This window comes from Pseudomonas sp. NFACC37-1 (assembly GCF_900101575.1).
Taxonomy (GTDB): Bacteria; Pseudomonadota; Gammaproteobacteria; order Pseudomonadales; family Pseudomonadaceae; genus Aquipseudomonas; species Aquipseudomonas fluorescens_AA.
The window spans coordinates 24,992-82,662 of sequence record NZ_FMUZ01000007.1 but is presented as its reverse complement, the minus strand read 5'-3'; the positions used below and the strand labels follow the sequence as shown (position 1 = coordinate 82,662).

The 57,671-nt window shown below is 61.1% G+C and carries 44 protein-coding genes (1 of these 44 cut by a window edge); 12 read left to right on the top strand and 32 right to left on the bottom strand.

Annotation, left to right across the window (positions count from 1 at the left end; translation table 11 throughout):
- The 24 genes from BLP82_RS10920 to BLP82_RS10805 all read right to left on the bottom strand — a co-directional run.
- Positions 1-421, bottom strand: partial view of a sigma-54 dependent transcriptional regulator gene (locus BLP82_RS10920; protein ID WP_003199076.1) — the beginning only. It extends 1,055 nt beyond the left edge of the window; only the first 421 of its 1,476 coding nucleotides appear in the window; the start codon lies at positions 419-421; its stop codon lies beyond the left edge, outside the window.
- 168 nt (positions 422-589) lie between these two features.
- Positions 590-886 carry a flagellar protein FliT gene (locus BLP82_RS10915; RefSeq protein ID WP_063322407.1) on the bottom strand — a complete coding sequence of 99 codons (297 nt, stop codon included), beginning with the start codon at positions 884-886 and terminating at the stop codon, positions 590-592.
- Positions 887-897: 11 nt separating this feature from the next.
- A complete protein-coding gene (gene fliS / locus BLP82_RS10910; protein ID WP_060738652.1) occupies positions 898-1,293 on the bottom strand; it encodes a flagellar export chaperone FliS in 396 nt (131 codons plus the stop codon).
- A gap of 131 nt (positions 1,294-1,424) precedes the next feature.
- A complete protein-coding gene (gene fliD, locus BLP82_RS10905) occupies positions 1,425-2,855 on the bottom strand; it encodes a flagellar filament capping protein FliD (protein WP_092167425.1) in 1,431 nt (476 codons plus the stop codon).
- A gap of 82 nt (positions 2,856-2,937) precedes the next feature.
- Entirely contained in the window at positions 2,938-3,303 is a 366-nt protein-coding gene (locus BLP82_RS10900) for a flagellar protein FlaG (protein ID WP_092167422.1), read from the bottom strand.
- Between the two features lie 72 nt (positions 3,304-3,375).
- Positions 3,376-4,224: a flagellin domain-containing protein gene (locus BLP82_RS10895; protein WP_053178496.1), complete on the bottom strand. Its 849-nt coding sequence runs from the start codon at positions 4,222-4,224 to the stop codon at positions 3,376-3,378.
- 274 nt (positions 4,225-4,498) lie between these two features.
- On the bottom strand, positions 4,499-5,425 hold the full coding sequence (locus tag BLP82_RS10890) for a ketoacyl-ACP synthase III (RefSeq protein ID WP_027912745.1): 927 nt from the start codon (positions 5,423-5,425) through the stop codon (positions 4,499-4,501).
- A 330-nt stretch (positions 5,426-5,755) separates the two neighbouring features.
- A complete protein-coding gene (locus BLP82_RS10885; protein ID WP_092167420.1) occupies positions 5,756-8,650 on the bottom strand; it encodes a TIGR00180 family glycosyltransferase in 2,895 nt (964 codons plus the stop codon).
- Between the two features lie 64 nt (positions 8,651-8,714).
- Positions 8,715-12,296, bottom strand: coding sequence for a glycosyltransferase (locus BLP82_RS10880; protein ID WP_092167602.1), 3,582 nt, complete (start codon positions 12,294-12,296; stop codon positions 8,715-8,717).
- 110 nt (positions 12,297-12,406) lie between these two features.
- Positions 12,407-13,972 (bottom strand): flagellar hook-associated protein 3, encoded by a 1,566-nt coding sequence (locus BLP82_RS10875; RefSeq protein WP_092167418.1) that lies wholly within the window; start codon positions 13,970-13,972, stop codon positions 12,407-12,409.
- 13 nt (positions 13,973-13,985) lie between these two features.
- Entirely contained in the window at positions 13,986-16,052 is a 2,067-nt protein-coding gene (flgK, locus tag BLP82_RS10870; RefSeq protein WP_092167416.1) for a flagellar hook-associated protein FlgK, read from the bottom strand.
- A 10-nt stretch (positions 16,053-16,062) separates the two neighbouring features.
- On the bottom strand, positions 16,063-17,367 hold the full coding sequence (flgJ, locus tag BLP82_RS10865) for a flagellar assembly peptidoglycan hydrolase FlgJ (protein WP_092167414.1): 1,305 nt from the start codon (positions 17,365-17,367) through the stop codon (positions 16,063-16,065).
- Between the two features lie 10 nt (positions 17,368-17,377).
- Entirely contained in the window at positions 17,378-18,448 is a 1,071-nt protein-coding gene (locus BLP82_RS10860) for a flagellar basal body P-ring protein FlgI (protein ID WP_162488974.1), read from the bottom strand.
- A gap of 45 nt (positions 18,449-18,493) precedes the next feature.
- The gene (flgH, locus tag BLP82_RS10855) at positions 18,494-19,189 is read right to left on the bottom strand and encodes a flagellar basal body L-ring protein FlgH (RefSeq protein ID WP_060738659.1); all 696 of its coding nucleotides are present in this window, start codon (positions 19,187-19,189) and stop codon (positions 18,494-18,496) included.
- Positions 19,190-19,259: 70 nt separating this feature from the next.
- Entirely contained in the window at positions 19,260-20,045 is a 786-nt protein-coding gene (gene flgG, locus BLP82_RS10850; RefSeq protein ID WP_053146447.1) for a flagellar basal-body rod protein FlgG, read from the bottom strand.
- A gap of 49 nt (positions 20,046-20,094) precedes the next feature.
- Positions 20,095-20,832, bottom strand: a complete 738-nt coding sequence (locus BLP82_RS10845; RefSeq protein WP_060738660.1) for a flagellar basal body rod protein FlgF — start codon at positions 20,830-20,832, stop codon at positions 20,095-20,097.
- A 246-nt stretch (positions 20,833-21,078) separates the two neighbouring features.
- The gene (locus BLP82_RS10840) at positions 21,079-24,585 is read right to left on the bottom strand and encodes a glycosyltransferase family 2 protein (RefSeq protein WP_092167411.1); all 3,507 of its coding nucleotides are present in this window, start codon (positions 24,583-24,585) and stop codon (positions 21,079-21,081) included.
- Positions 24,582-25,334 carry a class I SAM-dependent methyltransferase gene (locus tag BLP82_RS10835; RefSeq protein WP_060738662.1) on the bottom strand — a complete coding sequence of 251 codons (753 nt, stop codon included), beginning with the start codon at positions 25,332-25,334 and terminating at the stop codon, positions 24,582-24,584. The genes BLP82_RS10840 and BLP82_RS10835 overlap by 4 nt, the downstream gene beginning before the upstream one ends.
- Positions 25,335-25,338: 4 nt before the next feature.
- A complete protein-coding gene (locus BLP82_RS10830) occupies positions 25,339-26,118 on the bottom strand; it encodes a phytanoyl-CoA dioxygenase family protein (RefSeq protein ID WP_060743068.1) in 780 nt (259 codons plus the stop codon).
- The gene (locus BLP82_RS10825) at positions 26,115-26,672 is read right to left on the bottom strand and encodes a GNAT family N-acetyltransferase (RefSeq protein ID WP_092167409.1); all 558 of its coding nucleotides are present in this window, start codon (positions 26,670-26,672) and stop codon (positions 26,115-26,117) included. The genes BLP82_RS10830 and BLP82_RS10825 overlap by 4 nt, the downstream gene beginning before the upstream one ends.
- Positions 26,669-27,655, bottom strand: coding sequence for a hypothetical protein (locus tag BLP82_RS10820; RefSeq protein ID WP_170842296.1), 987 nt, complete (start codon positions 27,653-27,655; stop codon positions 26,669-26,671). Before BLP82_RS10820 ends, BLP82_RS10825 begins: the two co-directional genes overlap by 4 nt.
- Positions 27,642-28,400, bottom strand: coding sequence for a WbqC family protein (locus BLP82_RS10815; protein WP_092167404.1), 759 nt, complete (start codon positions 28,398-28,400; stop codon positions 27,642-27,644). Before BLP82_RS10815 ends, BLP82_RS10820 begins: the two co-directional genes overlap by 14 nt.
- Entirely contained in the window at positions 28,397-29,515 is a 1,119-nt protein-coding gene (vioA, locus tag BLP82_RS10810; protein WP_060738666.1) for a dTDP-4-amino-4,6-dideoxy-D-glucose aminotransferase VioA, read from the bottom strand. The genes BLP82_RS10815 and vioA overlap by 4 nt, the downstream gene beginning before the upstream one ends.
- Before the next feature lie 179 nt (positions 29,516-29,694).
- Complete coding sequence (locus BLP82_RS10805; protein WP_092167402.1) at positions 29,695-31,254, bottom strand: sigma-54-dependent transcriptional regulator; 1,560 nt, start codon at positions 31,252-31,254, stop codon at positions 29,695-29,697.
- Between the two features lie 417 nt (positions 31,255-31,671).
- Between BLP82_RS10805 and phhA the strand changes: the two genes are divergently transcribed.
- The 3 genes from phhA to BLP82_RS10785 all read left to right on the top strand — a co-directional run bounded on the left by phhA (position 31,672) and on the right by BLP82_RS10785 (position 34,106).
- Positions 31,672-32,457 (top strand): phenylalanine 4-monooxygenase, encoded by a 786-nt coding sequence (phhA, locus tag BLP82_RS10795; protein ID WP_053120239.1) that lies wholly within the window; start codon positions 31,672-31,674, stop codon positions 32,455-32,457.
- A gap of 99 nt (positions 32,458-32,556) precedes the next feature.
- On the top strand, positions 32,557-32,913 hold the full coding sequence (locus BLP82_RS10790) for a 4a-hydroxytetrahydrobiopterin dehydratase (protein ID WP_003184087.1): 357 nt from the start codon (positions 32,557-32,559) through the stop codon (positions 32,911-32,913).
- Positions 32,913-34,106, top strand: a complete 1,194-nt coding sequence (locus BLP82_RS10785) for an amino acid aminotransferase (RefSeq protein ID WP_092167397.1) — start codon at positions 32,913-32,915, stop codon at positions 34,104-34,106. Before BLP82_RS10790 ends, BLP82_RS10785 begins: the two co-directional genes overlap by 1 nt.
- A 196-nt stretch (positions 34,107-34,302) precedes the next feature.
- On the opposite strand, the gene BLP82_RS10780 is transcribed toward BLP82_RS10785, so the two are convergent.
- The gene (locus tag BLP82_RS10780; protein ID WP_092167395.1) at positions 34,303-34,866 is read right to left on the bottom strand and encodes an NAD(P)H nitroreductase; all 564 of its coding nucleotides are present in this window, start codon (positions 34,864-34,866) and stop codon (positions 34,303-34,305) included.
- Between the two features lie 119 nt (positions 34,867-34,985).
- Between BLP82_RS10780 and BLP82_RS10775 the strand changes: the two genes are divergently transcribed.
- The gene (locus tag BLP82_RS10775; protein ID WP_060738671.1) at positions 34,986-36,440 is read left to right on the top strand and encodes a TrkH family potassium uptake protein; all 1,455 of its coding nucleotides are present in this window, start codon (positions 34,986-34,988) and stop codon (positions 36,438-36,440) included.
- Here BLP82_RS10775 and BLP82_RS10770 read toward each other — a convergent pair.
- A complete protein-coding gene (locus tag BLP82_RS10770; RefSeq protein WP_092167393.1) occupies positions 36,397-37,458 on the bottom strand; it encodes an AraC family transcriptional regulator in 1,062 nt (353 codons plus the stop codon). The genes BLP82_RS10775 and BLP82_RS10770 overlap by 44 nt on opposite strands.
- A gap of 139 nt (positions 37,459-37,597) precedes the next feature.
- Between BLP82_RS10770 and BLP82_RS10765 the strand changes: the two genes are divergently transcribed.
- Complete coding sequence (locus BLP82_RS10765) at positions 37,598-37,909, top strand: Mpo1-like protein (protein ID WP_092167391.1); 312 nt, start codon at positions 37,598-37,600, stop codon at positions 37,907-37,909.
- 12 nt (positions 37,910-37,921) lie between these two features.
- Positions 37,922-38,512 carry an HD domain-containing protein gene (locus tag BLP82_RS10760; protein ID WP_092167389.1) on the top strand — a complete coding sequence of 197 codons (591 nt, stop codon included), beginning with the start codon at positions 37,922-37,924 and terminating at the stop codon, positions 38,510-38,512.
- Positions 38,513-38,571: 59 nt separating this feature from the next.
- Here the strand turns inward: BLP82_RS10760 and BLP82_RS10755 are convergent, their stop codons facing one another.
- Positions 38,572-39,387 carry a UDP-2,3-diacylglucosamine diphosphatase gene (locus BLP82_RS10755; protein ID WP_092167387.1) on the bottom strand — a complete coding sequence of 272 codons (816 nt, stop codon included), beginning with the start codon at positions 39,385-39,387 and terminating at the stop codon, positions 38,572-38,574.
- A 135-nt stretch (positions 39,388-39,522) separates the two neighbouring features.
- Between BLP82_RS10755 and BLP82_RS10750 the strand changes: the two genes are divergently transcribed.
- A complete protein-coding gene (locus tag BLP82_RS10750; protein WP_092167385.1) occupies positions 39,523-40,272 on the top strand; it encodes a helix-turn-helix transcriptional regulator in 750 nt (249 codons plus the stop codon).
- A 117-nt stretch (positions 40,273-40,389) separates the two neighbouring features.
- On the top strand, positions 40,390-41,280 hold the full coding sequence (locus tag BLP82_RS10745; RefSeq protein WP_092167382.1) for a DMT family transporter: 891 nt from the start codon (positions 40,390-40,392) through the stop codon (positions 41,278-41,280).
- On the opposite strand, the gene BLP82_RS10740 is transcribed toward BLP82_RS10745, so the two are convergent.
- Positions 41,274-41,561: an Rdx family protein gene (locus BLP82_RS10740; protein WP_060738678.1), complete on the bottom strand. Its 288-nt coding sequence runs from the start codon at positions 41,559-41,561 to the stop codon at positions 41,274-41,276. The two genes, BLP82_RS10745 and BLP82_RS10740, sit on opposite strands and share 7 nt — an antisense overlap.
- 71 nt (positions 41,562-41,632) lie before the next feature.
- Here BLP82_RS10740 and BLP82_RS10735 point away from each other — a divergent pair, with 71 nt between their 5' ends.
- The gene (locus BLP82_RS10735) at positions 41,633-43,834 is read left to right on the top strand and encodes a patatin-like phospholipase family protein (protein ID WP_092167380.1); all 2,202 of its coding nucleotides are present in this window, start codon (positions 41,633-41,635) and stop codon (positions 43,832-43,834) included.
- A 139-nt stretch (positions 43,835-43,973) separates the two neighbouring features.
- Here the strand turns inward: BLP82_RS10735 and BLP82_RS10730 are convergent, their stop codons facing one another.
- The 3 genes from BLP82_RS10730 to recQ all read right to left on the bottom strand — a co-directional run bounded on the left by BLP82_RS10730 (position 43,974) and on the right by recQ (position 48,733).
- On the bottom strand, positions 43,974-45,935 hold the full coding sequence (locus BLP82_RS10730) for a FimV/HubP family polar landmark protein (protein WP_092167378.1): 1,962 nt from the start codon (positions 45,933-45,935) through the stop codon (positions 43,974-43,976).
- Positions 45,936-46,054: 119 nt separating this feature from the next.
- Entirely contained in the window at positions 46,055-46,489 is a 435-nt protein-coding gene (locus BLP82_RS10725; protein WP_003199001.1) for a MarR family transcriptional regulator, read from the bottom strand.
- Between the two features lie 117 nt (positions 46,490-46,606).
- Positions 46,607-48,733 carry a DNA helicase RecQ gene (gene recQ, locus BLP82_RS10720; protein WP_092167376.1) on the bottom strand — a complete coding sequence of 709 codons (2,127 nt, stop codon included), beginning with the start codon at positions 48,731-48,733 and terminating at the stop codon, positions 46,607-46,609.
- 400 nt (positions 48,734-49,133) lie between these two features.
- Here recQ and BLP82_RS10715 point away from each other — a divergent pair, with 400 nt between their 5' ends.
- The 3 genes from BLP82_RS10715 (at position 49,134) to BLP82_RS10705 (ending at position 52,141) form a co-directional block, all read left to right on the top strand.
- On the top strand, positions 49,134-49,721 hold the full coding sequence (locus BLP82_RS10715) for a UPF0149 family protein (RefSeq protein WP_060738682.1): 588 nt from the start codon (positions 49,134-49,136) through the stop codon (positions 49,719-49,721).
- Between the two features lie 8 nt (positions 49,722-49,729).
- Complete coding sequence (locus BLP82_RS10710; RefSeq protein ID WP_092167374.1) at positions 49,730-50,125, top strand: YbaN family protein; 396 nt, start codon at positions 49,730-49,732, stop codon at positions 50,123-50,125.
- A gap of 117 nt (positions 50,126-50,242) precedes the next feature.
- The gene (locus tag BLP82_RS10705) at positions 50,243-52,141 is read left to right on the top strand and encodes a trypsin-like serine peptidase (protein ID WP_092167371.1); all 1,899 of its coding nucleotides are present in this window, start codon (positions 50,243-50,245) and stop codon (positions 52,139-52,141) included.
- A gap of 262 nt (positions 52,142-52,403) precedes the next feature.
- Here the strand turns inward: BLP82_RS10705 and BLP82_RS10700 are convergent.
- Positions 52,404-57,671 (bottom strand): Ig-like domain-containing protein (locus tag BLP82_RS10700; RefSeq protein WP_092167369.1); only part of this gene is annotated, 5,268 nt, incomplete at its 5' end.

The window sequence follows — 57,671 nt, the reverse complement described above, 5'->3', positions numbered from 1 at the left end:
TGGGTTCGCGATGCCTGCCGCGCTCGCGGGCCTGATCGTACATCTCGCGATAAACCTGCGCGCGGTGCAGCGAATCGAGCAGCTTGCTGTAGCTGGGCGGCATTTCGAGGGTGGAAAGTACCCGGCGACGCTGGTCTTCAGGCAAGTCAAGGGAAGAATTTTCTCCCATTAACAAAACCGGAAGGAACTCATCCCAGGTTGAGAGTGTCTTTAGCAAGCCCAAAAGCGTTGCGGGAGCATTTACGGTCCCGATAAGGACACAGATGACTTCACGACTGGACGACAACGAGCCGACAGCCTGCTGCCAATCATGGCTTCCGCAGGGTAAATTTTCTTCGCCAAGAAAATTCAGGATCACCGCCAGGTCGCGGCGCCGAACGCTATCGTCATCGATCAGCAGAATTTTGGTTTCACGCCACATGCAATAGCAACTTCCCTAGTCAACCCAATGCCCGAAATTAGGGGCAAGCTAGACGCTTGCAGACTTGTCATGCCTGTAGACGCCTTAAATCTGTAAACAGATACTAGTTAAGTCAAAAAACCGTGCACAGTCAAATTTATGGCGCAACGGGCTCGGATTAACTGAGCATTAACCGAACAGATGGTAAACCTTTGCGGCGTTCTGTGCTTGATGGATCTGCTGCATCTCGTCGACGATCGCCTGACGCTCTCCTGTCGCCGCCTCCAGCAATTGCCGGTACACCCCCAGCAATTCCTCAAGATTGATCCGCAACGCCGCCTCATCCACCTGGGGCTCGCCCAGGACGTCTTCCATGCAGGAACGGCAAGCCAGGTCCAACTGACCGATGGCTTCCCAGTTTCGCTCGGCCAGGGCATCGACCAAGGCATCACGGGTTTGTTCGATTCGCTGCAGGACAAGACTCATGAGCGTGCTCCTTAGAATTGCGGACCAGGTGCGGCAATGGCGTCCCAGCCTTCCTTGACCGTGCGAAGCAGATCGGCGACTTCGTCGAGGATCTTCGGATCGGCCTTGACGTTGGCTTCGGCCAAACGTTTCATCATGTAAGCGTAAAGAGCATCCAATTCAGCGACCGACTCGGCCTGGTTTTCCAGGTCCAGGCCTTCACGCAAACCACCGACGATGCCGATGGCCTTGCTGATCAGGATGCCTCTGTTTGCAATATCCTTGCGCTCCATCGCACCCTTGGCCTGGGCGATACGATCCAGCCCGCCTTCCATGAGCATCTGTACAAGACGATGGGGACTTGCTTCGGAGGTTTGCGCCTGGGCGCCAATCTTCTGGTATTGGCGAAGGGCTAACATCGGATTCATGTTCTACCTCATCAAAAAACTTCGGTTCGTATAAACAGCGTATCGACGCTGCGTCAAAAAACTTTAGACCTAAAAGCCGAAAGCCCGGAACGTTGTCAAAACGTTGCCGGGCTTTTTGCATCCGTCGAAAATCAGCTGTTTTTCTGTTGCGCCGTCAATGCTTCGAACATCGAGGTGATGTTGCTCGCAGTCGCCTTCAGCTTGCCGACCAAGGTATCCATGTCGTTGTACTTTTTGGTCAGCGTGGCGGTCAGGGTCTCGACCCGGCGATCCAAAGCCTCCTGATCGTTCTTCAGGCGGGTTTGGGTCCTGCTCAGCGCCGTAGTGCGCTGATCGAGGATGCCGCCCGTCTGGCTGTAGGGTTCGATGGCCTTGCCCATGCGCTCCAGCAGGCCATTGGTGCCAGTGAACAACGTCTGGACTTCACCGCTGAGCTTCTTGTCGTTCATCGCCGTGTTGAACTTGGTGGTATCGAAGTTCAACGCGCCCGTCTTCTGGTCGGTGGTAATACCCAACTGGGCCAGCGACGTCAGCTTGTCGCCAGCGCCGGTTTCAGACAAAGGCGTTCGAATCGATGCCAGCAGAGCGCGCGGCAACGCGTCACCCGTCAATTTTGCCGACACCGTCAGCTTCCCATCACTGTCGAGCGACGGCTTGGTCAGTGCGGTGATGCTATTGGCGATCGCGTTATAGGCATCGACGAATTTCTGGATCGAGGCTTTCAGGCCATCGTTGTTCGGCGCCACCGTTAGGGTTGAAGTGCCGTCGCCTGCCACTCCGACCAAATTCAACGTCAATCCGGAAATCGCCGTGCTTACCGTATTGCTCTTGCTGGTCAGCACCATGCCATCGACAGAGAAATTGGCATCCAGGGCCAAAGCACCGATGGCACCCGCCGAGGTAGCCGTCAGTGGAGTATTGCCGGCACCTACGACATTCGTTCCATCGATCTCCAGCCCCGCGATGCCGCTCACCGAGATATCAGAACCCGCCCCGGTAGTGGTGGAGCCCAGTACCAGGCGCGAACCGAAGGAGTCGGTCACAATGTTGGCACTGACGCCAGCGGCCTTGAGCGAAGTGTCAGCATTGATCGCGTCGCGAACCGACTGCAAGGTCGAACCATCCGGCACATTGAGGTTGTAGTTGACCCCCTTTTGCGCGATCGTCAGCGTGCCGCTGGGGATGGCACTGGTCGTCCCCCCGGCAAAGGCCGCCGAAGTGACCTTGGATGCCGTGGCAAGGTTTGTGACTTTGATTGCGTAAGTGCCATTCACCGCCGAGTTGCCGGCGGTAGCCGTGACAACACCTGGGGCGGAGGATGTGGCAGCAAAACCCGAGAATTGCGGGGTCGTGGTGCTGGACAAGTCCTTCATGGCGGTGTTGAACGCCGCCAACAACGACTTCAGGGTTCCCACCCCGGAGATACTGTTGGTCGTCGTCGTGGTCGCTCGGGTGATCTGACCTTGCTTGGCGGCCTTGTCGGAATCGACCAGCGCCTTGACGATCGCAGTGGTATCGAGGCCAGAGCCTAGACCCAAGCCAGGTAGAATTGGACTTGCCATGTGGGACTCCCTTCAGTGTGTCGCCGGCCTTTTGACCTTTACAACGCCCAAAAGAACATAACAACAAAATTCGTGCCGATTGTCAGGCTTCGGCGCTGAACAACAAGCTGTTTGCATCATTCAAACTGTTGGCCAGCTTCAGAACTTCTTCGTTCGGGATCTGGCGAATCACTTCACCGGAACCACTGGCAATCACTTTGACCACTACTTTGCCTGAAGGCTCATCAATAGAGAACTCCAGGTTGCGCTTGACCGACTGGACGAACTTCTCGATTTCCTGAACGGCCTTCTTGAGTTTGTCCTGCTCGGCGGCAGCGTCCTTAGGAGTTTCCTTGACCGGGGTCAGGGTAGCAACGTCGGCTTGAGGCTTCTCCACGGGCTTGTCGGCCACTGAAGGTGCCGGCTTCGCCGCTGGATAAGACAAGTTCAGCTTCACGCTCATATCCATGTCCATCACCTCTTGAACGGAAAAAGCGAGAGAGCACGCAAGCGCACTCCCCCGCTAAAACTCATCCAGCTATTACTGAAGCAGCTTCAGTACAGCGGATGGCAGTTGGTTGGCCTGGGCCAGAACCGAGGTAGACGCTTGCTGCAGAGTCTGCTGCTTGGTCAGTTGTGCAGTTTCAGCAGCGAAGTCGGTATCTTGTACGCGACCCAGTGCAGCACTGGCGTTTTCGTTGATGTTCTGCAGGTTGGAGATGGTGCTGTTGAGACGGTTTTGAGCAGCACCGAGGTCGGCACGAGCACTGTTGATGGTGTCGATCGCGCTGGTGATTGCATCCATGGCGGCCGAGAAGTTGGTTTCCGAAGTAGCGCTGTCGGAACCAACGATGGTGATCGCCGAGTCAACACCCAGGGTAGCAGCGTCGAAGCTGGCGCTCAGAGTCAGGGTGATCTGGTTGTCAGAACCGTTTTCAGCACCGACCTGGAAGGTCATGGTGCTCGCGGTGCCGTCCATCAGGTTCTTGCCGTTCAGGTTGGTGCTGTTGGCGATACGGGTCAGTTCGTCGCTCATCTGCGAGAACTCTTTGTTCAGAGCAATACGGTCATCTGCGCTGTTGCTGTCGTTACGAGACTGGATGGCCAGTTCACGCATACGTTGCAGAATGTTGGTCTGCTCCTGCATCGCGCCTTCAGCGGTCTGCGCCATGGAGATACCGTCGTTGGCGTTTTTGATCGCCATGTTCTGACCGCGGATTTGCGAGGTCATACGGGTAGCGATCTGCAGGCCGGCGGCGTCGTCTTTGGCGCTGTTGATTTTCAGGCCGGAAGACAGGCGGGTCATCGAAGTGGACAGAGCATCGGAAGCCTTGTTCAGGTTCTTCTGAACGTTCAACGATGTGACGTTAGTGTTTACTGTTAAAGCCATGACGAATTCCTCGTTGGTTGGGTACTGCGGCTTCCGGCCCTGGCAACCGCCGGGTGTGGCCTAGAGAACCTTCGTAATAGTTATCGTCGGATTGGGAACTTGCTTGAGGGCTTTTTTCAAAAAATTTGCTAGCAGACTGCCACCCCTTGTGAAACAAGGGTTTAGCCATGGGGGAAGGCCCGAAAAATGGCGTCAATAAACCGCAGAACAATGTCGCGGGCAAAAAAAAGCGCCCCAGGGCAACCTGAAGCGCTATTGGAAGGACGTGGTTCGATCAATCGCGATACAGAATCGCCGAGCCCCACGACAGGCCCACACCGAAACCACTGATCGCCACGCGCTTCCAGTCAGCATCCAGAACATGCTTTTCCAGCAGCAGCGGAATGCTCGACGACACGGTATTGCCGGTCTCGACCATGTCCTTGATGAATTTCTCAGGCTCCCCCTCGAAACGCCTTGCCACGGCATCGACAATCGCCGCACTGCCCTGGTGGATACAGAATGCGTCGATGTCGCTGGCTTGCAATGAGGATTCGTCCAGCAGTTCGTGCAAATGAGCCGGTACTTTCAGCAAGGCAAAGTTGAACACCTGGCGACCGTTCATGAAAAACACCCCGTCGCTGACCTTCAGGTGTGGCGCGCCGGAACCATCGGTGCCGAACTTGGCCTTGCCCAACTGCCAGCTGGCGCCCTCGGCCATCCAGGTAGCCGTAGCGGCATCGCCGAACAACATGGTGGTGTTGCGGTCTTCAGGGTCGACGATTTTCGAATACGGGTCGGCGGTCACCAGCAACCCGTTCTTCAACCCTGCGGCCTCCATGAAGCCTTTCAGGGCATAAATGCCGTATACATAGCCCGAGCAGCCCAGCGATATATCGAACGCCGCCACATGGGTCGGCAACCCGAGCTTGTCCTGCACGATGGCGGCCGTGTGCGGCAACCCTTCTTCATCACCGTTCTGGGTGACAACGATCAACGCGTCGATGGATTCGCGCGAAAGCTGCGGATTGTTGGCAAACAATGCATTCACTGCTTCGACACACAGGTCCGAAGTTTCCTGGTCAGCGTCTTTGCGCGGCAGGAACGCCGAACCGATCTTGCCAAGGATGAACTCTTCATCCTTCTCGAATTTGGCACCCTGAGCGTAGTTATCCACACCAGCGGTCGGCACATAACTCGCTATGCTTTTTATGCCAATCATCATGGCTTCCCGATCATGAACTGCGACTAGGTTCACCCCCGAAAGCTCAGGGGCGCGTCAAAAATGGTTGATTTCCAAGGGCGGACGCCTTATCAGGCGAACGAACAGGCCTCCACTCCGGGGAATACAATACAGTGAAGATGCACTTTATGACCTATGCGTCACGCTGTTTTGTCCTGAAGGGGCATTTTTTCATGACAAACGAAGCCGTGTCATTTCCCACGACGGTATTGGGTGCTGGACAGAAATCTTGAGGATGGCGGTGCAATTGGGCGAGAGCGCCGGCAGGTTTTACCTGCCTGCGTCGATGGCTCGCCTCGAAAGGCGGGGTTATGCCAGCAAGTCGGTCCAGGGTACGTTGCGCACCGGCCCCAGGGCGAAACCAGCGCCTTGCAGCGCCAGGTTACCGTTATAGAACCGATCCTGAGCGAACACCCCGGACCACTTCTCACGCAGCGCCGCACACGCCTGTGGCGTACTCGCCAGCACGCCGGACTGGATAACCTGCACATGCGGCGTCCATACCGTCAGGTAACCGGCCTGGCCGACCCTGAGGCACAGGTCCACATCACCCAAGGCATCGTCGAACAAATCGCTGCCTATGCCGTCAGCCGCTTCGAACAGCTGCTTGGAAATCATCAGGCAGGCAAACGACACCGCCGAACAGTTCTGCTCGACGACCAACCTGTTCATGTAGCCTCTGGCAGTCTTCGGCTCGCCCACGAATGCCGAGCCGACTTCGTCGTTCAAGCCCAGAATCAGGCCCGCCTGGGTGATACGTCCGTCGCGCTCGACCAGCTTGGCACCGACCACGCCGACTTCCGGACGCAAGGCCTGGTTGAGCAGCGATTCGATCCAGTTGACGTTGACCACTTCACCGTCTGCCGCCAGCGTCACCAGATAGTCGCCCTTGGCCTCCTGGCTGGCAGCGTTGATCAATGCGCCCGTCGCCGTGCCTGGTTCGATATCCAACAAGCGAACACGACTTGCCTGGTGCCCCTGCCCCTGGAGCCAGGTACGCAGCACAGCATTGTCTGCCGCGGCGGCGCAGAGCAATACCTCGTAGCGCTGATATCGCGTGCGCTGCAGGACGCTGAGCAGGCAGCGTTGTCGGGTCGTCAGGTCGCAGGCACCGTGGACAATGATCGACACCATGGGGCGCTCGGCAAAGCGGTAGTCGATTTTATGCGTGCCCGGCACGACCGCGCTCACATCGGCCTGATAACCGCGAACCGCCAGATGACGCAGCAATGTCTTGCGTTCATCGGCGTTGTCTTCCACTGGAGGCGCCTGGCAAATCAGCAGAGGCTCATCCAGATGGGCAAGCCCCTCCAGGCCGTCCTGCTCGATAAGACGCAGCAGCAGGTCGAACTCCATCGCGTTCTTGAACTCGCGCGAATAACCGCCGAGTTTCACCAACGTCTCCCGGCGTACCAGCCAATGACGGGCCATCAACGCCGGAGCGCTTTGCAGCAAGTCAAGGTTGAACCCTGGCCGGAAAACATCGGCCAGGGTTCCGTCAGGCTGGCGCTGGAGCTCGTCCATTGCCACGGCCTGGCAATGCGGCGCGGCCAGCAATTCCACACCCGCGCGGAACAGCCCGCCGGGCGTCAATTCATCGCCGGCCTCGGCCATGACCATCCAATCGCAATCGCTCTGGCTGACAACCTGATTGATTTTGTCGATGTAATTGCTTTCGTTGACTTTGACGAAATGCAGGACGTTCTGCGGTGTAGTCTCGCTCGGCAGCTCACCGGTGGTGAACACGACAATTTTGAACGCCCGGCAATAGCCATTGATCACGCTGTCGAAGGTTGCCTGCATCTTGAAGATGTCGGCGTCCAGGTCCAGGATCAAAATGCCAAACGTCGGGCCACCGTTGCGAGCGGCCAGGTATTGGGACACTTTCCGGGCTTCACTGGCACTCGGTTCACGCGCCTCGAGCCAGCGCAGCAATTGACCGGAGCGTGTGACGTCGAACAGCCTCGCGGTATTTTCAAACGCCGCCGCCTTGAGCCGTTGGTCCCAGGTTTGGAGCATTTGCACGTAGCGCTTGTCACCTTTGGCCTGCATGACCTCCAGCAGTTGCTTCACCAGATCCTGGTTGAACGCATAACTCAGGAAAGCCCTCGCCAGCTGTTCATCAAGCGGCTCGGCGCTGGTGTTGCGCTGGGGGCGGGAGAGCTCCTTCTGCCTGAGCATGACGGCTTCCAGCTCTTTCAACTGCACCTGCCCGCTTGGCGCCGCATGCAGCAGGAATTCCAGCGAAGTGAGCACGTCGAAAAAAGCCTGGTTATAGAACGGCATCTCAACGTATTGCGTCGGTTCGAAACGACGGACCGGCTCGCCACGCCGCGAATCCCAGATCGACTCGAACAGCTTCCTGGTCTGTGGCACTGAACGCTCGTCCAGTTTCTTGACGATGGCCTTGGCATAGTCCCGCACCGAGGTATCCGTACCGAAGGCACCGGCCAGGGCCGTGGCAAAACGCTCCTGTTCAGCGACCGCACGCAAGTCCACGGAGCCTGGCGCCGTGGCAACCTGGCTCTGTGGCTTCGCCACGCGGCTACGTTCATGCAGGCCATAAGGAATGTCCAGCAAGCGAACCCTGGCATCCGCCACCACCCCATAGCAATGACCGGCCTCCTGCAACCGCGAATCAAAACCGGCAGGCAACGCAGCGTAACTGCGCCGCAGGGTTTCAGTGCGCGTGAGGGCATTCACCAGGGACGGGCAATCCTCGGCAAAAACGGCCAGCCGGGCTTCGGCCGATGGGCCGGAATAATCCTCACAGCCCTTGCGATCGAGCAAGTAATAGTCGACACGATCGGCATGGGCCTCGAACGCCAGGCTGTAGCCTTGGCAGGCACTGTAGTCAGCGTGCGCTTCCAGGAAATTCAACGCCTGTTCCAGCGCCGGCGGCAGCAGGAAACTCTCGGCTTCGGCTATCGCCAGGTAAGGCGTGGCGACGCGCTCGACGGCCTGGCGAACCTTGTCGCCGAAACCAATGGCCGTGGGCGCGTGCAGGTATTGCACGCCGGGGAACGCTGCCTTGATATCAGCGTCGACCAGGCTCGACGAGTCGATCGCCAGTACGGCGAACGAACTGTCGCGGTAATGGCGCAACGCCCGCCGCAGGGCAGTCGACTGGTCGTGAGCGAGTAGCACCAGGGTAAACCGTTCATTCAACGGCGCAGTCGATCCTGTTGGGACATTGCTTTGCATATTCATTCCTTAACAAGTGGGGTGACCGCATCAGCGACACCGGGAGTTTCGTGAGTTGAAACTCTCAATCCGGTAGCCAACCATTGGCCCAGTACTGCAGGTTATCGCCGCGCAAGATAAAGTCGCGCAGCACCACTTCACGTAATTCGTCGCCCATCCGGTAGCTGGCAATCGGATCCGCCAGGTGCATACGGATTGCCTCCAGCCATTCTTCGGTGCTGTTGGTGAGGACCCGGGTACAAGGCAGGTGCCCCCGGTAAGCCTCGGTATCCGAACAAATGACCGGATAGCCGCACGCACCGTATTCCAGCAGGCGAAGGTTGCTCTTGCAGTCGTTGAAGATATGGAACTCCAACGGCGCCAAGGCCAGGTCGAGGTTCAGGCTGGCCAGCTTCGCCGGATAAGCCGCCAGGCTCACGCCCGGATGAAACTCATGGATATAAGGCTTGAGCAAATCGGGGCACATGCCAAAGAACACCCATTCGACTTCGTCGGCCAATTCCCGAACGACATCGGCAATAAGCTCCAGGTCGCCACGGTGGCTGGTGCCGCCGCCCCAGCCGATACGCGGCTTGCTGGAGGTTGCACGCTGGCTTCTGAGCTGGTTCCACAGGCCGGCAGCCAGCATGTTCGGTACCACGCGGATATCGTGATGCATGCTCGACAAAGCATCCGCCAACGGATGAGTGGACACTACCACCCGATCACACAGGCCGATCCCCTGGCGTAGCAAGTCCTCGAGATTGTCCGGCATATTGCGGCGGTGTTCGTTTTTTTCCGGGACCCTGGCGATGTAGTCATCCAATTCGTAGATGCGCATGGCGTTGGAGTAAGTCTTGACTTGAGTGATGTCCTTGAACTTACCCACGTTGTAGCGACCCTGAAGGATGATCACATCCGGTGACTGGCGCTCGATGTCGATGATCGAGGGCGTATCGTAGGCAACACGCCCCACGACTCGCCCAGCCGCTTCCAGTTCGAATAACGGTTGGCTGACGCGGTAATGCCCCACCGCCGAGGTATTGACCGCCAGCCCCAGGATCGAAGGAACGTTGCGGGTGATCAATGGATTCCAGCCGGTGCGTGGTCCGGGCTCGAGGCAGAAGCTTTTGCCGACCAGGGTCAGGTTACGGTTGTAGGCAGGATCGTTGGCAATCCTGGGCAACCAGCGCTGATAGAACGCCTCTTGTTCGAGCTCCAGCCGCTGCTTCCACGAAGGATCGCGACTGGCTTCCACGCCGGACACCAGCACGACATCACTGTAAGGCGTGGTGACGATCAGGTAGCCGTCTTTTCCGACCTGCTGACATAGCTCCAGAGCGTTGATGCGCTGTGTTGTGATCGACTCATCGAACCCACCGGCCTCCTCCAGAACCTGCTTGCGCACCAACAGGCAGTGATCGCCGACAGCGCTCCAGTTCTGTACCGTCTGCAAGCGTTGCATATAGCCGCCAGACATGACCGATTCGTTGACGAAGGCCCTGCCCGCCAACCCACCCAGCCCCATGATCATGCCGGCGTCGATGACCCGGCCTTGCTGGTTGAGTGTACGAGGCCCCACGATACCGACCTCGGGACGTTGTCCATGATTGAGCAACTCATCCAGCCAGGCGGCTTCCAGCACGATGCAATTGGGGTTGAGCAACAACAGGTATTCACCGCGGGCATGCTGCGCGGCGAAGTTGCGGATCACTGCTTCGCTGCTGCTTTCCGGGTGCAGGAATATTCGCAACTTTTCACTGCCCAGCTCGGCCATGGCCCGCAGCCAATGCTGCAGCTCGGCGTTTTCACTGGCGTTATCGACAATGATGATTTCGTAATGCGGGTACGCAGTCGTGCTGATCAGGCTGTTGACGCAACGCTCCAGCGCGCCCAGGTCATCCTTGACGCTGATGACGATCGACACCAGGGGGCGCTCGGCGAACAGGTATTCGATGCGCGGGACCAACGCCAGTAGCGGTCCTGGGTGAAGCCGGTAAGGCACGCCGATACGCTGTAGATGAGCTTCGATCAGCCGGGCGTTTTGCTCGATGACTTCCGGCAACGACAGCCATTGGGCAAACGAAAACGTCGACTCGACCTGGACTTCAGGAATATGCCCAACGACCTGTGGCCCGTCCGTTTCCACCAGCCGCCAGATCAAGTCATGGGGTGCCAGCTCGCCCAGGCTCGAATCGAATCCACCCGAGGCCAGGAATCGGGCACGCTCGAAAGCCAGTGTCCGACCAACATAGGGATAAGCGCGCATCAGGTCGAGATTGAAGTCAGGTTTGAAGATCGGCTCCACCGACTTGTCATCCACCAGCGCACCTTCATCGCTGTAGAGACAGGCAGCAGCCGGCGAGCTGACAATCCGATCGGCCATGATCAGCAGCGCAGACTCCGTCAAGCGATCGCCGGCACGCAGCAGGTAGAACCAGTCGGCGCCGTCCAGTTGAGGCAACAGCCCATTGAGCTGCTGCGCCCAGTCCGCTTGCAGGCCAAGGCGCAGGACATGGTTGTCCACGGCCTGGCGCCCATTGGACAGCAACAGCACCGATTCGCAGGCATAGGCTTGGGTAGCGATACTCTGCAGGGTAATACCCAGCGCATAAGGATCATCTTGCTCATCGATGATGACGGGAACGATCATCGGTCGATAGGCCCAGCGGGCAATCTGCCGGGACAAGACTTGCTTGCGCAATGGACTGAAACGTCGACATGTCAGCCACTGTGCATAGAGGTCTGCGTAGCTTTCGATGTCCGTGCCGACTTGCGAGCCGATGACGCCCTGGCGAGTCGCAATGACTGAATAGACGTTGATTTCTTCCCACACGGGCGCCCCTGGCTCCTTGGGCTGCCCCAGCGACTGGTAACGCACCCAGCCACTGGCTGGCGCCGGCTCGCCACTGCGCTGAGCCAGCATTTCCTTGAGCCAGGTCAGCTCTACCGTGGCCGCCTCAACCATCTTGTGCTGACGCTCGAGGCGCTCGGGGTGCAACCGCTGGCCGCTTCCCTCGGCATAAAGCTGGACCAGATTGCCCCGGCGCAACAGGCAGATGAACAAGGCAAAATCGAGGACAGCCTCGAAGCCTTCGCCGGGCCGCGCCAACGCTGGCAGCAGGGCGTCGACATCTGTGCGACGCATCAATGCGCCACTCAAACCACCGAGAATATTACGGGTGGTCTTTTCAAAATACGCCAGCATGTCGTTGCCGTTGAACAACGCATCGAACTGCGTAATGCCCGTATTTTCAACGCGGACCGGCAAGGCATAGTTGTCGGCATCGATTAAATGATGCTTGTTGATCACCAGCGATACTTGCGCATGCTCCTGCAAGATGGCCGCCTGTTGGCTGACGCAGAACGCCAGCAACTGGTCGTCATCGCACAGGAACTTGATGAACTCGCCCCGGGACTCTTCAAGGCAGCGCAACAGATTCTGCTGGAACCCCAGCCGGATCGGGTTGCGCAGGTAACGCACCGTAACAGTGGAGCCCATGCCAACTTCCTGGACAATCTGCTCGATTGCATCGGTGCGGCAGTCGTCGCAGATGACAATCTCCAGGTTCTCGTAGGTCTGCTCGAGCGCGCTTTGCAAGGCGAGGCGGAAAAAGCGTGGGTGGTACGCGGGGATGGCAATGCTGACAAGAGGAGCTGATTTCACACGCATGGCTCTCAACCGTTGGGCGTCAACTCAGGCGAGAGCAGGACGTCCTGAATCGTATAGAGGAACGGGTCAGGGACCGCTTATAGCGTCACGGTCCCTGTCCTGGATCACATTTTGTTGAACAACCCCAATTGCGCGATCTTGCTGAACGCCAACTGCGACGCCTGCAGCATCGTCTGCTGCAAGGTCAAGCGCGTCATCACTTCGGCCGGGTCGGAATCACGAATCGCCGACTGGGTCTGCGAGTTGGCGAGGACAAAGCTCTGATTGGTATCGCTCTGGGTATCGAGCGACTGGCCACGACCACCGACCGAACTCAATGCACTGGTCAAGTGGTCAGTGCCGCTGGCCAGGTTGCCGATCGCCGAAGCCAGTGACGCATTCAGTTTCTGGATGGCGATGTTGTCGCCATCGGCCGGCGTGCTCAAAGCAGTCCGCAACTGGTTCACGGTGTCCAGGATGTTCTGCGTCTCGTGGGTATTGACCGCGATGCTGAACTGATCGTTGGCGGCCGGGGCACCATTGAGGGTGAAACTCACGCCGGAAGCGGTGGCGACGTTGCCCGCCAGGGTACCGCTGGACACCGGTTTGCTGTCGGCGGTCAGTGGCGCGGCGTACAGGTCGAAATCCGTGGCGCTGGTGAACTTCAGCACCGCCGCCCCCGTCGGAAAGCTGGCGTGGTAGGCCGTCGGATCAGTGATTGCGCTACCGGTGATCTGGGTCGCGGTGGTGTTGCCCGGGCTGCGGGCCGGGGTGAACGAATCGGGTTTGGCAGCCAGGGTGAAGGTATGGCCGGGCAAGACCGTGCCTGCAACATCGCCTGCTTGAAGGTTGACGTTCAAGGTCAAGTCGACACCGCGAAAGCTCACCGTCTGCCCGATCTGGTTACTAGGCTCGATGACCCCGCCCTTGCTGGCTTCGGCGGTCACATCGTTGCCACCCGAGTCGGTGATTTTCAATTGGGTGCCGCTGACGAATTCCACTGTGTACGGCTCGCCACTGCGGAACTGGCTGTTGTAGGTCACGCTGGACGACACTTGGCCGTTGGTCAGTACCACGCGACCATCATCCACCGCCGGCGCAGTCATGGTGACTTGGGTGCGACTGGTGTTGACAGCCTGTTGGAACACTTCCCAGCCGGTGCTGTTGGTGGCCATCGACATGGTGTCGCCAATCGGCAGATCCAGGGTCACCTGGTCGCCGTTGTAGCTGTAGGTGCCATCGCCGTTGCGGGTGAACGGTACGACATCGCCCTTGGAACCGGAGAAGATGTATTTGCCGTTTTCATCCTTGGTGTTCATCAGGCTCAGCAACTGATCTTCGATCGACCCCAATTCCGAGGCAACCGCTTTACGGTCCGCGTCGGTGTAGGCGGCGTTACCGGCACTGACGGCCAATTCCTTGGCGCGCTGCAGCACGTTGCCGATGCTGGTCATGACCGCTTCGGTCGTGCCCAGGGTCGCCTTGATGGTGGTGACGTTGGTTTCGTATTGGGAAAGCATCGAAGCCTGGTTGCCCAGTTGCAGCAAGCGCGAGGCGCCCACCGGATCGTCCGCGGCGGTGTTCACGCGCACCAGGCTGCTGGCTTCCTCGCTGGTCTTGACCACCTTGGCGAAGTTTTTCTGGTAGTTCGCAGCCGTGCTTTCGTAGAACTGAGAGGTAGAAATGCGCATGGGCTACGGCTCCTTAAAGGCTGTTGATCAATGTGCTGAAGATTTGCTGCGCCGCCTTGATGATCTGCGAAGACGCGGTGTAGTACTGCTGGAACTTGACCAGGTTGCCGGTTTCTTCATCCAGGTCCACACCCGACAGCGAATCGCGGGCGGTCTTGGCATTGTCCAGGATCGCCCCAGTGGCGGCGCTGTCGAGCTTGCCCTGGGCGGCCTTGGCGCCGACGCCTTCCACCAGCTTGCCGTAGGCATCGTTCAGGGAAATACCCTTGCTGGCCGAACCGGTGTCTACGGTCTTGGCGGTCTGCAAACCGGCCAGGACAGTACCGTTACGGTTGTCCAGGCTACCGGCCTGGCTGAGGCTGACATTGATCGAGGCGCCGTTGGATGGAGCACCGGCAATGGACATGTCGAACGTGACGGTGCGTTGAACCGGCGGCACAGACGAATCCATGATCGGGTTGCCACTGGCGTCCTTGAGCGGAACACTCAGGCTCAAGGTGTTGCTTTCGCCGGGCTTGATCGTGCCATTGCTGATCTGGACACCTTTGGCATCGAGCAATTGATAAGCCTGGCTGGTGCCATCGGCGGACGTCGCGCCGAACACCACCTTGACCGGCATGGAGTTCTTGATGCCGTTCTGGATGATGGTCGTGGTGGCTGCGTCGTAGATGTCCAGCTTGGTGGTCATGCTCGGCTGGCCGCTGGCCGGGATGGTCAGTGTGCCGCTGCCCCCCGGCACGATGGCGGCGCCCAACGGCGCGGCAATCGCCAGCCGCTTGGAGTCGGTCATCTCGGTCTTGATGTTGGTCGCCGCGTTGCGGGTCGGCGTGAGCTTGAACGAGTCGCCGGCGACGGCGGTGCCGTTGGCGAACGTCATCGAAAAACCGTCGATCACCGGAGGTGGCGTGGTCGCGGTGTTGAACGCGCCCATCGAGGTGCCGTCCGGCAGGCGCTGGACGGTGTAGTCCGTGCCGCTGGTGAACGTCACCTTGTAGTCGTTGGTGGTCAGTTTGCCGGAGTCTTTGATGGCGATGTTGAAGTTGCCGGAGCCGGCGCTGTTGTTCAACGACGCAACGCTGCGCTGGCTGATCTGCGTGGCGCTGTTGATGTTAGTGAACAAGTTGGAGCCGAAGGCCCCGTTCATGTCGATGCCCGAGGCCTGGACACTGTTCATCTGGTCGGCGACCACCAGAGCCACGCGCCCCAGCTCGTTCATGGCCGGGTCGAGCACGGTACTGCGGTAACGCATCAGGCCGCCGATCTCGCCGCCGGTGAGCACCGACGTCAGGTCCATGGAGCTGGAACCGCTGTTGAGCTGGATGCCCATGCGCCCCGGATCGTTCTTGTCCGGCACCGCTTCCAGGGTATTGACGATGTTGCCCATTACCAACGGCTGACCGGAACCCAGGTAGATGTCCAGGCTGCTGCCGTTCTCGACAACCTGTGTGCCGGTGAAGGTCGACAGTTGGCGAATGGTTTCGCTGCGGGCATCGAGCAGGTCGTTGGGGGCGCCACCGGCGTTGGAGACTTCGGAAATTTTCTTGTTCAACTGCGCAACGGTGGCCGCCAGGTTATTGACCTGGTCGACCATGTTCGACAGGTTGCCATTGATGTTCTGGCTCTGCTCCGTCAACTGGTTGGAAATCGAATTGAAACGGTTGCTCAAGGCCTGGGCATCGCTGAGCAGCAACTGCCGGGATGCATCATCACCCGGCTTGGCGTTGACGTTCTGCACCGAGGCAAAAAACTTGGTCAGTGCGCCGTTGAGGCCGGTGCCGCTGTCCGACAGCAGGGAGTCGAGCGGCGTGATCTGCCCTTGGTAGGCCGCCGCGTCACTGTTGAGCGACGTGGTGGTTTTCAGTTGTGCTTCAAGGAAGGCGTTATACACCCGGCGCACATCGGCCAGGGTCGTGCCGGAACCAATGAACACGTTGCCGTACTGGTTCGAGGCCTTGGTGGTCTGCACGGTCTGCTGACGCGAATACCCAGCGGTATCGACGTTGGCAATGTTGTTACCCGTGGTCACCAACGCAGTCTGGCTTGCTGACAGACCCGACATCCCTATATTGAGCAAACTCATGGTTCAGACCTTATAAAGTCGTGGTGGCGCCTGCAGAAGCGTAGTTTTGGTAACTCGTCATCTGCCGGGCTATGTTCGAAATCTTGCTGGCGTAGTGCGGGTCGGTGGCGTAACCGGCCTTCTGCAATTCGCGTACAAACTGTTCGGGGTTATCGGCCGACTTCAGCACATCTTGATAGCGGCTGTTGCTTTGCAGCAGGTTGACCAAGTCATGGAAACTGTCGCGGTACGAGGCGTAGGAACGGAACTCGGCCGTCTCCTTGACCATCGCGCCATCGCGGAATTCGCTGGTGATCGCCCGTGCCGAATCGCCCTTCCAGTTGGCGCTGGCCTTGATGCCGAACAGGTTATGGCTGCTGCTGCCATCGGGCTGGCGCATCACCGACTTGCCCCAACCGGTTTCCAGGGCAGCCTGGGCCACCAGGTAACGAGGGTCGACACCGATGCGGTCGGCAGCTTCCTTGGCCATTGGCAGCATGGCGTTGACGAACTCATCGGCATCGCGGAAGGCCTTGCGCGCCGGTGCCAGCGGTGGCTGGGCCACGGCGCGACCATAGACCTGCATGTCCCCTTTCGGCTCGGAAGCCTTGAGCGCGGCCAGCCAGTCGCCATTGGCCAGTTCGCCGGTGGTCGGCTTGATGGCGGCGATGGCGCGATCCGGCAGCAGGTTCTGCGCAGGGACATCGGCATTGGCCGAGGCCGAAGGCACCAGCCCGGCGAGCAGGCGGTCGGCCAGTTTTGGCGGAAGGGCCAGGCGACGCTGATTGAGCAATTCCATGTCGTTGCGGTGGACGCCCTCGGCGCCTTGCGGCGCACTCACGGCCCGCGAAGCCCACAACGGACGCTGGCCATTGGTACGCGACAACGGACCGTCGGTGGGCAAGGTCCCCGCCGCCACTGGCGTCGGGACCGGCGCCTTGGCGACCTTGTCCAGGGCCTCTTGCTGCTTGGCCGCCGACAACGTCGCCGCCTCACCGGGCGCCAGTGGCTTGTTCTTCGACATCTGGCGCAGCAGCACATCGGCCAGGCCGATACCGCCGCCTTCGCGGGACATGGAAACGGCCAATTGCTGGTCGTACATTTCCTGGTATTGCTTGGCTTCCGGCGTGTTCATCGGGTTGTCCTTGCCCAAGGCCTCGGTGGCCGAACGCATGGACTTGAGCATTTCACCGAGAAACAGCGACTCGAATTCCTGCGCCACTTTACGCAGGTTGCCGTCGCTGTTCTTGTCGCCGACCTTGAGCTGGTTCAGGCGATTCAGGTCCGAGTAGGAACCCGAATCCCCGCTGATCAAAGCGCCCTTGCGCATATCCATGACTCGCCCCTCAAATCACGATCAGGTCGGCTTGCAACGCGCCGGCCTGTTTCAAGGCTTCGAGAATGGCCATCAAGTCGCCCGGCGCCGCGCCGACCTGGTTCACCGCCCGGACGATTTCATCCAGGGTCGTGCCCGGGCCGAACTTGAACATCGGCTTGGCTTCCTGCTCGGCATTGACCCGCGAACGCGGGACCACGGCAGTCTGACCGTTGGACAATGGCCCCGGCTGGCTGACGATCGGGTCTTCGGTGATGGTCACGGTCAGGCTGCCGTGGGTCACGGCGGCTGGGGAAACCTTGACGTTCTGGCCGATGACGATGGTGCCGGTACGCGAATTGATGATGACTTTCGCCACCGCCTGGCCCGGATCAACCTCGAGGTTCTCCAGGATCGACAGATAGTCGACTCGCTGGCTCGGATCCAGCGGCGCGGTGACACGGATCGACCCACCATCGATGGCCTGGGCCACACCTGGGCCGAGCATGTCGTTGATCTTGTCGACGATGCGCTTGGCGGTGGTGAAGTCGGAACGGTTGAGGTTCAGCGTCAGACTGTTGCCCTGGTTGAAACCGCTCGGCACCGCCCGTTCCACCGACGCACCTCCGGGAATGCGACCGGCCGACGGAACGTTGACGGTGATCTTCGAACCGTCGCGTCCCTCGGCATCGAAACCGCCCACCACCAGGTTGCCCTGGGCGATGGCGTAGACGTTGCCGTCGATACCCTTGAGCGGCGTCAGCAGCAACGTACCGCCACGCAGGCTCTTGGAGTTACCGATGGACGAAACGGTGATATCCACTTGTTGACCGGGCTTGGCGAACGCCGGCAGATCGGCACTGACCGACACCGCTGCAACGTTCTTCAACTGCACGTTGCCAGAGCCGGCCGGCACCTTGATGCCGAACTGCGACAGCATGTTATTGAAGGTCTGCAGGGTGAACGGGGTCTGGGTGGTCTGGTCGCCGGTGCCGTTCAGGCCCACGACCAGGCCGTAGCCGATCAACTGGTTGGAGCGCACACCGGAAATGCTGGCGATGTCCTTCAAACGCTCGGCCTGAGCGGTAAAGGCTGCGGACATCACTAGAGCACCGATCAACAGCTGCTTAAGATTCAACTGGGCCACCTAGAAAGGGAACTTCGGGCTGAGGAAGAAACGGTCGAACCAGCCTGGCTGACTCGCATCGGCAAAGGCACCGGTGCCCGAATAGGTGATGCGCGCATCGGCCACACGGGTGGACGAAACGGTGTTGTCGGTGGCGATGTCGTCGGCGCGAACCATGCCGGCGATGCGCACCAGTTCGTCACCGGTGTTGAGGGTCAGCCACTTCTCGCCGCGCACGACGATGATGCCGTTGGGCAACACATCGGCGACGGTCACGGTAATCGAGCCGGTCAGGCTGTTGCTCTGGCCGGACTTGCTGTCGCCCTTGGTGGCGCGGTCAGCGTTGTACCCGGCGTTGAGGCTCAGGTCGCCGCCACCGACCGGGTTGTTGGTGGTCAGGCTGGAGCCGAACAACGAGGTCAAGCCGACGCTGGTCTCGCTGGTCTTGTCGATCTGCGAGTTGGCGTTCTTGCTGGCCTGAGTCCGCTCGTTCAGGGTGATGGTGATGATGTCACCGACCCGGAAGGCCTTGCGGTCGCTGTACAGGTTCTGCTCGAAGCCGGCCTGGTAGATCGAGCCATTGTTGGCGGCAGCCGGCAACGGCGTACGCGGCAACACCGGAGCGTAATACGGGTCATTGGGCCTGGGTGTCGGCGCGACACAGCCCGCGAGTGCGGTGATGCCACTCAGTGCCAGAACAGATACGAAGCGTTTCATGACCCTACCTCTTGGTGTTGCAGGCGACCCTGGGGCCGCCCTGTCTACGTAATGACGGGCGTTGTGACGATTACAGATTCTGCGTAACGAACGAGAGCATCTGGTCGGCGGTGGAGATCACCTTGGAGTTCATCTCGTAGGCACGCTGGGTGGTGATCATGTTGACCATTTCCTCGACGGTGCTCACGTTGGAGGTTTCCAGGGTGTTCTGCAGCGTGGTGCCGAAACCGTTCAGGCCCGGGGTGCCGACTTGCGGCGCGCCACTGGCAGCGGTTTCCAGGAACAGGTTGTTGCCCACCGCTTGCAGGCCGGCCGGATTGATGAAGTCGGCGGTCTGCAGGTTACCGATCACCTGGGCGGCCGGGTTGCCCGCCACGGTGATGGACACGGTGCCGTCACGGCCCACGGTAAAGGTCTGCGCATCGTTCGGAATGATGATCGCCGGCTCCAGGGCGAACCCGCTGGCGTTGACGATCTGGCCGTTGGAGTCGAGGTGGAACGTACCATCACGGGTGTAGGACGTGGTGCCGTCCGGCTGCAGGATCTGGAAGAAACCGCGACCGTCGATGGCCATGTCCAGCGGCTGCTCGGTGGTCTGCAGGCTGCCGGCGTTGAAGTTCTTCTGGGTGCCGACAATGCGTACACCGGTACCCACTTGCAGGCCCGACGGCAATTCGCTGTCCTGGGTCGACTGGGCGCCAGGCTGGCGCTTTACCTGATACAGCAGGTCCTGGAACTCGGCGCGATCACGTTTGAAACCCGTGGTCGAAACGTTCGCCAGGTTGTTGGAAATGGTCGTCAGGTTGGTGTCCTGGGCGGACAGACCTGTTTTGGCAACCCATAGAGCCGGAAGCATTCGGTTCTCCTCGTACGCCTGTTTTTCGGCGCAGCGCTGTAATTAATGATTAGATCTGCAAGACCCGAGCCATGGCTTCATCGCCTTCTTTGGCGGTGTTCATCATCTTGACGTGGAGCTCGAACTGCTTGGCCAAAGCCAGCACCGAAGTCATTTCATCCACGGCATTGACGTTGCTCGCCTCCTGGAAACCCGACACCAACTGCACGTTGGCATCGATGGGCGCCGGCTGGCCGTCCTTGGTACGGATCGAGCCATCCAGGCCCTTGGTCATGTTCTTGAGGTCCGGGTTGACCAGCTTGATGCGGTCCACTTCAGCCATCACCCGCGGGCCTTCACCCATGGCGCGAATGCTGATGGTGCCGTCCTGGCCGATTTCGATTTTCTGTTCCGGCGGCACGGCGATCGGACCGCCGTTGCCCATCACCGGCATGCCGTTGCCGGCCCGCAGTACGCCCAAGGCATCGACATTGAGGCTGCCGGTACGCACGTAGCTTTCACCGCCGTCGGGGTTCTGCACGGCCATCCAGCCCGGCCCGCTCACCGCGACGTCGAGGTCACGACCGGTTTCCACCAGCGCGCCCGGGGTGAAGTCAGTAGCGGGACGCTCGGACAGGGCAAAGGCCCGCGCCGGAAAGCTGTCGCCGAACACCGGCATCGAGCGCGCCTGCTCCAGGTCTTTCTGAAAACCATTGGTGGAGATGTTCGCCAGGTTGTTGGCATGGGCCCGTTGCGCCAGGGCGTTCTGGCTGGCGCCGGTCATTGCCACATAAAGGTACTTGTCCACTGTCGTTCCTCTGCATGCCGGACGTTTGCCGTCCACTGCTGTGTTGCACAGCCTCAAGCAATTTGCAGACCAACTTCCCCTAGATGCCACGCAGGCCTGTAAACAAAGGGCTTGAGGGGGTTGGTGGGCTTGTGGAGATGTATCGAAGACGAAAAACCGGCGCAGTTATGCCGGTAAGTGGCAAGTGTCGACCCTTCCCCCCCAGGGGCGGCTGGGTGCACTCCCCTGCCGCCTCTGAGGTCTGCGTCAGTCAGGCATCCACCCCTTGATCCATTGCGCCGCATAGGCATCGTCGAAGACCCAGTTGTCCAGCACTTGCTCGCGCAGTCGCGCGGCTTGGCGCCGTGAGGCTTGCCGGTCAGCCAAGTGATCACGAATTGCCTCCAGCCATTGCTCCCGGCTGTCAGCCACGCGCGTGATGGCGAGATCACCCGGGTAATCGGCGGTATCGCTGCCGATCACGCTGTAGCCGCAAGCGCCATACTGCAGATGATCCAGCGAACTTGCGCCTTCGCCTGCCTGGCCGAAGCCCCGAGGCGCGAGGACAATATCCAGATTGAGGCTTGCCATGACATCGGGATTGTCGTGAACGTCATCATGAACCTCGCTGGCGAGCGGTCGCAGATACGCTGGCACATCACCCCACAGTACCCACTCCACCTGACCGGCCAGCGCTTGCATCAGCTCGATGATCAACGGCTGAACGAAGGGCTGCGCCGGGTCGATATCGCAGCCTATGCGAGGAATGTCAAACGTCTGGCGCACATTGGGGAGGTTGCGCCATCTGCTATCCAGACGCGTTTCAAGGACGCGAATATCGCGGTGCAGTCCGGCACAGGCTTGAGCCATCGCAGGCGTCGCCACAATGATGCGGTCGACCAGGCTTGCCGCTTGTTGCAGTGAAGTCGCCCACCCAGGGATCGCTGGCGTCAATGCATCCAACTCAAGGACCTTGAAGGCTTTTGAGAGGGTATTGATGCGCTGCATCTGCTCCAGACGCAGCGGGTCGGCCTGATGCTGGAAGACAATGATATCGGGGTTGTAGCGCGCAAGCGTCGTTGCCGGTAACAGGCTACTGCTGATGCAACCTTCGATTTTGCCGCAGTCACGCAAAGCAGTGAACGGCTCGACAACTCGCAGATTGGCGGCTTTTGCCGACTTCGCAGGATGTACCAGCACTACCGGAAGCGGTCGCCAGGACAGCGGGCGCCAGGTCAACTCGTTGATAGCTTCCAGTTCGAAGCCGGAACCGAGCAACGACAGGTTGCTGTTGTAGGCGGGATCATTGGCCAAGACGCTCAACCATTTGCTCAAGGCCTGCTCTTGTTCCATGGCGAAGCGTTGCTGGTTGAGTGGGTCCTTGCCGACGCTTGACCAGGTCGCCTCACCCTCATGCAAGAGCACGGCATGGGGTGTCCAGACATTCAGGTAGCCAAGGTTCGCCACCTTCAGGCACAGGTCCAGATCGTTGCAGGTGACTTGGAACTGCGCGTCGTCCATACCACCAGCTTCCAGATAGATCGCTGTGCGGATCATCAGGCAGGCCGCACTGACCGCACTGCTGTTCTGGTCGACCAACAGGCGCTGCATGTAACCGCCGCCGTTGGCAGCCTGATCGATGAAAGGGCTGCCGGCGGGGCCGCGCAGGCCAGTGATCAGGCCTGCATGCTTCACGGTGCCCGCCGGAGTAATCAGCTTGGCGCCGACGACCCCAACTTCCGGGCGCAAGGCGTGATTGAGCAACTCGTCCAACCAATCTTCGCGAATGATTGCCGTATCGTTGTTCAACAACACCAGGTACTCGCCGCGCGCACGGCTGGCCGCCAAATTGTTCATAGCGCTGAAGTTGAACGCAGAGGAGAAGCGGATGACATGGATCTTGTCACCGCCAATCGACTCCATCTCGCTCAGCCAGGTGAGCGCCTCTTCGGTCTCGCTGCCATTGTCGATCAGAATGATCTCGAAATAGGGGTAGCGGGTCTTCGACAACAGGCTGTCCACGCAGCGCTGCAAGAGTGGCAACTGGTCCCGGGTAGGAATCAGGATCGACACCAAGGGCTGCTGATCATGACCGTACTTGATGTGGTAATGGCGGGTCGGTTCCTGCAGGACCCTGGCGTTCGCGTAGCCGCGATTGTCCAGGTGCCGTTGCAGGGCAAGGCGCTCATCCGGGTTATCGACAAGGAGGGGTGTGTTGCTTGCCACAAGCGGTTCGCTCAAGTGGGCAATGCCGTTCATGCTACCGCTTTCGATCAGTCGCAGGATCAAGTCCAATTCAAGTGCTGCGGGCACTTGCGGGTCGTAACCGCCAACCTCCAGCGCCAGCCCGCGACGGATCAGCCAATGGCTGGCCATGGCCAATGGCAGGCTCAAGAGGTAGTCGAGGTTGATATCAGGTCGAAAAATCGCTTGAGCACCATTCTCCGAGCGATACATGCCATCGCAATAGATCATTCGGCAGCCATCGGCACCCGGTAGCTCCAGATCGAGCATCAACGTGCCGGCGGGCAGGACCTCATCGCCAGCCGTCAGCAGCATGATCCAGTCGCTGTCGTCTGCCTGCAGAATCTCGTTCAGTTCGAAGGCCCCCGGGTTGACACATGTCAGCCAGTGCAGGCTGTCGGGCAGATTGACAGGCGATGGCGAGGTGCTCAGGACCACCATGCGCAAGCTGATCGATGAGCGTGATCGCCACAACGCAAGACTTTCCAGGGTATCGCTCAAGGCATTGAAATCGCCCAGGGGATCGCGCACCAACAGCGTCAGGCTGGTTTGTCCGCTGAGTTGTTGACGACGCTTGTCGACAAGTTGCTGCTGGATCGGCGTCAGTACGCGGTTACGCAGCCAGTCCTTGACGGAAGGTACGCGGACATCAATGGCATGCTGGATGGCAGCTTGCTGAGTGATATCGATGAAACGCTCCAACTGAGGCCAAAAGGCCTTTTCAAGGTCCAGCCAGCGCCTGCGCGCCTGCATCACGGTTGCGCGGGCGCGCTCCAGTCCGCCCACCTCGCCATAGAGCGCCGAGCCCGCATCACCAAACTGCTCGACGAAAGGCTGGGTCTTGACGTGACCGCCGGGCATGTAGATAACCGGGCAGCCACAGAGCATGGCTTCGGTGCACGTCGCTGAGATCTCGTAACTGTAAAGCGTTGAAGCGGTTCGGAAAATCTGCGCCAGCTCGGCCAGGGTCTTGGGGTTGGCCATGCTCAGGACTTCGATATCGTCCGGCAGCAGCGAATAGTCGACCTTGGTCTTGTCGAAGCGGTGCAGATACAGGTAGTTGCCACTACGCTGCACCGGCTCGGTTGGCGGCGAAAACAACTCCGAGTCGATGACGGGCAACAGGAGCAAGTTGCTGCTCTGGCCGTCACCGCCAAAATCCTGGGTGTAATAAAAGAACAGGTCTGACTTCTGCACGCTGATCGCACGGCCGGTGAGAAAGCCTTCGCGATTGAGGAGATAACGCGCCACGATTGGAGCGCCAACCGGGTTGCCGTCCATCACTTCGGGATAGACCGCAATCGGCGCCAAGCCGATTGACCGATGGTGCCGCCGCACTTCATCGGTCAGGATCGGCGTGCGCAGTTTCGGGTTGACCTGGCATGGGGTGACATAGGCCTCGTAGCCGGACAGGTTCAGGACGTGGCACAGGTAGTGCAGCACGCATACCCCCGAAGAGGTCTCCCGATAGTTAGGGGCACCAATGTAGTAAGGGTGACGCGGCTTGCCATGCACGGATGGGGTGATCATATGGTTGCCTTGGGGCTGGAGGGCTGCTCACAAATGACGAAGACACTGGCGCACAGGTCTGGATAGACCATCCCCAGCGCATGGCAGGCATCCATGAAGCGATCATCGATCAATTGGGTTTCCAGGGCCTTGTCCAGCTGGAAGTTGGCCAATGGCTTGAAGAACACCCCGCCACGGTGACTCACTTGCCAACCGGCGCTGCGTACTTCGTGATCGAGGGTGTCGAGGGTGTAGGTGATCCGGTGGCCATGCAGCCGCTCGCCTTCGGTCACGGCACTGTTGTGTTCGATCAAGCCCATCTTGACGGCGATCTGCCGCGAAGGGGCATTGGCGTTCGGTACGGCGATGAACAGGCGACCGCCGGGAGCGAGCCAGTTCCGCACGCGCTTGAGCACCGCCTGGCGGTCGTCGAGGTGCTCCAGGGTGTGGATCAGGAAAATGTTATCGAAGCGCGGCTCCAGCTCGGCCTCTTCAAAGGTACTGCAGACGAACTTGACGCCTGAGCCGACCTTTTTCCGGGTGACGTCAATCAGGTCGCTGGCCGCCTCGATGACCGTCAGGTCGGCAAAGCGCTCTGCGAACAGTGTCGTAAAAGCCCCCTCGAAGCAGCCCATTTCCAGGGTCGGTCCCTCCGCCAGCCAGGGGCCGAAGCTGTCCAGCATGTAGCGTCGCAGGCGCGCATCGAAGTCGTAGAAGTAGCTGCGATGAGCGTTATCCTGAAACTCTTTGTTGTAATCACGTACGGACATGGCGTTATTCCTGGCTTTTCCTGTAGAAACGATGTTCTTCAGGTTGGTACCACTCATGGAGGGTCGAGGGAGTACGGGCATACCACCCCAGCAGTTGTTGCATGCTCGGTGTTTGCGAGCGGCAGAAGTCTTCGCCCAAAGCTCGGCAATAATCGAACTGCGGTTTGAAATAGCTTCGCGTGAAGGTCAATGTCAGGCAGCGTCGTGGCTGGTCGGTACGATTGACGCCGGCGGCATGCCAGATACGTGAGTCGAACAAGTAGATCGAACCGGCGCTGCCCAAGGCCTTGCGGGCCTGAGCCTCGAATACCTGAGGGTCGGGTTTTTCAGGAGCGGAGTGCGAGCCTGGCAGAAACAGGGTTGCGCCGTTGTCGATGGTGAAGTCGTCGAGCAATACCAGCGCCTGGGCCATCTGCATGGACTCGGCTGACCAGGAACGCACGTCCCGGTGCACGTTACGCACGTAGGCATCAGTGCTGTTCAGGTTGTTCAGGCCGCCGAACGAATTGAGAATCGCAGCACCGCCCAGCATATGCCGCAGGACGTCGACGATCCCCCATTCGGCGAATCGATCGAGCAATTCGACGAAACGGGTGTCTGGCGCAAGTATATGGTGCGCGGTCTGCTCGGTTCGCTGAGTGATACCGTTCTCCAGTTGTACCCGACGGCAACGGTCTATGGCACACGCCAGGTCTTCACGCAGCTGGTCAAGCAACGGATCGGTAATCAGCGAGGGCAGGCAGACGTAGCCGTTCGCTTGCAGCTCCTGCAAGATCGGATTCACAGGCTGTCCCCCCGCGCAGCTTGCCATGCGCGATACTCCTCGGCGCTCACGCCAAGCATGATGCGATCCCAACGCTGGCCCTTGCGGTAGTACCACTGGCGCTGTACGCCCTCGATGACCCAAGGGGTCTTGCGCGTGTAGGTCGCCAGCGACGCTGCGTTGTACTCGATGATGGTGGTCGAGAGACGACTCAGGCCCAGTTCGTCGAAGGCATAGCGCATCACCGTGGCGATCACGTCGGTGCCGTGGCCTTGGCCGCGCAGGGAGGGATCACCGATCATCATGCCGTGTTCGGCTGTGCGGTTTTTCCAGTCGATACCGACCAGGTTCGCCGTACCGATCAGGCCATGGCCCGGGACCTCTATACCGAAGCGCTGGTTGAGCGAGTCGTTCTTGAGACCCAGCAGCCAGTCCCGTTGTGCTTCCCGCGATGTGGGGAAATGCCAGCCACCCAGCAGACTCCAGAGGGCTTCGTCGTTGGACCACTGATGCAACAGCGGCAAGTCCTCGAGCTCCAGCGCCCTGAGCAGGATGCGTTGACCTAGAATGCTCATGATTTCCCCGTGTTCTGAAGGATGGCGTCGGCGAGACGATTCATGTCATCGACGTTGTATCGCTGGTCGATCGGCAGCGGCAGCAAGCACTGTGCCCAATCCTTTTCTATGGGCGGCGCCGTTGGGCTGCTCAGCACTTCACGCCAATAGCTGGGTACATAGATGTGTTGGTCCAGCAGTTGAGCGTGTAGCCGGAGCGCCGTCTCGGCGGACTTGACCAGCAGCGGGTAACACAATGCAGCAACGGGCTGCGCGGGCCAGACGGCAAAGCGGTTGAGGTGGTCCAGGCGCCCGCGCAAATGCGCCAGGTTGTCTATCCTGCGCCTGGCAACTTCGTGGTAATCGATACTGTCGAGCAGGCGCGCGGTACTGGCGGCCATGGCCTTGATGCCATCGCTCTCCAATGCCTGTTCCAATGCCTGGAAGCTTGCATAGTGATGTTGCGGAGGGTCTTCAAGACGCCCCAGCAGCGCGGCAAAACGCCCCTGCGAGCGACTGGTCGGCGCTTGCGGCAGATCAGCGGGCGCATTGGCCAGCCAGCCACCATCGGCAACGCCGACGAACTTACGGGGTGAATACAGGGTTGCAATCCCAGGCTGCGGCCGGGAAAACAGCGCTTGGGAATTATCCACGATCAATTGCTCGCCGTAGCGAACAGCGAGTACTTGGCCGATGTAGTCGGCTTTGAGTCCAAAGTAATCGACGAACAGCAATGCTTCATCGGCTTGCAGGGCAGGGAAGTCCGGCAGCTCAAGCCGTTCGGTCAATGCATAGCGCAACACCTCGATGCCGGATCCGCGCAGCACGTCCTGCATGACATCGCAGATGTAAAAAGGCAAATGAACCCGGCGCAGGCTGCGCGCCATTACCAGAGCCTTGAAGGCCGAGCGGGCCGAGTTGAAGGCAACGGCCTGCGGGTAAGGATTATGTCCTTTACGCAGTTCCAGTTCGAAATAACCGCCGATGGCTTCAGGCACGGACAATTTCTCCACCTTTTGCCCAGGCCCCCACGGTCTGCGCGTCGTTGTACATCAAGACGTCGAGAATCGACAGGCCGGGCACGAAGGGTTGTTCACGCCCTCCCTGCCGGTAGTCGGGCAAGGTCGCCTTGAGCAACTCAAGGGTAATACCAACCTGTTGGAATACCTCGGCCTGGTAGAGGTGACCGCCATTGACAGGATTGAGGTAGTGAGTGCCGGCGCAGGCCTGGACCACTTCGAGTACCCGATCCTGGGCTTTGCTGTCCGCGCAAATCGACAGATCGCTGGAGCGCATGATCGGTGTTTGCAACCCTATCAGCGCGCAGCAGGCTCGCAGGATTCGTTCGTTGAGCTCGGCAATGCTCGAAGCCGGTTCGACCAGCAGCGCTTCCAGCCACGCCAGCAGGTACGGAGCGTGGGGCGCGCGGCGATAGGCGAAACTCAGCTTGTTGAGGATATCGCCAGGATCGAACGTCTCGGCAATACGTTTTTCCATGATCTGCTGAGTGTGACTGCCCTTGCTCAGTGGTACACGGAACCACTTCGGCTCCTGCTCCAGCAGATAACGGTTGCGTTCGATCCAGCCGTTCTTGATGAACTGCACATTGTCGTAGATGACAAAACAGTCGACAGCGGCGATCAGCTGGAAATAACCCAGGTATGGCAGGAAATAAGGTTGCATGAGCGCAACCCGGTACTGCTCGTCAGCTGCCGGGGCGCACTTCTTCGAGGTATTGGCCTGGCTCATGCCACCCGGGCCCTGAGCAGTACCTCGATGATTCGCGCCTGGGTCTGCGGATCGAGATCCGGATAGATCGGCAGGCAAAGTACCTGGCGGGACACGTTGTAGGCATTGCCCAATTGGGAGAGGTCCGAACTGGGAAGACCGCGATACATTGGAAACTCGCATATCAGCGGGTAGAAATACCGGCGCACGAGAATGTTTTCTGCGCGATAGCGGTCGTACAGCTCATCCCGACTCACCCCGAACCGCTCACCATCGACCAGGATCGGACAATAAGCGAAATTCCAGTCCAGCCCCTGCGGTTGCTCCAGCAGGCTGATACCGGGAATGCCCTCCAGGGCGCTCCGATAATACTCAAACACCTTTTGCCGACGGTTCAGGGCCTCATCGATGTAGCGTAACTGCAGCACTCCGAACGCCGCCTGCAGTTCGTTCATCTTCCCGTTGATACCGGGAGCCATGACCGTGACTTCATCGGCGAAACCGAAATTCTTCAGGTAATCGATACGCTGCTTGATTTTTTCGTCACGGCAGATGATGGCGCCGCCTTCGAATGTATTGAAGACCTTAGTGGCGTGGAAGCTGAGGATCGACAGGTCGCCGTTGTTGAGAACGCTTGCGCCGTTATGCCGGACCCCGAAGGCATGTGCGGCGTCATAGATAACCTTGAGTCCGTAGGTATCGGCGACGGCCTGGATGCCCTCGACATCACAGGGAATGCCATAGCAATGGACCGGAAGAATCGCCGATGTCGCCGGAGTGATGGCCTCGGCGATACGCCGTGGATCGAGGTTCTTGGTCACTGGGTCGATGTCCACGAACACTGGCTTGAGGTTGTTCCACAGCAGCGAGTGGGAGGTGGCCACGAACGAATAAGGCGTCGTGATGACTTCACCCGTAATGCGCAAGGCCTGGAGCGCGGTCACCAAAGCCAGGGTACCGTTGGAAAACAGCGACAGATGCTCGACCCCGAGGTATTCGGCCAACTCCTGTTCCAGTTGTTGGTGGAAGGGTCCGCCATTGGTCAGGCGCTTACTGTCCCAGATTCGCTGCAGGTAAGGCGTGAACTCTTCCAGAGGAGGTAGCAGCGGGCTGGTAACGGTAATGGAATCGGCCATGGGTACACTACTCGGGTGACTGAAAAATGGCACACGGCTCGGGAGCTCCTCTGACGCGGCGTTGCATCGCGGTCTATATCGGCGGGCTGCAACGCCATGAAACCGACAGCTGACTCTTGATGTGGAGGTACCCCAGCAAAAAATCGGCCAACTCCCGGTGACCCCGATAATCGGTTGCCTTACGGTGCGTCTTTACCGACCTCATACTCACGCAACTTGTTGGCGATAGTTGTATGGGAGACCCCCAACCGCTTGCCCAATTGCCGGCTGCTCGGGTGCTCGGAATACAGGCGCTCCAGCACGGCTTTCTCGAAACGCCCAACGATCTCGTCCAACCCGCCGTCAAGGGAAAAATCGCCAAGGGGCTGGCGCACGCCGTAGTCCGGCAGGCGGATGTGCTCAGCCTTCACCTTCCCGCCGTCGCACAGGGAAACAGCCTGGAACAGCACGTTTTCCAGCTGTCGGACATTGCCCGGCCAATGGTAGTGACTGAGGCGGTCCATCGCCGCCGGGGCCAGCTTGGGCAGTGCACAACCGATCTGGCGGCTGGCCTGGTCGAGGAAATGTTCCACCAGCGGCTCCAGGCCATCGAGGCATTCGCGCAGGGGTGGGATGTGCAAGGAAAGCACGTTCAAGCGGTGGTACAAATCCTGACGGAATTCGCCCCGGGCACAGAGTTCGGACAAGTCGACCTGGGTGGCGCAGATCACCCTGACGTCCAGGTACACCTCTTCGTCGCTGCCGACACGGCGGAAGCAACCGTCCTGCAGGAAGCGCAACAATTTCACTTGCAGGCGCGGGCTCATCTCCCCGACCCCATCGAGGAACAGCGTTCCCCCCGCGGTCAGCTCCAGCAGGCCGAGCTTGCCTTCGGCCCGGGCGCCTTCGAAGGCCCCCGGCCCGTAGCCGAACAGTTCGGTCTCGGCCATGGACTCGGGCAGCCCGGCGCAGTTGAGTGCCATCAATGGCGATTGCCCGCGCGGGCTCGCCAGGTGACAAGCGCGCGCCAGCAGTTCCTTGCCAGTGCCGGTTTCGCCTTCTATCAATAGCGGCGCGTCCAGGGGGGCCATGCGCCGGGCCTCACGGACCACCGCCGCCATCACTCTCGAACTCTGGAAAATACTGTCGAAGCCGCGCAACTCCTGCTTGCGCACGTTATAGATCCGCTCGCCCACCCGGTCGGCCCGGTGCAGCGTCAGCACCGCACCGGCCATGGCTTCGCTGTCGTCGTGTTCCGATTGCAGTGGCGCGATGTCCGCCAGGAACACATCGCCCTTGACCTTGACCCGCAGGCCATTGATACGCGACTGGTTGGCGCGCACCAGTTCCGGCAAGTCGAAATCCTCGGCGTAGCGGGACAGGGGGATGCCTGGCACCTCGTCGACACGCACCCCGAGCAACTGCGCCGCCGCCCGGTTGGCCGCGACGATGGAGCCCCCCATATCGATGGACAGCACCGGAAACTCCAAGGCGCCGAGCAAGGCGTTGAGTTCCATGTGCCGACGCTCGCTGGGCATCAGTCCTACGCGCTTGACGCCAAACACCCCGGCGATGCCTTCGAATTTCGGACGCAGCGCCTGGAACTGGATGTTGATCAGGTTTGGGCAGTGCAGGTAGATCGCGTTGCCATGCTCACCACCGACCTCCCCTCGGGCAACGTTGATGCCGTACTCCACCAACAAGTTGAGGATGTCTCGCAGGATGCCGATGCGGTTCTGGCAGTGGACTTTGATGCGCATGGAAAGGCCCGGGTGCGTATGAGGTAGAAAAGCGCGCCATGTAGGAGCTGCCGAAGGCTGCGATCTTTCACCTGCCGCTTGAATCTCAAGCGAAAGATCAAAAGATCGCAGCCTTCGGCAGCTCCCACGACACGCCCCAGCGGGAGTAAGCTCCCTCGCCATAGAGGTTTTCGACGTGGCGAGGTAAATAATCGTCAAGATTATGTGACAGATGTAGGCAGTTTCCCACCTGAAAGTCCCGGAAAGATCGTAGCGCCAGCCAACTCGTAACGAAAATTTTACGAATCAACCCGTCGTTCGCCCAATCCATCCTCGCCAAGCCGATGCGCACACCGCTGCTTCGCGTTATCTCTAATGCATCGCTGGACATAACAACAAACACATCATCCCCCTGAGGGAAATCAGCAGGAGAGCAGCATGAAGCAGACGCAGTACGTGGCTCGCGAGCCCGATGCGCAAGGTTTTATCCACTACACCGCTGAAGAACACGCGGTGTGGAACACGCTGATCACCCGCCAGCTGAAAGTCATCGAAGGCCGTGCGTGCCAGGAATACCTGGATGGCATCGACAAGCTGGGCCTGCCCCACGACCGTATCCCGCAACTGGACGAAATCAACAAGGTGCTGGGCGAGACCACGGGCTGGCAAGTCGCCCGGGTGCCGGCGCTGATTCCCTTCCAGACCTTCTTCGAATTGCTCGCCAGCAAACAGTTTCCTGTGGCGACCTTTATTCGCACCCGGGAAGAGCTGGATTACCTGCAGGAGCCGGATATTTTCCACGAGATCTTCGGCCACTGCCCGCTGCTGACCAACCCTTGGTTTGCGGAATTTACCCACACCTACGGCAAACTCGGCCTGCAGGCGTCCAAGGAAGAACGGGTTTACCTGGCGCGCCTGTACTGGATGACCATCGAGTTCGGCCTGGTGCAGACCCCGCAGGGCCGGCGCATCTATGGCGGCGGCATCCTGTCTTCGCCCAAGGAAACCGTGTACTGCCTGTCGGACGAGCCGGAACACCAGGCCTTCGATCCGCTGGAAGCCATGCGCACCCCGTATCGCATCGACATCCTGCAACCGGTGTATTTCGTGCTGCCCGAACTCAAGCGTCTGTTCGACCTGGCTCACGAAGACATCATGGGCATGGTCAAGCGCGGTCGGGAGCTGGGCTTGCATGCCCCGAAATTCCCACCAAAAGCGGCGTGAACCGCCTCTTTTAATCCCAATTGAGTCTGTTGCACGACGCCGCTTTGCTTTAGCGTGGGTGCATCGACGCTTTCCAAATATTCGATTCAGGAACACACCATGAACACTCTGAACCAAGCCCATTGCGAAGCCTGCCGCGCCGATGCCCCGCAAGTCAGCGACGAAGAACTGCCGGTGCTGATCAAGCAGATCCCCGACTGGAACATCGAAGTGCGCGACGGCGTCATGCAGCTGGAAAAAGTCTTCCTGTTCAAGAACTTCAAGCACGCCCTGGCGTTCACCAACGCCGTCGGCGAGATCTCCGAGGCCGAAGGCCACCACCCCGGCCTGCTCACCGAATGGGGCAAAGTCACCGTGACCTGGTGGAGCCACTCCATCAAGGGCCTGCACCGCAACGACTTCATCATGGCCGCCCGCACCGATGATGTGGCCAAGACCGCCGAGGGCCGCAAGTAATGCATTTCGATGCCATCGGCCGGGTACCCGGCGACCCGATCCTCGGCCTGATGGAGGCCTACGGGGCGGACAGCAACCCGAGCAAGTTCGACCTGGGCGTGGGTGTCTACAAGGACGCCCAGGGCCTGACGCCGATTCTTGAGTCGGTGAAACGGGCCGAGCAGCGACTGGTGGATCGCCAGACCACCAAGACCTACATCGGTGGTCATGGTGACGCCGCGTTCGGCCAACTGATCAATGAGCTGGTACTGGGCACCGACTCGCCGCTGATCGCAGCAAAACGCGCGGGCGCCACCCAGACACCGGGCGGTACCGGTGCCCTGCGCCTGAGCGCCGACTTCATCGCCCAGTGCCTGCCGGGCCGTGGTGTATGGCTGAGCAACCCGACCTGGCCGATCCACGAAACCATTTTCGCCGCGGCGGGGGTCAAGGCCAGCCACTACCCTTACGTGGGCGCCGATAACCGCCTGGATTTCGAGGCGATGCTGGCGACCTTGAACCAGGCGCCCAAAGGCGATGTGGTGCTACTGCACGCCTGCTGCCACAACCCCACCGGGTTCGATCTGTCCCATGAGCAATGGCGCCAGGTCCTGGAGGTGGTGCGCAGCCGCGACCTGCTACCGCTGATCGACTTTGCCTACCAGGGCTTCGGCGATGGCTTGGAGCAGGACGCCTGGGCGGTCCGGTTGTTTGCCCAGGCCCTGCCGGAGGTGCTGGTCACCAGTTCCTGTTCGAAGAACTTCGGCCTGTACCGCGACCGTACCGGTGCGTTGATCGTCTGCGCCCGGGATGGCGAGAAACTGGTGGACATCCGCAGCCAACTGGCAAACATCGCTCGCAACCTCTGGTCGACACCGCCGGACCATGGCGCGGCCGTCGTGGCGACCATCCTCGGCGACCCGGAACTCAAAAGCCTGTGGGCCGATGAAGTCCAGGCCATGCGCCTGCGCATCGCGCAATTGCGCAGCGGTTTGCTGGAAGCCCTCGAATCCCATGGCTTGCGCGAGCGCTTCGCCCATATCGGCGTGCAACGCGGGATGTTTTCCTACACTGGCCTGACGCCGGAACAGGTCAAGCACCTGCGCGAGCGCCACAGTGTCTACATGGTCGGCACCGGCCGGGCCAACGTGGCCGGCATCGACGCCACGCGCCTGGACCTGCTGGCCGAGGCGATTGCTGACGCGTGCAGATAACCAGCCTTTAAATAGCTGAATAGATCCCCTTGTGGCGAGGGGATTTATCCCCGCTGGGCTGCACAGCAGCCCTAGATCAGACACCTTGGAATGTCAGGTCACCCCAGGGTGGGGGCTGCTACGCAGCCCAACGGGGATAAATCCCCTCGCCACAGATAAGTCCTCTTCACCACAGGAGCTGCGCCAGACGCCCTACCTACAGGCCTGTCCACTCGCTAACAAATTCTGCGGTTTCCACCTGCGGCGCCGTGCGCGCTTCTTTCTGCGGTGTGCCCAGGTAGAGAAAACCGATCACCTCTTCCCCCTCTTCAAGGCCAAGCCCCCTGGCCACATGCGGCGAATACGCCAGCTCACCAGTACGCCACACCCCACCCACCCCTTGGGCATACGCGGCCAGCAAGATGCCATGGGCCGCGCAACCGGCCGCCAGCAATTGCTCGGATTTCGGGATTTTGAAATGGTCCTGCAGACGGGCAATCACTACCACCACCAGCGGCGCGCGCAATGGGCCGGCGAGGGCTTTTTCCACGACGGCTTCGGGGACGAGCGGGTCGTTGAATTTGGCCGCTTCGGCCAGCAGTTCGCCCATGCGATGCCGCGCCTGCCCCTCGACCGTCAGAAAGCGCCATGGCCGCAACTGGCCGTGATCCGGCGCCCGCATGGCCGCGGCGAACATGACCTCGCGCTGTTCCGGCGTGGGTGCCGGCTCCACCAGGCGCGGGACGGAAACACGGTTGAGCAAAGCGTCGAGAGCCTGCATCGGCCACCTCCTGAAAAAATGTTTGGCTATTCTAGCGGGAAGCGCCGCCGGCTGCCGGTTTACATGCCGCTTGTCGCGGGTAGAATGGCGCCCTTCCCTTTACAGCCTGAGCGGACTTCATGGCGTTGCCGACCCTGCGGATCATTGGTTTCATCATCGGCATCTTCCTGATCACCCTGGCGATCTTCATGGTCGTGCCCATGGCCACCCTGTTGGTCTTCGAGCGCACCCGCGACCTGCCGTCGTTCCTCTGGTCGAGCATGATTACCTTCGTCGCCGGCCTGGCGCTGGTGCTTCCCGGACGCCCGGAACACATCCACCTGCGTCCGCGGGACATGTACCTGCTGACCGTCAGCAGTTGGCTGGTGGTGTGTATCTTCGCCGCCCTGCCCTTCCTGCTGACCCAGCACATCAGCTATACGGATTCGTTCTTCGAGAGCATGTCGGGCATCACCGCCACCGGCGCCACCGTCCTGAGCGGCCTGGACACCATGTCCCCGGGCATCCTGATGTGGCGCTCGCTGCTGCACTGGCTCGGCGGTATCGGCTTCATCGGCATGGCAGTGGCGATCCTGCCGCTGCTGCGCATCGGTGGCATGCGGCTGTTCCAGACCGAGTCCTCGGACCGCTCGGAAAAAGTCATGCCCCGGTCCCACATGGTGGCTCGACTGATCGTGGCGTCCTACGTGGGCATCACCATCCTCGGCACCCTGGCGCTCTGGTGGGCCGGGATGAGCCTGTTCGATGCCATCAACCATTCGATGTCGGCGATCTCCACCGGCGGTTTCTCCACCTCGGACCTGTCCCTGGCCAAATGGACCCAGCCGGCGGTGCACTGGGTCGCCATCGTCATCATGATCCTCGGCAGCCTGCCGTTTGCCCTGTATGTCTCGACGCTGCGCGGTAATCGCCGGGCGCTGATCAAGGACCAGCAGGTCCAAGGGCTCATCGGCGTGCTACTGGTCACCTGGCTGGTACTCGGCACCTGGTATTGGGCGACCACCGACCTGCATTGGCTGGACGCGCTGCGGCACGTGGCGCTGAACGTGACGTCCATCGTCACTACCACCGGCTTCGCCCTGGGCGACTACAGCCTGTGGGGCAATTTCTCCTTGATGCTGTTCTTCTACCTGGGGTTCGTCGGCGGCTGTTCGGGCTCGACAGCTGGCGGGATCAAGATTTTCCGCTTCCAGGTCGCCTACATTCTGCTGCGGGCCAACCTCAACCAACTGATCCACCCCCGTGCGGTGATCAAGCAGAAGTACAACGGTCATCGCCTCGACGAAGAAATCGTCCGCTCGATCCTCACGTTCTCGTTCTTCTTCGCCATCACCATCTGCGTGATCGCCCTGCTGCTGTCACTGCTGGGCGTGGAGTGGATGACGGCCCTGACCGGCGCGGCCAGTACCGTGTCCGGTGTCGGCCCGGGGCTGGGGGAAACCATCGGGCCAGCCGGTAACTTCGCACCGCTGCCGGACGCGGCCAAATGGATTCTGTCCGGGGGCATGCTGCTGGGCCGGCTGGAGATCATCACGGTGTTCGTGCTGTGTATCCCGGCGTTCTGGCGCCACTGACCGGTTCGGGCTGGCTCGTCAAGCGCGCCCGGTATTCGCCGGGCGTGGTGTCGAACCAGCGGCGAAAGGCCCGGAAGAAATTGCTCGGGTCGGCGAACCCCAGCAAATAGGCGATTTCCAGCAGCGTCATGCCTGGCTGCGCCAGGTACTGCTCGGCCAGTTCACGACGGGTGTCTTCGAGCAGGCTCTGGAAACTGGTGCCCTCTTCCTGCAAGCGCCGCTGCAAGGTGCGCTGCGACAGGTGCAACGTCTGCGCCACCGCGTCTCGCTTGGGTTCCCCCTGGGGCAATAGCCGACACAATACTTGTCGCGCCTTGTGGGTCACGCGGCTTTCCGAAAAACGCGCGAGGTATTCCCCGGCAAACCGGTCGTGAAGCTGTGCCATGGCTTCGTTGGCCGTCGGCAGCGGCGCCTCCATGTCGGCCCGCTCAAAGATCAGCGCGTCATAAGGCGCGCCAAACACCAGGGGCGCGGGGAAGGCTCGATGATAAGGCGCCAGGTCCAACGGTTCCGCGCCCTGGAGCAACACCTTCACCGGGTGCAGGGTACGCCCGGTCAACCAACTGCACAGGGCCAGCGCACACGCCAGGGACGCTTCGGCACTTTGACGGGTTGGCGGCAGGTGGTCGCCATGCACCGTCAGGATCAGCCCATAGCCCTCTTCCAACTGGCGAAAACTCAAATCGGCGCTTTCGGCAATGATCCGCTGGTAACGCACCAGCCGCTGGAAACCCTCCACCAGGGTGCGACTGGACATCAAGGCGTAACCAGCCACATGGAACGAGGCCGGGCGCACCACCTTGCCCATGTTCAAGCCAATGGCCGGGTTATCCGACAACTCCACGGCCCGTTGCCAGAGCCGGGTCATCGAGTCCTGGGGGAAACGCGCATCCGGATCGTCCAGCGCATCGAAGTCCAGCCCCAGTTGCTTGAACAGCACCCGACAATCCAGGCCGTCCATTTCCAACGCCTTGACAATCCCCATCGCCCAGCTTGAAGAAGTGGTTCGTTCGCTCATGACGTTTTACTTGCATGACGAGCCGCAGGGTACGGCTGGATTTGCGAAGGATACTAAAGTGGCGCTGATTGTCACTGGCCGTAGCGATTGATGGCTCTAGACTTCAAGTATCAGAACAATAACCACAGAGCCAGCCGTCGTGGAAAACGCTAAACGATTCAATAGTTTCGCCGAGTTCTACCCGTATTACCTCAGCGAACACAGCAACAGCACCTGCCGGCGACTGCATTTCATCGGCACCTCCCTGGTCATTCTGGTGTTCGCCCTCGCTCTCGTCATGGGTAACGGGTGGCTGTGGCTCGCCCTGCCCGTGGCCGGCTACGGCTTCGCCTGGGTCGGGCACTTCTTCTTCGAAAAGAACCGTCCCGCCACCTTCCAGCATCCGCTCTACAGCCTGCTCGGCGATTTCGTCATGTACCGCGACATGCTGCTGGGCAAGGTCGCGTTCTAATAAGGACTGCCGATGAGCAACCACGCGCGCTTTACCCACATGGAAGAAGGCACCCAGCAAGACTGGGCGATCATCGCGGCCGACTTCAGCGCCTACGCGCGGCAATTGCCGGGCCGGATTCTGGCCCACTTGAAGCTGCTGGACGGCGATTTCGGCGGGTTCCCGGTGGATCGCCTGACTCATTCCCTGCAAACCGCCACCCGCGCCTACCGTGACGGGCGGGACGAGGAATATGTGGTCTGCGCCCTGCTCCACGACATCGGCGACACCTTGGGTTCATACAACCACCCGGACATCGCCGCGGCGATCCTCAAGCCCTTCGTCAGCGCCGAAAACCTGTGGATGGTGGAAAAGCACGGGATTTTCCAGGGCTATTACTTCTTCCATCACCTGGGCATGGACCGGCACCTGCGCGAGCAATTCAGTGGCCATCCGCAATACCAGGCGACCATTGAGTTCTGTGCGAAGTACGACGCGGCGGCATTCGATGCCGAATACGACACCCTGCCGTTGAGTTTCTTCGAGCCAATGCTGGAAAGGGTCTTTGCCACGCCCAAGCAATCGATCTACAAGGCGGCGATGGCGGAACAAACGCCGCCCTGACAGACACAGTGCCCCCTGTGGCGAGGGGATTTATCCCCTCGCCACAAAGGGTGTAAGACTCACGCAGGTTCAGCGACCTTTTCGGCCTTGAGCAACGCCTCCCGCGCCTGGGCCTCCGCCAACCGATACAACTCGATCGACCCGTCCCAATGCTCGATCAGCGCCGTGCAGGATTCGACCCAATCGCCACAATTGAGGTATTCCACCTCGCCCACCATGCGCATCTCGGCGTGGTGGATATGCCCACAGACCACGCCATGCAGTTCGCGCTTCACACACTCGTGGGCGATGGCTTCTTCGAAATCGCTGATGAAGCTGACGGCGGTCTTGACCTTGTGCTTGAGGTACGCCGACAACGACCAGTAGCCGTAGCCATAACGAGCCCGCCAATGGTTGAGCCAGCGATTCAGCGTGAGGGTGAACTCGTAGGCCGAATCCCCAAGGAACGCCAGCCAACGGTGGTAACGGGTGATGACATCGAACTGGTCGCCATGGATCACCAACAAGTGCCGACCATCGGCGGTGACGTGCACCGCTTCATCCACCAACTGGATATTGCCCAGAATCAGCTTCGAATAGCGCCGCAGGAATTCGTCATGGTTGCCGGTGACGTAGATCACTTCGGTGCCGCGCTTGCTCATGGTCAGCAAGCGACGAATGACGTTGGTGTGGGCCTGGGGCCAATACATGCCACCGCGCAGTTTCCAACCATCGATGATGTCACCCACCAGGTAGATCTTGTCGGCGTGGTAGCCCTTGAGAAACTGCGACAAGTGCTCGGCCTGGCAATCCCGGGTGCCCAAGTGCACATCGGAAATCCACAGGGTGCGAACACGCTGCTTGCGGCTGGGTTTGGCGAGCTCGGCGCTGGTCATTGGGCAACCCTCTGATCGTTTTCGCCACTGTGCACGCCAGCGGTTAATGGCCCATGACAAACACAAGTCCATTACATGACAGCGCGGGGCGGTGTGCCCTCGGTGTATGCTGGCGGCCTGACACGGGAGACCGCGATGAGACCGATCCTCACGCTACGCCACTACAGCCACGATTTGATTGTCCACAGCCACGACCACGCGCAACTGGTGTTCGGGTTGTCCGGCGCGCTGGATTTCGAGGTCGAAGGGCGTGGCAGCCAGGTGGTGCAGCAGAGTTTCGTGGTAGTACCCGCCGGTGCCCATCATGCCTGCGGCAGTCCCCAGGGCAGTCGCTGCCTGGTGCTGGATGTGCCCAGTGACGATTGGCTCGGCCAATGCCTGGGGGATCACGCCGACGCCAGCCGCCGCTTGCTCGACGACACCGCTCGCCTGCCCCTGGATGCGGGGCAAAGCCAGTTGGTCAGTTGGTTGGCGGGCAGCCCGGTGGACGATCCGGTGATCGCCCAGCAAGGCGCGGTGCTGCTGCTGGCGAGTCTCAATAACGCTCGCCAGGCAACCCACGGCGGCCGGCGCCTGCCCTACGCCGCGCTCAATGCCCACATCGACCAGAACGCCGCCTATGCGCTGCAAGTGGCGGACCTGGCGCGAATCGCCGGCCTCTCCAACGCCCGCCTGCACGCACGCTTCGTCGCCGAGTGCGGGCAAACCCCGATGGAGTACATCCGCAGCCGCCGCTTGCACCAGGCCGTGGCGTTGTTGCGTGATTCGCAGTTGCCCATCGGTGAGATCGCCCACCGCGTCGGCTACAGCTCCCAAAGTGCCTTCGCCGCGGCGGTGCTGCGCGAATTCGGCGTCTCGCCGGGCAAGCTGCGGCGTCAGCGCTAGCTTCGCGCTAAAAATCGCTAGGATCGCGACAGACGCCAGCACCTCCCCAACGCTTAAATACCCCCATGGGATCGATGTTTGTCCGTCGGTTTTGGCTTATCTGTTGAAAGGATTGAAATGACACCTCGTACCGCCCTCGGCGCCCTGCACATTGGTGCACTCATGTTTGGCCTGACCGGTGTCTTCGGCAAACTCGCCGCGGCTTCGCCAGCGGTCATCGTGTTCGGTCGCGCCGTCTTCGCCGTGCTGGCCCTGGCGGTGTTCGCTCGGTTCGCCAGCAGCAGTCGCTGGCAGAAACTGCGGGCACAGGATGGCCGGCGACTGCTGCTGGGCGGCCTGTTGCTGGCTGGGCATTGGGTGAGTTTCTTCATCGCGGTGAAGGTGGCCGGCGTGGCGATCGCCACGTTGGGGTTCGCCAGTTTCCCGGCCTTCACGGTATTGCTCGAGGGGCTGATCTTCCGCGAGCGGATTCGCGCCAATGAAATCTGGCTGGTGGTGCTGGTGAGCGTCGGCCTGGTGTTGGTCACGCCGAACTTCGACCTGGCCAGCGGTGCCACCACCGGCCTGCTCTGGGCCGTGGCTTCAGGGCTGTTGTTTTCACTGTTGTCATTGACCAACCGTGCCGGCTCCGCCCATGTCCCGCCCGTGCAGGCCGCGCTGTGCCAGAACGTAGTGGTCGGGTTGTGCCTGTTGCCGATGGCCGCGCCACAACTGAGCGACGTTCGCCCCCTCGACTGGTTGTGGATCGGCTTGCTCGGCGTGTTCTGCACCGGCCTGGCCCACAGCCTGTTCGTCGCCAGCCTGGCGGTGATCAAGGCCCGCACGGCGGCGGTGGTCTTCGCCATGGAACCGGTCTACGGCATCGCCATGGCCTGGTGGCTGTTCGACGAACGCCCGACCCTGCGGATGCTGGTGGGCGGCGTGGTGATCATCGCGGCCATCGTGATCTCGAGCCAGCTGGGCGGTTCGAAGAAACCGGGGATGGGCGCCCAAGCCGCGTCTCACTGAACCCGGTCGTTGTGGCCCAGGTCCCGCTCCGGGTCGATCCGGTCGCGGACCCGCTGCTTGAGGACCTTGGCCTCGGGAAAACCGCCATCAGCCTTGCGCTCCCAGATTTGCGCACCGTCGCAACTGATGTGGAACACACCGCCGGTGCCCGGCACCAGGGACACTTTGCCCAGGTCGTCGCCGAAGGTGCTGAGCAGTTCCTGGGCCAGCCAGGCGGCACGCAGCAGCCATTGGCACTGGGTGCAATAGGTGATGACAACTTCAGGCTTGTGCTCGGTCATTGCGGGTGAACTCCTGGGTTCGAAGGCGTCGTTATAATACCTGCCTTTGATCGCCCGCCCCGAGATAGACGATGCGCCGCCTGCTCCCCCTCCTGCTTCTGCTGCTGTTGCCCCTGTCCGGCCATGCCAACGAGCCCGCCGTCGAAGCGCCACGCCCGAAAATCGGCCTGGTGCTGTCCGGCGGCGCGGCGCGGGGCCTGGCCCACATCGGCGTGCTCAAGGCCCTGGAGGAGCAAGGCATCAAGATCGATGCCATTGCCGGCACCAGCATGGGCGCGGTGATCGGCGGGCTGTATGCCTCGGGCTACAAGATCGACGAACTGGAAAAACTCGCCCTGGGCATCGACTGGCAACAGGCCTTGTCCGATGCCCCGCCACGCAAGGACGTGCCATTCCGGCGCAAGCAGGATGACCGCGACTTCCTGGTGAAACAGAAACTGAGCTTTCGCGACGACGGCAGCCTCGGCCTGCCCTTGGGGGTCATCCAGGGCCAGAACCTGGCCCTGCTGCTCGAAAGCCTGCTGGCCCACGCCAGCGACACGCGGGACTTCGACAAACTGCCGATCCCGTTTCGCGCCGTCGCCACCGACATCGCCACAGGCGAAAAAGTCGTGTTCCGCAAAGGCCACCTGCCCAAGGTCATTCGCGCCAGCATGTCGATCCCAGCAGTGTTCGCCCCGGTGGAGCTGGACGGCCGGCTGCTGGTGGACGGCGGCATGGCCGACAATATCCCGCTGGATGTGGCCCGGGACATGGGTGTGGATGTGGCCATCGTGGTCGACATCGGCACCCCGCTGCGCACCCGCAAGCAACTGGTCACGGTGGTCGATGTGCTGAACCAGTCGACCACCCTGATGACCCGGCGCAACTCTGAAGAACAACTGGCCACCCTGAAAAAAAGCGACGTATTGATCCAGCCGGCCCTGGCGAGCTTCGGCTCCACCGACTTCGGCCGGGCCCGGGACATGATCGACGCCGGCTATCGCGCCACCCGGATACTCCAGGCACGCCTGGCCCCGCTACGCCCTTCCGAGGCGCCCGACGCCGACCTCATGGCGGCCCGCGCGCCCAGCGAACGCACACCGGTCATCACCGCCATCCGCGTAGAGAACGACTCGAAAGTCGGCGATGACGTGATTCGCTACTACATTCGCCAGCAGATCGGCGAACCGCTGGACCTGGGCCGCCTGCAGACCGACATGGGCACGCTGTACGGCCTGGACTACTTCGAACAGGTGCAATACCGCGTGGTCCACAAGGGCCCGGACCACACCTTGGTGATCAGCGCCCGGGGCCGACGCACCGGCACCGACTACCTGCGGCTGGGGCTGAGCCTGTCGGACGATATGCGCGGCGACAGCGCTTTCAACCTGGGGGCCAGCTATCGGGTCAACGGCATCAATCGCCTGGGCGCCGAGTGGCTGACCCGGGCGCAGATCGGCGACAAGCAGGAGTTGTACAGTGAGTTCTACCAGCCATTGGACGTCGGCTCGCGCTACTTCATTGCCCCCTATGGGCAATTCGAATCGCGCAATGTGGAGTCCATCCTGGACAACGATCCGGTGGCCCAGTATCGCGTCGAACGTTATGGCTTCGGGCTCAACGTGGGCCGCCAGATCGGCAACAGCGGCGAAATCCGCTTCGGTGTCGGCCAGGCCTGGGGCAAGGCCGATGTGCGCATCGGCGACCACGACCAGCCCAGCGAGAACTTCAACGAAGGTTTCTACGAACTCAAGTATTCGTTCGACTCCCTCGACAGCGTGTATTTCCCCCATGAAGGGGAAGACATCGGCCTGAGCTGGCGCCAATACGAACCGGGGCTGGGCTCCGACCAGCGCTACCGCCAGTGGGAATTCAAACTGGACAAGGCGCTTAGCAGCGGCCCGGACACCTTCATCCTGGGCGGGCGCTACGGCCGCACCCTGGACACCGCGGAGGTCGTGACCTCCAGCTTTGTGCTCGGTGGCGCGCGGCAATTGTCCGGCTTTCGCGAAGATGGGGTCTCCGGACAGAACATGAGCCTGATGCGTGCCGTGTATTACCGCCGCCTCACACCGCGGGCCTACCTGCCATTGGATTTCCCGTTGTACATCGGCGGTTCCCTGGAACGCGGCCGGGCCTGGAACAACGACAATGAATTCGACAGTGGCTACATCAACGCCGCCAGCATTTTCCTCGGTTTCGATACACCGCTGGGGCCATTGAACTTCAGCTATGGCTTCAACGACGACGATGAACAGGCGGTGTACCTGAACCTGGGACAGACGTTTTGAGGGGCTGGGTGTTTGCCTGGGCTGGATTGATAACCTGACAGACCGTCATCGCGAGCAAGCTCGCTCCCACATGAACGCGCAGATTCCGTGGGAGCGAGCTTGCTCGCGATGAGACCAGCCGCCACAACCTCGATGGCTCTCAGCGAATCCCCGCCAGCAGCACCCGGGCGGTCTGCTTGAGGGGTTCGTCACCTTCTACGAGCAATTCTTCAAGCAGGGTGATGGCGGTCTTCAGGTCGCCATCGTCGATGCAGTTCTGTGCCTCTTCCAGCTTGACCGAATGCTCCGGGCCCTGGGGTTCGAGGGACAGGCCGTCCAGGGAAACAGGTTCAAGGGCCAGCGGCTCAAATTCCAGCGCCTGCTCTTCATCGGCAAAGCCATCGAGGAAATCATCGTCCAGCGACTCGGTTTCCAGGGGCGCTTCCCATTGCAACTCCGGTTCGTCGAAACCTGAAAGCGACAAGCCCTCGATACTGTTGTCGGGCAGTGGCGTCGCAGGTTTTTCTTCGGCGAGGGTGCCCTGGTCATCCGCCAGGTCCCAGCTGGTTTCCATGGACAGTGCGTCCAGATCCAGCTCGAACTCGTCACTGGGTGCCTGTTCACGTTCAGGCGCAAGAACCGGCGCCAGGGGCTGTGCCTGTTCCGCTATCGGAGCGGTGATCAAGGCAACCTTGGGATAGCGCCCGCGGATATCCTCCAGCGTCCCGGCATCGACGCCTTGTGCCAGCAGATGATGTTCCTGGGCCTGGAAACCGATGACATCGCCCTGCTTGCCCAATACCTCCAACAACTTGAGGCCCAGGTCGGTGCGTTCCGGTTCGGCCAGCAATGCCGCGCGCAACAGCCCGGCGGCCTCGGTGAAACGGCCGTAGGTCAGGTAGATCCCGACGCCCTCAAGCACATCACCCTGGGGCGCATCACCGTTGTTGAACGAGTTCGCAGCCTCGGACGGCTCCGTCTCGGGGATTGATGCAAAGGTTTCGTCACCCTCCTCCAGCATCGGCTCGGGGCGCTCGGTCATCGGCTCCAACTCGCCCTGCTGCTGGCGACGCCGAATGAACAGTAACAATGCGAGCAACCCCAACAGGGCCATCAACCCCGCCACCCATGTCCAATTGATGCCCTCTGGCTCTGCAACCGGTTCGGTCACGGGGGATACGTCTGGAGCCGGCTCCGATTCAGGCTGCGCCGGTTGCGTCGACGCAACGGGGACTGGAGTCTCGGCCAGGCGGGTCTGCAATTCGCTGATCTGCTTGCGCTGGCCGGCGATTTCTTCGTCCTGGGCCTGGAGCCGCGCCTGCAGAGCCTCGATGGTCTTCTGCTGCTCCTGGTTCTGCAGCACGCTGGCGGCCAACTGCTCATCGGCTGCGGCGGACGCCTGGCCAGCGGTGGATGCAGCCGCTGTCGGCAGCACGGCCGAGTCGGGCAATAACAGGCGCTGGCCGATGGAGAGCCGGTCGCTGCCGGGATTCAGGGCCTGGATCCCTTGCATCAACTCATTGACCGACGCGTTGCTGCCGGCGTCATGCAGGCGCTGGGCGATCACCCAGGGGTTGTCTCCCTGCACGACCGTGTAACGCTTGCCCTGTACCGCCGGGGGCGGCTTGATGGCCGGAGTGGCCTGGCTCGGCGTCGCAGGCTGCGGGGCCGCGGCCGGTTCGTCACGGGCCGGCACGATACCCGGTGAGCCCGGTGGGTCGATCAGCACAGTGTATTCGCGCAGCAGGCGCCCATTGGGCTGATTGAGCTGCACCAGGAAATTGAGAAAGGGCTCTTCCACCGGCTTGCTGGACGTCACCCGAATGAAGCTGCGCTCACCCCGCCATACCGGCGTAAAGCGCAGGTTGCTGAGAAAGAACACCCGCTCCACACCCGCACGACTGAAGTCGTCCGGGCTCGCCAGGCTCGCCGACAGGTCCCCTTCACCGATCCCGGCCACATCGACCAGGGCGATATCGGCGCGCAACGGCTGGTTCAGGGCGGAATGGAGCGTGATCTCGCCAAGGCCCAGCGCGGACGCCAAGGCCGAAAACCCCAGGGCACCCACGACGATCGACACGTTGACCCAACTGCGCAACGTGGACTGCAAACTTACAAGCATGGGCATCCCTTTCGATTACCAGAACCAACCGCGGCGTAAACGCTCCCAATAGGAACGCCTAGTACTGGTTATAGTTCGCTAACCGGCGAATCTCAAAAGTCTGACGCCAGGGATCTGCCTCAGGATTTTTCCAGGTTAGCCAGGATCGTGCCGTGAACCCGCATGCACACGCGCATGTCCGCCTCGTCGACACCTTCGAACAGCTCCCGGCGCAATTGCGTGGCAATGGTTTCGATCTGTTCGATCAACGGTAGGGCCGGTGCGCAGAGCACGATTTTCTTGGCCCGACGGTCTTCGGCCACCGCCTGGCGCTGCACCAGCCCCTGGGTCTCGAGGCTGTCGAGCAACCGGGCCAGGGTCGGGCCTTCGACGGCGACACTCTGGGCCAGTTCACGCTGGGTCGGCGCCTGTTCGAAACGGGCCAGGTGCAACAGCACCAGCCAGCGCGCCTGGGACAGGCCCAGCCCGGCCAGGCGGCGGTCCAGTTCGGCGCGCCAGCCTCGAGACATTTGCGCCAACTGCATGCCAAAACGGTGTTGATCGGTTAACGGCATAAAAAACTCATCAGATCTGAAATAGAGAAAAACTAATTATTAGTCAGCTAAGCATGAGCTTTGGATTCAAGCAAGGTTCGCCTTGTACTGAATCGTTAAAGGAGCGCAACTCACTGATCAGACTTCAAATTCCGACTGTAACGCAGCCCTGACGCAATACAGCACACCTTCGGGCACCCGTCCGACAAACAGCGCGGCGACTTCGGACACCGGCGGTAACTCGCCTTCGCCGTCCAGGAACGCGTCCTGTACCTCGCCCATCAGTTCCTCGGGCAGATCCAGTGCCTGTTCCAGGGACAACTGCTGTTTGCCGATGGCCTCGGCCAGCATCGTGTAGACGTTTTTCTCCGAGCACTGCAATTGCCCGGCGATCTGCAGCGGGGTCATGCCGGCCCGGGCCAGCGTGATAAGCTCGTGGCGCACATCGGCCACCGCTTTCGGCGCTTCGACCTCGCCGCCCAGGACCTGGAGGAAGGCTTCGCCATACCGCTCCAGCTTGCGCGCCCCCACGCCGCTGACCCGGGCCATTTCCGCCAGGGAGGTGGGCTGGCTGCGGAGCATTTCCAGCAGCGTCGAATCGGGGAAGATGACGTACGGCGGCACGCCGTGTTCCTCGGCCAGCTTGCGACGCAAGGCACGCAAGGCTTCCCATTGATCGCGCTCTTCGCCACGGACCAATTGGCTGGCCTGGCTCTTGCTGCTCTTGATCGCCGTGGCCGGCTTGAGGTCGCGGCGCAGTTCGAGGGTAACCTCGCCCTTGAGCAAGGGCCGGCAGGTTTCGGACAAGCGCAGGCCACCGTAGCCTTCCAGGTCAATGTCTGCCAGGCCGCGGGCCACCAGTTGCCGGAACAATGAACGCCACTCGCTTTCGGTGCGCGCCTTGCCCACGCCGAACACCGAGAGGTGCTGGTGGCCGAAGTTGCGGATCTTCTCGTTGTCCTTGCCCAGCAACACGTCCACCAGGTGCCCGACGCCATAGCGCTGGCCGGTGCGGAAAATCGCCGACAAGGCCTGGCGGGCCGGCTCGGTGGCATCCCAGGTTTCCACGCCATCGACGCAGTTGTCGCAGTGCCCGCAAGGCTGGGGCATGTCTTCGTCGAAATAGGCCAGCAGGGTCTGGCGACGGCAGCGGGTCTCTTCGCACAGCGAGAGCATGGCGTCGAGCTTGTGCTGTTCCAGGCGCTTGTGGCGCTCATCGCCTTCGGAGTTCTGCAGCATCTGCTTGAGCATCACCACGTCTTGCAGGCCGTAGGCCATCCAGGCATCGGCCGGCAAGCCATCACGGCCGGCACGCCCGGTTTCCTGGTAGTACGCCTCGAGGGACTTGGGCAAGTCCAGGTGTGCGACAAAACGCACGTTGGGCTTGTCGATGCCCATGCCGAACGCCACGGTGGCCACCATGATCAGGCCTTCCTCGTTGAGGAAGCGCTTCTGGTGGTAGGCCCGCAGGTCGTTGGGCAGGCCGGCGTGATACGGCAACGCCGGGAACCCCTGCTCACACAGGAACGCCGCCACTTCATCGACCTTTTTGCGCGACAGGCAATAGACAATGCCGGCATCGCTGCGGCGCTCGGCGAGAAACGCCAGCAGTTGCTTGCGTGGCTGCTCCTTGGGCACGATGCGGTAGAAAATATTGGGACGGTCGAAGCTGGACAGGAACCGCTCGGCCCCCTGCAAGTGCAGGCGCTCGACGATTTCCTCGCGGGTGCGTTTGTCGGCGGTGGCGGTCAGCGCGATGCGCGGCACGTCGGGGAACAGTTCCGCCAATTGCCCCAGTTGCAGGTACTCACGTCGAAAATCGTGACCCCATTGAGACACGCAGTGGGCTTCGTCGATGGCGAACAGGGCGATTTCCAGGCTCTGCAGGAACGCCAGCATGCGCGGCTGTACCAGGCGTTCCGGGGCCAGGTACAACATTTTCACTTCGCCGCGCTTGATCCGCGTCGCCAGGTCCCGCTGTTGCTCGGCACTGAGGGTGGAATTCAGTGAAGCGGCGGCAACCCCCAGTTCCTCGAGGGTCGCGACCTGGTCGTCCATCAGCGCAATCAGCGGCGAAACCACCACCGCCAGGCCGTTGCGCAGCAGCGCCGGCACCTGGAAGCACAAGGATTTGCCGCCGCCGGTGGGCATGAGCACCAAGGCATCGCCACCGCTGGCCACGCGCTCAATAATGGCACCCTGACGGCCACGGAAACTGTCGTAGCCGAAGATGTCCTTGAGGACGCGTTGAGCCTGTTCGAGCATAGAAACTCCAAAAATCACCGAAACATCCCTGCAAGGCTGGTTCAGAATCAAAAAAGCTGCACCGGCAAATCGTAAGTGCGCGTTTCGAACCGGCGGGACGCCGCAGGGCATCACAAAACGCGGCAGTATACCCGAGGCCTTCGTTGCGAAGGGCGCTGCTGACAAGAGGTGTCGAATAGGCGATTGCACGCCATGCGCCCTGTAGGAGCTGCCGAGTGCAACGAGGCTGCGATCTTTCCACTGCCCATTGAGTCGAGAAACGAAAGATCAAGACGGCAGCTCCTACAGGTATAGCGGCCCGCCCGTGCCCCCAAGTGGAGGCAAATACACCACGCGGCTGGCCTGGGCGCTCAAGAAGGCCTAGAATTCCCGCATTGTTTATTCCCCAAGGTAGCCCGTAATGTCCTTCGCTGAGCAACTGACCCGCCTGCAAGTCTTCCTCGACGCCGATGAGCTGCACGAGGAAGCGCTGGACTACGTGGCCGCTCACGGCTACCTGACCGCCCTGTCGATCTGCGCCGAAACGGTGCCGGATCGTGAGTGGATCGACGCCCTGTTCGCCGAAGAGCCGCATTACAGCGACGAAGCCCAGCGCGCCGAAATCGAAGCCACCCTGGTCGGCCTCAAGGCCCATATCGCCCGTCAACTGGCCTCCGACGAAGAATTCGAGCTGCCATGCGAACTGGACCTGGGCGATGACCCGGACGATTCGGAGTTGCGTGGCTGGTGCATCGGCTTCATGGAAGGCGTGTTCCTGCGCGAAGCCGCCTGGTTCGAAACCGCCGAAGAGGAAGTCAGCGAAATGCTCCTGCCGATCATGGTGGGTTCCGGCCTGTTCGACGAGCAACCGGAATTTTCCGACATCGCCGCCGACGCGAACCTGATGGACGACATGATCGTCCAGATCCCCGAAGCCCTCACCGCCCTGTACCTGCTGTGCAACGCCCCGGACGAGAAACCGGCGATCCTCAAGCCTCGCCACCACTGAGTGACCGGGTGCCCTCGCCAGTCGGCAACCGCCCGCTGATCCTGCGTTACGCTCTACTGGCCATCGGCTGGCTGAGCGTGGTGCTGGGAGTCATCGGCATTTTCGTTCCCGTATTGCCCACCACTCCCTTCCTGCTGCTGGCCGCGGCCTGCTTCGCCCGCAGTTCGCCGCGCTTCTACCGATGGCTGGTCGAACATCCCCGCCTCGGCCCGTGGATCAGCGACTACCTCAGCGGCAACGGCATCCCGCTCAAGGGCAAGGCCTATGCCATCGGGCTGATGTGGGCGAGCATTCTCTTTTCCTGCTACCTGGTGCCGCTGCCGTGGGCGCGGGGGTTCATGCTCACCAGCGCAGTGCTGGTGACAATTTACATCCTCAAGCAAAAAACCCTGCGCAAACCTTAAGCAAGCCCCGACCATCCGTCTGTGACCTGCTTAACCCTGTCAGCTCTGACAGTAGGCAGTCAACCCATTCCACCGCATAAATCGCTCCATCGTCCCTACGCGAACGGAGCGTCTGCCATGCTGACCCGACTGAAAAAAACTCCGGTGCCGCTGGCCTTGCGGTCGGCTGCCCATGGGTTGATACAGGCCTGTGCTGGGCTGGTAATGGTCGCGGGGGCGGCCGTCGCTGCCGCCGCGCAGCCTGCGCCTCCCATCCCGATCACTCCGGGCCAGATCATCGGCGAGAGTCAGCTCGAGAAGGCTCGGTGTGTACAGGAGTCGGAACCGGCAAAATACCAACGCTCACGCGCCGTGGGCCGGCTTTATACAGGGAGCAGCTACGGGACTGCGTGGCGGGTAGGCCCTGGAAACCTGGTACTCACCAACCTGCATGTCGTGGGTGAGAACCCGGATCTGGCTCGGATGGTCGTGGAGTTCGATTACGAGGAATCCAGCTGCGACTCGGATGCAGTTCAGCCTGCTGTCCGGGTTCCGGTCGAGCGGCTCCTGGCCTCCGATGGGTCGGCCGATTTTGCGCTGCTGGCCTTGGATCAGGAGGCGGTCGACAGCGGCGTATTGGATGCCTTCGGCTACCTGGGCCTGGATACCCGTATCTCGGAGGTCGGCGACCCGGTCTACGTTGCAGGGCATCCCTTGGCGGGGCCGAAACGGATTTCGCGTCTTCATGATGACGGACATCCCTGCTGGGTAACCGAAGTACGCAACAACGGTCGCACTGATTTCGCAAAATACAACTGCGATACCGACTCAGGGTCTTCCGGATCGCCAGTGATCGATGCACGAACCAACGCAGTGATTGCCCTGAACTTTGGTTTCAGTTCGGGGTACAACGCTGGCGCGCAGATGAGCAGCATCTGGCCCGCTATCGCGGGATATTTCGACGAGAAGTTGCCTGAGGGCAGTGTCCCGGTGGAGCAGCCGGGCGTGCCGATGGCCAAGCCGGGGGCGGTGGGCGTACAGGTACCCGTGCGCGTGACGCAGGTGGATGGGCAATCCCCGGTGGCCGGGGCACCCGGTGAACAGCTGTATTATCACGCCCCCACACATACCACGATCACCGACGTGTCCTGCCAGAGCGGAACCACCCAATGGATCGCCGAGAACGGCAAGGCCGCGTCATGCACCTTGTCAGGCGCAGCGAACTGGACCACGGCACAGTCGGTGGCGCTGCGCGTGGATGATACCGCCCCCGACGGCCTGGTCAGCGATGGCCGGGTACGACTATTGTCCTATACAGGACAGATCCGCGGAGCGAACAACCTCGCCCTGAACGTGATGTCGCGGGGCCCAGGCGAGGTTCAGTCACTACGAGCACAGGCGGGGAATTTTCAGGCCGCCCCACTGCACAGCCGGTTCCCGGAACCCTTGACCGCACGGGCGAAAGACCCGATGGACGCGGCGGTCGTGGGCGCGGATGTCACCTTCGCGGTCACTGATGACGGTGGAACAGGGACGCGGTTCGAAGGGGACAATCAGACACCCACCGTGCAGACGAACACCGTGGGTGACGCGACGTCGCCAACGCTGGTCGCCGACTCCAGGGCCGGTACATTGCAGGTTACTGCCATGTCGAGCGGCAGGACGGCCACGTTCCACTTGCGGGTGGTGTCGCAAGACGGTGACCCGACGGATGCTGTGGAGCATCTGTCGGTGATAACGGGGCAAGGACAGATCGCGCCAGAGGGTACCGAGTTCCCTCTTCCCCTCACGGCACGGACATTGGATGAAGGTCGGGATCCGGTAGAGGATGCATGGGTCACCTACACGATTACCGATGACAGGGAGACTGGAACCCGATTCGTCGGGGCCGATCAGACGCCGACAGCGACGACCAATAGCCATGGTGAGGCAGTGTCGCCGAAGCTGATCGCCGGGAACAAATCTGGTTTCGTGACGATAACCGCGACCTCCAATGACAAGGCGGCGACGTTCATCATCATTGTGGGCACGATATGAGCGCGCGAGCGCCAACGCCCGGAGTCACCATCAAGTGTTGGCAGTGGGCGAACTGAACGCCGGATAACGTCAGTCCGCTCTGCCGCCATCACATCCGTGGGAGCCGAGCTGGCTCGCGATGGCGGTGGTTCAGTTGATGGAGATGTCGTCCGTGCCGCCGTCATCGCGAGCAGGCTCGCTTCCACAAGGGATTTGGGAGCGGAATATAAAAACCCGCCATTTCCACTCAGGAAAATGGCGGGCTCTGTCATTTCAGCTCACCTCACACCGTATCCACCTTCAACGAATGATCATTCAACATCCCATTGATAATGGTCGCCGTGTCCGCTGCGCCGATGATCCCCCCCGCGCCTGGCGCGACGCCGTAGTGACTGGCAAGGTTGACGCCCGCCAGGTCGATGGTCTGGTTCGGCGTGGCGCCGGCGATGGCGCTGACGTCGATGCTGGTGATGACCGACGCCCCGCTGCCGCTCACGCTGAAATGCAGGTAATCATCCAGTGACGCCGCGCTGCCATTCTCCCCTTGCAACAGCTGGGACAGGTCGAGCTTGTCGATGCCGGGCGTGAAGTCGGTGATCACGTCGTGGCCATTGTTGCCCGCCTGCCATTGGAAGGTGTCGGCGCCGCTGCCGCCGGTGAGGGTGTTGTTGCCCAGGCCACCGATCAGCAGGTCGTCACCGCCACCGCCATTGAGCACGTCATGGCCCAGGCCACCGTCGAGGCGGTTGCTGGCGCCGTCGCCGGTGAGGGTGTCATTGAAATTCGAGCCCACGAGGTTTTCGATGTGGCTCAATGTATCGGTGCCCGCGCCCAGGGTGTTCTGCGCCGCCAACAGGCCCAGGTTCACCGTGACTGCCGACGTGGCGTGGGCGTAGCTGACGGTGTCGTTGCCCGTACCGCCATCAAGCAGGTCGTTGCCCGTGCCGCTGTAGAGCAGATCATTGCCTGCCCCACCGTTCAGGGTGTTGTTGCCCGAACCGGCACTGAGTACGTCGTTGCCATCGCCCCCGTTGAGGAGGTTGTCGCCGTTGCCGGCCAACAGCACATCGTCGCCACTGGTGCCTGTCAGGGTATGGCCCGCCTGATAGCTGATGCCTACCGCTGCGCTGTCACTGCCGCCGTGGTTGTCGCTGGCGGTGTAGCTGCCGTGGTAATCCGGTGTCTTGTCTTGCGCCCCGGCATAGTCGACGGTGAGGGTCAGTTGATAGTTCTCCGCCGCGTTGGAATTACCGCCGCCGGGATTGGCGATATTGGTGACGTGGATCTGGTAATTGCCATCCGCTGCAGCGGTGAAGGAAGCCCCGTCGTTGATCGCAATGAATGGCCCGCCGTTGAGTGAATACTCCAGCGCAATGTGACCGGCCGACAGGTTGTGGTCCAGGGTCAGGGTTTCGCCCTGTTTGAGGCTGATGTTGAGCCGGTCTTCATCGTTGGTGTTGTTATTGGACACCATCCCCAATGCACCGCTGACCACCAGCATCGCCGTCATGCTCGCGGTATTGGCGACGAAAGCGCTGCGGCTGAGGTTGATCGACTGCGCGTTGTTGCCGGTGAAGCTGGCCGTGCCGGTGCTGCCGGTGAAGTCCGCGCCTTTGGCGACCCAACCGGTATTGAAACTGGTGGGTGAGGCGGTGAGCGGATCGCCGTTGGCATCGCTGTCGTTACCCAGCAGCAACTCGCCCGGGATCACGATGTTGCCCGACAGCACGTTGGTGATGATGTTGTCGTCGGCAGCGATCGGCGGGCTGTTGGGCACGACGTTGATCACCAGGTTGGAGCTCGCCAGGTCACCGTCATGGTCGCTGACGGTGTAGCCGATGTGCTCGGTGATCAAGGTGCTGGTGGCCGTCTGGGAGGTGTAGCTGAACGCACCGGTATCCAGGTTGACCACCAGGGTACCGTCGTGGTCGGTGGCGATGCTCAATGTGTTGGTGGCGGTATTGAAGGAGCCATGGTTGAGCCCGCCGCTGGCGGTCAGCGCGCCATGGCCCCCGTTGGCCGCCGGGTCATAGCTGTACGTGGTGCCATCGACCACCAGGCTCTTGATAAACCCGCCATCGGCGCCGAACGAGCCCCCCTCGCCCAGCAGGTTGCCGGTGACCGGCGCGCCTTGCACGGTGCCGGAAAGCACCGAGTTGAGCTGGTTCAGGTCGGTGACCACCACCGCGTTGGTATTGGTGTGCGTGCTGCCGTCATAAGCCAACGGGTCGAGGTTGACGTTTCTGGCACCGCTGCCCAGGCCGACGGCGTAATTCTTGATGCCGTTGGCATCGAGAAAGGCTTTCCATGCGACCTCGTCCGCCGCGCCGATTTCGCCCAAGGTCGGCTTGCCATCGGAGAAAAAATAACCAATGTTCTGTGCGCCGACCAGTTGTCCGGGGGTTGCGAACGCCGTCTTGGCCATCGCCACGGCCGCATCGTAATTGGTGTCACCGTGAGCGCTCAGCGCGGCGATCAGCGTCTTGGCAGTTGCCACGTCCACCCACACGGCACTTTGGTCGGTGGCACTGCCGCTGAAGGTCACAAGCTGGACTTTGACGTCGCCCATGTCGTCGTATTTGTCGAGCAAGGCGCTGATTGCCTGTTTGGCCAGATCCATACGCGAGAGCCCCGGCACGCCGGAATCGTCTTTCATGCTGCCGGACACATCAAGCACGATCAGCAGGTTCGAATCGACCTCCACCGCCGTCACCGAACGCTCGGACGCAACGGCCTTTGGTATGTCATCGACGATGCTGACCACCAGGCTGCCGGTGGTGCTGTTGCCCAGTGCGTCCGTGGCCTGATAGGTGAAGCTTTCGCTCAGCACGTTCGGGCCATCGTTGGCATGGGGTGAGGTCGTGGCCGGCGAGGTCAAGGTGTAGGTGTACGACCCATCGGGATGGAGCAGCAACTGGCCGTAGGCACCGCTGGCATTGCCCACCAGGGTGAAGGTGACGGCGCCCGTGGCACCGCTGACCGAGCCGACCAAGGTCCCGCTGGCGGTTTCACCGGTGGCGCTCGGGTCACTGCCGGTGACGGTGCCGGGGGCCAGGTCCTGGCCGTCCTGGGTCAGGTCCAAGGCTTTTTCGTAGACGGTCACGTCATGGTCGGTTTCTGCGACGAGGCAGCTGTTGTGTACATCGACGGTGATGGTGGTGGTGCTTTCATCGCCATCGGCGTCGCGCACGGTGTAGGTGAACACATCGGTCGCGCCTGGTGCGCCGACAGCATCGGGATTGCTGTGGTAGACGGCGTTGCCGTTGGCGTCCAGGGTCAGGTAGCCGTAGGTGCCACTGATCTGGCTGTTGAGGCCGCCGATGGCTGGATTCGAGGTGTCGTTGCCGGCACGTACGCCGATGACTGCACCACCGTCGGCACCGAGTACGTCGTTGTCCAGCACGTTGCCATTGACCGTGCCGCCCTCCACCACCGAGGCGAAATCGCAGTGAGCCTTGGGCACGTCGTCGACGATGTCGATGACGATGGTGCTGGTGACCGTGTTGCCCAACGAGTCCGTGGCCTGGTAGGTGAAGCTTTCACTCAGCACGTTCGGGCCATCGTTGGCGTGGGGCGTGGTGGTGGCTGGCGAGGTCAGGGTGTAGGTGTAGGAGCCGTCGGGCTGAAGCGACAGTTGACCGTAGGCACCGGCGGCGTTGCCCACCAGCGCGAACGTGACCGCGCCAACGGCACCGCTGATCGAACCGACAAGGCTGCCGCTGGCGGTCTCGCTGGTGGCATTCGGGGCGCTGCCGGTGACGGTACCGGGGGCCAGGTCCTGGCCGTCCTGGTTCAGGTCGAGGGCTTTTTCGTAGACGCTGATTTCGTGGTCCGGTGCGGCGACCAGGCAGCTGTTGTGCACGTCGATAGTGATGGTGGTGGTGCTTTCATCGCCGTCGGCATCGCGCACGGTGTAGGTGAACACATCGGTGGCGCCCGGTGCGCCGACGGTGTTCGGGTTGCTGTGGTAGACGGCGTTGCCGTTGGCGTCCAGGGTCAAGTAGCCGTAGGTGCCATTGATCTGGGTGTTCAAGCCACCGACGGCAGGGTTCGAGGTATCGCTGCCGGCGCGTACGCCAACCACCATGCCACCGTCCGCGCCCAGCACGTCGTTGTCCAGCACATTGCCGTTGACCGTGCCGCCCTCCTGCACCGAGGCAACATCGGCATGGGCGTTGGGCACGTCGTCGACGATGTCGATGACGATGGTGCTGGTGACCGTGTTGCCCAACGAGTCCGTGGCCTGGTAGGTGAAGCTTTCGCTCAGCACGTTCGGGCCATCGTTGGCCTGGGGCGTGGTGGTGGCTGGCGTCGTCAGGGTGTAGGTATACGAACCGTCGGGCTGAAGCGACAGTTGACCGTAGGCACCGGCGGCGTTGCCCACCAGCGCGAACGTGACGGTGCCAACGGCGCCGCTGATCGAGCCGACAAGGCTGCCGCTGGCGGTCTCGCTGGTGGCATTCGGGGCGCTGCCCGTGACAGTCCCGGGGGCCAGGTCCTGGCCGTCCTGGTTCAGGTCGAGGGCTTTTTCGTAGACGCTGATTTCGTGGTCCGGTGCGGCGACGAGGCAGATATCGTGGACATCGATGGTGATGGTGGTGGTGCTCTCATCGCCGTCGGCGTCACGCACGGTGTAGGTGAACACATCGGTCGCGCCTGGGGCGCTGACGGTGTTTGGGTTGCTGTGGTAGACGGCGTTGCCGTTGGCGTCCAGGGTCAGGTAGCCGTAGGTGCCATTGATCTGGGTGTTCAAACCACCGATCGCCGGAGTCGAAGTGTCGTTGCCAGCGCGCACGCCAATCACGGCACCACTCACGGCCGGCCCGTCGGCGCCGCCTTCGTCGTTATTCAGGACGTTGCCACTGACCGTCCCGCCCTCATCCACCGAGGCGGAATCAGCATGGGCGGTCGGCAAGTCGTCGACGATGTTCACGTCCAGGTTGCCGTTGGCTGTGGTGCCGTTATCGTCGGTGACCACAACGGCGAATTGTTCGCTAACGCTGTTGGCGCCGTTGGCGTTTGGATGGGCTTCGTTGTCCAGCAGCGTGTAGCTGTAGCTGACCACACCCGTGCTGGCGTTGTAGCCAGTGATGGTCAGCGTGTTGCCCAGCGCGGTGGTGATGGACTGCGGGAAACCTGCCGACACGCCGCCTACAACCACATTGATACCGCCAACACTCAAGGTCTGCACACCGTCCAGCGCGGTCACGGTGAACGTGCCGTTTTGAGTCAGGGCCGATGCATCCGGGCTGCTGCCGTCACTGAGGTTTTTCTCCTGCAACGACAGCTCACCACCTTCAGTGTCGAGGCCGGTGATGACCACCGGATCATCATTGTTGTGCACTTGCAGCACCAGGTTCGCGGTGCTGGTGTCGCCGTCGGCGTCGGTCAGGGTGTAGGTGAAGGTTTCGCTGCCGTTGCCGCCGCCGTGCAAGCCTTTGAAATCGGCATCGGCGGTGTTGAGGGTGTAGGTGTAGGAACCGTCGGCGTTGAGCACCAGGGTGCCGTAGGTGCCGGTAAAAGTGCCGGGCGTGATTGGGCCGGACGCCAC

Coding starts and splice junctions, on each gene's coding strand:
- BLP82_RS10780 (WP_092167395.1), bottom strand. CDS start 34,866: ATGCAGGCTCTCGACGCTTTGCTCAACCGTGTTTCCGTCCCGCGCCTG.
- BLP82_RS10860 (WP_162488974.1), bottom strand. CDS start 18,448: ATGTCCGCAGCCTTTACCGCTCAGGCCGAGCGTTTGAAGGACATCGCC.
- BLP82_RS10725 (WP_003199001.1), bottom strand. CDS start 46,489: ATGCCGTTAACCGATCAACACCGTTTTGGCATGCAGTTGGCGCAAATG.
- BLP82_RS10895 (WP_053178496.1), bottom strand. CDS start 4,224: ATGGCTTTAACAGTAAACACTAACGTCACATCGTTGAACGTTCAGAAG.
- phhA (WP_053120239.1), top strand. CDS start 31,672: ATGAAGCAGACGCAGTACGTGGCTCGCGAGCCCGATGCGCAAGGTTTT.
- BLP82_RS10735 (WP_092167380.1), top strand. CDS start 41,633: ATGCGCCGCCTGCTCCCCCTCCTGCTTCTGCTGCTGTTGCCCCTGTCC.
- BLP82_RS10835 (WP_060738662.1), bottom strand. CDS start 25,334: ATGTCCGTACGTGATTACAACAAAGAGTTTCAGGATAACGCTCATCGC.
- BLP82_RS10875 (WP_092167418.1), bottom strand. CDS start 13,972: ATGCGCATTTCTACCTCTCAGTTCTACGAAAGCACGGCTGCGAACTAC.
- BLP82_RS10915 (WP_063322407.1), bottom strand. CDS start 886: ATGAGTCTTGTCCTGCAGCGAATCGAACAAACCCGTGATGCCTTGGTC.
- BLP82_RS10790 (WP_003184087.1), top strand. CDS start 32,557: ATGAACACTCTGAACCAAGCCCATTGCGAAGCCTGCCGCGCCGATGCC.
- flgJ (WP_092167414.1), bottom strand. CDS start 17,367: ATGGATATGCGCAAGGGCGCTTTGATCAGCGGGGATTCGGGTTCCTAC.
- BLP82_RS10885 (WP_092167420.1), bottom strand. CDS start 8,650: ATGCAAAGCAATGTCCCAACAGGATCGACTGCGCCGTTGAATGAACGG.
- BLP82_RS10775 (WP_060738671.1), top strand. CDS start 34,986: ATGGCGTTGCCGACCCTGCGGATCATTGGTTTCATCATCGGCATCTTC.
- BLP82_RS10715 (WP_060738682.1), top strand. CDS start 49,134: ATGTCCTTCGCTGAGCAACTGACCCGCCTGCAAGTCTTCCTCGACGCC.
- BLP82_RS10840 (WP_092167411.1), bottom strand. CDS start 24,585: ATGATCACCCCATCCGTGCATGGCAAGCCGCGTCACCCTTACTACATT.
- fliS (WP_060738652.1), bottom strand. CDS start 1,293: ATGAATCCGATGTTAGCCCTTCGCCAATACCAGAAGATTGGCGCCCAG.
- BLP82_RS10785 (WP_092167397.1), top strand. CDS start 32,913: ATGCATTTCGATGCCATCGGCCGGGTACCCGGCGACCCGATCCTCGGC.
- vioA (WP_060738666.1), bottom strand. CDS start 29,515: ATGGCCGATTCCATTACCGTTACCAGCCCGCTGCTACCTCCTCTGGAA.
- fliD (WP_092167425.1), bottom strand. CDS start 2,855: ATGGCAAGTCCAATTCTACCTGGCTTGGGTCTAGGCTCTGGCCTCGAT.
- flgH (WP_060738659.1), bottom strand. CDS start 19,189: ATGAAACGCTTCGTATCTGTTCTGGCACTGAGTGGCATCACCGCACTC.
- flgK (WP_092167416.1), bottom strand. CDS start 16,052: ATGAGTTTGCTCAATATAGGGATGTCGGGTCTGTCAGCAAGCCAGACT.
- BLP82_RS10755 (WP_092167387.1), bottom strand. CDS start 39,387: ATGACCAGCGCCGAGCTCGCCAAACCCAGCCGCAAGCAGCGTGTTCGC.
- flgG (WP_053146447.1), bottom strand. CDS start 20,045: ATGCTTCCGGCTCTATGGGTTGCCAAAACAGGTCTGTCCGCCCAGGAC.
- BLP82_RS10825 (WP_092167409.1), bottom strand. CDS start 26,672: ATGAGCATTCTAGGTCAACGCATCCTGCTCAGGGCGCTGGAGCTCGAG.
- BLP82_RS10760 (WP_092167389.1), top strand. CDS start 37,922: ATGAGCAACCACGCGCGCTTTACCCACATGGAAGAAGGCACCCAGCAA.
- BLP82_RS10705 (WP_092167371.1), top strand. CDS start 50,243: ATGCTGACCCGACTGAAAAAAACTCCGGTGCCGCTGGCCTTGCGGTCG.
- BLP82_RS10745 (WP_092167382.1), top strand. CDS start 40,390: ATGACACCTCGTACCGCCCTCGGCGCCCTGCACATTGGTGCACTCATG.
- BLP82_RS10750 (WP_092167385.1), top strand. CDS start 39,523: ATGAGACCGATCCTCACGCTACGCCACTACAGCCACGATTTGATTGTC.
- BLP82_RS10815 (WP_092167404.1), bottom strand. CDS start 28,400: ATGAGCCAGGCCAATACCTCGAAGAAGTGCGCCCCGGCAGCTGACGAG.
- recQ (WP_092167376.1), bottom strand. CDS start 48,733: ATGCTCGAACAGGCTCAACGCGTCCTCAAGGACATCTTCGGCTACGAC.
- BLP82_RS10900 (WP_092167422.1), bottom strand. CDS start 3,303: ATGGATATGAGCGTGAAGCTGAACTTGTCTTATCCAGCGGCGAAGCCG.
- BLP82_RS10890 (WP_027912745.1), bottom strand. CDS start 5,425: ATGATTGGCATAAAAAGCATAGCGAGTTATGTGCCGACCGCTGGTGTG.
- BLP82_RS10740 (WP_060738678.1), bottom strand. CDS start 41,561: ATGACCGAGCACAAGCCTGAAGTTGTCATCACCTATTGCACCCAGTGC.
- BLP82_RS10730 (WP_092167378.1), bottom strand. CDS start 45,935: ATGCTTGTAAGTTTGCAGTCCACGTTGCGCAGTTGGGTCAACGTGTCG.
- BLP82_RS10805 (WP_092167402.1), bottom strand. CDS start 31,254: ATGCGCATCAAAGTCCACTGCCAGAACCGCATCGGCATCCTGCGAGAC.
- BLP82_RS10770 (WP_092167393.1), bottom strand. CDS start 37,458: ATGAGCGAACGAACCACTTCTTCAAGCTGGGCGATGGGGATTGTCAAG.